Source organism: Mesorhizobium sp. M0062, from assembly GCF_040323125.1.
GTDB lineage: Bacteria > Pseudomonadota > Alphaproteobacteria > Rhizobiales > Rhizobiaceae > Mesorhizobium.
Genome location: NZ_JAMYUO010000019.1, coordinates 1 through 57,671, shown reverse-complemented (window position 1 = coordinate 57,671; position 57,671 = coordinate 1). Strand labels below are relative to the sequence as shown.

Here is a 57,671-nt window from a genome sequence, read left to right as displayed (position 1 = left end):
GAGATCTGTGCGTGACGGCGCAACCCGACCCGCAAACGACAACGACAGTCCTGCGGAGGTTTCTTCCGTTCTTGACCTCATACCATCGGCTGACGACGACAAGGTCGCTGAGCTTGTCAGGCGAACAGAGCGCCTGGCAATCGCAGTGGTTATCGGAATCGCGGTTCTGCTGATCTTGGCGCCGGTGGTTTACCTTGCACTTTCTTACGGGATCTGAGACGGCCCGACTTAGGCGATCTAAGATGGCCTGATTGGTCTCGTAAATCTCACAAATTGTGCCGACGGTCTTCCTCGCAAGACGGGTGTTTCCCGTCACAGATCAGGAGATCGAACGCGACGACATAGAAGGGTCCTGTGCAGCGCTCCTTTGTCGAGTGGCGTAACCCTGGTGGTCGGCTTGAAAGAGCGCCTTTACCAGAAGTTGCCAACAGGAGCTGCTGTCGCAACTTCTTCTTTCGATACGCCGTGTTGCACGGGAGCAGCCGTCACTGATCGCGCCCGTGGACCGACGACGCTACTCGGAACCAAAGGGATGGGACGCGGTTATCCCCGCGAAGGGATAATTAGCAGGTGGAGATATTACAATGAAAACAATGATCGTGAGCGCCTTGGCGCTGTTCATTGCCATGCCGACGATAGCTCCGGCAGCCGAAGCTGACGTGGTCATCACGACCCACCATCGACATCATCACAGGAGCGTAAAGGTCATCAATGACCAGGGTCAACGCCTTCATCACCGCAGACACGGCACGGTTGCCTTCTACGACCACGGCCGCAGACATCATCGCCGGGATACGGTCATCGTGACCGGCTCGATCGAGCGCAGCCATCATCGCTATTATCGACATCATCGGCATCATCCCGTCGTCATCCAGGACGACAACGATTACTGATCCTCTCCGCACGGCCCCGGCTCTGTCAACGGAGTCGGGGTCGCGTGGGAGTCAGATAGCTCCTGACGGGAGCCATCGATAAGGTCGGTAAATCATTGATTCCAAAGGCATCCGATTTGGCTGGGGCGCCAGGATTCGAACCTGGGAATGTCGGTACCAAAAACCGATGCCTTACCACTTGGCGACGCCCCAGCAAGCGAGCTTTGCCCGTTGCGCGCGGCCTTATAAGACGAGCGGCACGAAAGCTCAATGCCGAGTTGGCCACTATGCAAAACTGATCCACCGCTTCGCGCGGGGAAGCGCTATTCGCCCCAGACCGCCAACTCGTTGCCGGCGGGATCGGTGAAATGGAACCGCCTGCCGCCCGGGAACGAGAATATCGGCTTGACGATCGTGCCGCCGGCGCTTTCGACAACGTCGAGGGTTGCTTCCAGATCCTGCGAATAGAGCACCGGCAATGGTTTCGCCGGAGCCTCGCCTGCATCGGCCTGGAAGCCGCCATCGAGCCCTTCGCCGAAGGCTGAATAGGTCGGCCCGTAATCGGTGAACGACCACGAGAAGGCGGCGCTGTAGAAAGCCTTGACGCTGTCCAGCGTCGCGCCGGTCGCGGGCAGTTCGAGATAGTCGAGTTTTCCGTTGAGTTTCATCACGCTGCTCCCAACTTGTTCCCTATATGTTCTATATCCTGGGCAGCGATCCGGCAAGTCTTTTCGACGCAGCTTTTGCTTAATCGATTGTAGTCGCCAGGCTTCGCTGCCACACCTTGCCTTTCGCACTGCAGCATAATAACGCTCGGGTCGGAACGCGGGGGGAACCGGGTCTTGGCCCCGGTGTTCTATCTTCCGAGGACTTGGAGGGCGAGCATGACCAAATGGGTCTACACCTTCGGCGATGGCGCCGCGGAGGGACGTGCGGGCGACCGCAACCTTCTCGGCGGCAAAGGCGCCAATCTGGCCGAGATGTGCAGTCTTGGCCTGCCCGTGCCGCCGGGCTTCACCCTCACCACCGAAGTCTGCAACGCCTATTACGCCAATAGCAACAGCTATCCGGCCGCGTTGCAGGCCGATGTCGTCAAGGCGCTGGACCATATCGGGCAGCTGACGGGGCGCCGTTTCGGCGATCCGTCGAAGCTGCTTCTGGTCTCGGTCCGCTCCGGGGCCAGGGCCTCGATGCCGGGCATGATGGACACCGTGCTCAATCTCGGCCTCAATGACGAGACGGTCGAGGCGTTGGCAGCCGATTCCGGCGATGCCCGCTTTGCCTATGACAGCTACCGCCGCTTCATCCAGATGTATTCCGATGTCGTCATGGGTCTCGACCACGAAGTGTTCGAGGAAATCCTCGAGGACCAGAAGGCCAGCCTCGGCCACGAGCTCGACACCGAACTGACAGCGCAGGAATGGCAGAGCGTCATTGCCCTTTACAAGGCCAAGGTCGAGGAGGAGCTCGACAGGCCGTTTCCACAGGACCCGCACGAGCAGCTGTGGGGGGCGATCGGCGCGGTGTTTTCCAGCTGGATGAACAACCGCGCCATCACCTACCGGCGCCTGCACGACATCCCGGAAAGCTGGGGCACGGCGGTCAATGTCCAGGCCATGGTGTTCGGCAATATGGGCGAGACGTCAGCCACCGGCGTCGCCTTCACGCGCAACCCCTCGACCGGCGAAAAGATGCTCTACGGCGAGTTCCTGGTGAACGCGCAGGGCGAGGATGTCGTGGCCGGCATCCGCACGCCGCAGAACATCACCGAGGCGGCGCGCATCGCCGCTGGCTCCGACAAGCCGTCGCTGCAGAAACTGATGCCGGACGCGTTTCGCTCCTTCGTCGACATCTCCGACCGCCTGGAACAGCACTACCGCGATATGCAGGACCTCGAATTCACCATCGAGCGCGGCAAATTGTGGATGCTGCAGACGCGTTCCGGCAAACGCACCGCCAAGGCGGCGCTGAAGATCGCCGTCGAAATGGCGCGCGACAAGCTGATCACGACGGAGGAGGCGGTCGCCCGCATCGATCCGGCCTCGCTCGATCAGCTGTTGCATCCGACCATCGACCCCAAGGCCGCGCGCGATGTCATCGGCGTCGGCCTGCCGGCTTCTCCGGGCGCGGCGACCGGCGAGATTGTTTTCTCCTCGGGCGATGCCGAGGATCTGAAGACGCAAGGTCGCAAGGCAATCCTGGTGCGCATCGAAACCAGCCCCGAAGACATTCACGGCATGCATGCTTCGGAAGGCATCCTGACCACGCGCGGCGGCATGACCAGCCACGCCGCCGTGGTCGCGCGCGGCATGGGCAAGCCTTGCGTTTCGGGCGCCGGCTCGCTGCGTGTCGACTACAAGGCCGGCACGCTGATGTCGATGGGCCAGACCTTCCGCAAGGGCGACATCATCACCATCGATGGCAGCAACGGCCAGGTGCTGAAGGGCGCCGTGTCGATGCTGCAGCCGGAACTGTCGGGCGATTTCGCCGCCATCATGGAATGGGCCGATGCGGTGCGCCGCATGAAGGTGCGCACCAATGCCGAGACGCCGCTCGATGCGCGCATGGCGCGCTCCTTCGGCGCCGAAGGCATCGGCCTCTGCCGCACCGAGCACATGTTCTTCGACGGCGAGCGTATCGTCGCTATGCGCGAGATGATCCTGGCCGATACCGAGAAGGACCGCCGCACCGCACTTGCCAAGCTGTTGCCGATGCAGCGCTCGGATTTCCTCGAACTGTTCGAGATTATGGCCGGCCTGCCGGTGACGATCCGGCTGCTCGATCCGCCGCTGCACGAATTCCTGCCCAAGACGGAAGCGGAGGTGGCGGAGGTCGCCGCCGCCATGAACGTCTCGCCCGACAAGCTCAGGCAGCGCACCGAAGCCCTGCACGAGTTCAACCCGATGCTCGGCCATCGCGGCTGCCGCCTCGCCGTCTCCTATCCCGAGATTGCCGAGATGCAGGCGCGCGCCATTTTCGAGGCAGCCGTCGAGGCCGGCAAGAAAGCCGGCGCGCTGGTCGTTCCCGAGATCATGGTGCCGCTGGTCGGCCTGGTGAAGGAGCTCGACTACGTCAAGGCGCGCATCGATGCGGTCGCCAAGGCTGTCATGGACGAGACCGGCGTCAAGATCGACTATCTCACCGGCACGATGATCGAGCTTCCGCGCGCGGCGATCCGCGCCCACGTCATCGCTGCTACGGCCGAGTTCTTCTCCTTCGGCACCAACGACCTCACCCAGACCACTTTCGGCATCTCGCGCGACGATGCGGCGTCCTTCCTCGAGACCTATCGGCAGAAAGGCATCATCGAGCAGGACCCGTTCGTCTCGCTCGACATCGAGGGCGTCGGCGAACTGGTGCGCATGGCTGCGCAAAAGGGCAGGGCGACACGGCCCGACATCAAGCTCGGCATATGCGGTGAACATGGCGGCGATCCGGCCTCGATCCGCTTCTGCGAAGAGGTCGGCCTCGACTATGTCTCGTGCTCTCCCTACCGCGTGCCGATCGCGAGATTGGCCGCAGCCCAAGCCGCGGTGCAGATTGCCAAAACAGCAGTGCCGCGCCCCAAAAAGAGCGCCGCGGCATCCTGATTTCGACACAGTCCTTTCGGTATCGATGAAACGGCCACCCGTGGGTGGCCGTTTGGCGCTAAGCTTACGATTTTGTAAGCAAATTCACGCTGATGTGCGCGCCCCAACACGCAATCCCGACATCGTTTCTTCCCAATTTCACGGCCCCCCAACCCGCCCGGTGCCGAGAAAAAGATGTTACAGATTTCGCCCAGACCCTTCCGCTCGATCCTGATTATCCAGACCAAGTTCATCGGCGATATTGTTCTGTCCTCCACGCTCGCCAAGAACCTGCAGCTCGAATATCCCGGTGTCAGGATCGTCTTTCTCTGCGAGGCGCGCCTCGCCAGTTTCGTCACCGCGCACGGCATCGCCGCCGAGGTCGTCAGCTTCCGCCGCGCCGCCATGCGCGGCACCCCGCTGGAGCGTGGGCGCGAGCTCTATTCTATGATCAGCAAGCTGCGCCAATTCCGTTTCGACCTGACCATCGACCTCACCGATTCAAAGACATCGCGGCTCATCGTCAGGTTCCTCAACGCCAGCACCCGCATCGGCTACAATCCTCCGGAAAGGCCGCTGCGCTGGCATGAGCGCCAGCCCGCCAATGTCTTTGCCGAGCCGTTCGGTTTTGGCGAACGTCACTATCTCTACCGCTACCTTTCGCCGCTCGAGCCGCTCGGCGTCGGCCTGCGCGTGCGGGTGCCGTCGATTCGGCCATTGCCGATGGAGACGGCGAGGGCCCAGGCATTGCTGGACAAACACCATTTGCGGCCAAACGGCTTTATCGCGGTGCATGCCGGCGCAAGTTTTCACGGCCGGCGCTGGCAGCATGAACGCTTTGCCGCCGTGATCGACACGATTTCGCGCGAAACCGGACTGGATTTCGTACTCGTCGGCGGCCCTGACGAGCGCAAGCCGGCCGAGCAGATCCTCGCCAGTGCCGCGTCGATCGTCAACCTCGTCGGCGCGCTGTCGCTGGAAACGCTGCTGGCGGTGTTGCAGCAGGCGCGGCTGTTTGTCGGCAATGAGAGCGGCCCCATGCACATGGCAGCAGCGGCCGGAACGCCGGTTGTCGGCCTTTTCGGCCTGACCAGCCCGGCCGTCTGGGGACCGGTCGGCGTGCCCAGCCTCGCCTTGCAGCCATCCATGCCGTGCAATTGCGTGGCGGGCAGCCTGTGCAATCCGCTCGATCCCAGCAAGGCCTGCTGCGTCTGGCGCCTCGAGGTCGAACCGGTCGTCGCGGCCGTGCGCGAAGTCCTGTCACGCACGCATGTGGAACTGGAACACGCCGTCTGACGGTGCGCGGCGGTCACATTGTCGGGATATCAGCTTTCTCACGGCCACTATCCCGATTTCCGCCTTGTTGCGGGTCCTGGGATGCGGCTATGACAGCGCCGATTCTCAGACAAGACAGGCATCCCTTGCAAAAGCTGTTTTGCGCCTTGGCGCTATCTATCGTGGCCGTGTCCTCGGCCCAGGCCGCGCCGCTTGTCGAGCCGGCGCTGCATCTGAAGGCTGAGGACGGTAGCAGTGTCGGCCGCGTCGCGCTTACGCTCGACGCCTGCGGCGGCCAGACCGATACGAGGATCCTGTCGGCGCTGGTGGAGAACCGGATTCCGGCGACGATCTTCGTCACCGGTATCTGGCTGAAGCGCAACGCCGCCGCCGTCGAGATCATGCGCGCGCATCCGGACCTGTTCGAACTGGAAAACCATGGCGGCCATCACATCCCGGCCGTCGACACGCCGCGCAAGATCTATGGCATCCGCAGCGCCGGCAGCCCGGAAGCGGTGCAGGCCGAAGTCGAATCGGGCGCTGCCGCTCTCGCTGGCACCGGCGAGCCGGCGCCGAAATGGTTTCGCGGCGCGACCGCCGAATACAGCCCGTCGGCTATCGCCATGATCCGCAAGCTTGGCTTCAAGGTCGCCGGCTTTTCGATCAACGGCGATGGCGGCTCGTTGCTCGGCGCAAAAGAAACCGCCCGGCGCATCGCCGCCGCCAAGGATGGCGATGTCATCATCGCCCACATCAACCAGCCGACCCACGCCGCCGGCGAGGGCGTCGTGCAAGGTCTGCTCGCGCTGAAGGCCAAGGGGCTGATGTTCGTGCGGCTGGATGACGCCGACGGTGTCGGCAACGACGGGACGACTGATTAGGATCAGGCGGCGGCAGGCAGTTTCACCGCCTTTGGACTGACGTCGCCGACGTTTGAGATTAGCCGAGGCCTCTGAGCTTCGTCATCCCATGATGAAACAGGAGCGAAGCTCCGTCGCGAAGACCCTGGGATGACGAAGCGAGCAACGGCGGCTTGAGTCGCTTGCTCAGGCCGGTGCTGCTTCGATCGTCACCCTGTCGGGATAGAAGGCGCCGTGGTCGCGAATCTCAGCCATTTCGTCGAACGGCTGCTCATAGCCCCACATTGCGTCCTTGCCGGTCTCGCTGGCCGGCAGCACGCTCCAGTAGCTGGCGTCGCCCTTGTAGGGGCAGTGGGTCGACAGGGTGGTTTTGCCGAGCTGGGTGAAGTCGATGTCTTCGAAGGGGATGTAGAATGCCTGGCGGTAGGGCGGTTCGGACAGAAGCTTCGCCCGCGTCGATGAGGCGATCACCGTATCGCCGGCACGCACGACCACGGTACCGCGATAGGGTTCGACGGTGATGACCTTGCCGGGATTGCTCTGAAAGCCGGGGGCGGGGTTGGCGATCTGGTCCATGCGGGGTTCTCCTTGTTCGATTGGGAGCACAGTCCGATTGAGAGCGTGCGGGATGCTTCCCATGTCTCTAAAATGTGTCTGGAGAACCCGTTGCGCAAGCCTTCGCCAGTAGCCCAGAGCTGGCCTTCCGATCACTAAAAACGATCCCGCGTGGAATGCTCAGGCTGCGGTCTTGAACACGTCCATGAGGCCGGCATAGGCCGCGGCAATACCGGCTACCGGGTTGGTGCTTCTTGACGTCGTCTCGACCTTCAGTGGGCCGCCGCCTGTCGGCAAGGTGAGCAGCAGGAACTGGCGATTGCCGCCATCGCCGATCGATGCGGCGGCGACATGCTGGCCTTCGCCTTCGTTCTGGACGCACATTTTGAACAGCAGCGTGCCGCCGACCGCTTCAAGGGCGCCGCCGACCACCTCGACAAATTCGTCTTCGGAGACCTTTTTGGCCTCCGGCACGAGATCGGCCAGACTTGCGGCAAGCGTGTCTTCAAGCTCTTTGTCGTCGAGTTGAATATCGTCCAACTGCACGTCTTGGGCCTCGCTGTCATCCAGCTGCCTGTCGTCGATCTGCCTGTAATCGATCTGCTTGCCGTCGATCTGCTTGCCGTCGAGCTGCGTGTCCATGCGAACCTCTTTCAGTCGCTAATCCGCACCCCTACCCCGTTAACGAACCTTAACGTCGACGATGGCCGGATTGTGGCGGTTTTCCCCGCCTTTCGATCACTGCTTGCTTCAGCCGTTAACGGTTGGAGACGTCATGGCTGGACAATCCGTCCGTTCGTCCCACAATGGAACAAAAGACGGGAAAAACGAGGAAGCAATGGGAGGAACCAGATGCTCGGACTGATGCAGGAATGGCCGCTGCTCTGCCACAAGCTGATCGACAATGCCGAGCGGCAGCACGGGACGCGCGAGATCGTCTCGCGCTCGATCGAAGGTCCTGTCGTTCGCACCACCTATGCTGAAGTTCATCGCCGCGCGCTCAAGGTCGCTCAACGGTTGGAGCGCGATGGCTTTGTGCTCGGCGACCGCATCGCGACCCTGGCCTGGAACACGGCGCGCCACATAGAGGCCTGGTACGGCATCATGGGCATCGGCGCCATCTACCATACGCTCAACCCGCGTTTGTTCCCCGAGCAGATCGTCTGGATCATGAACAATGCGCAGGATAGAGGGATCTTCGTCGACCTGACCTTCATGCCGCTGCTGGAAAAGATCGCCGGCGCGGTCAAATCGCTGAAAAAGGTGATCGTCCTGACCGACAAGGCGCATCTGCCTGAAACGACGCTGTCGAATGTGGTTGCCTATGAGGACTGGTTGAACGAGGCCGATGGCGACTTCGCCTGGAAGGTTTTCGGCGAAAACACCGCAGCCGGCATGTGCTACACCTCCGGCACGACGGGCGATCCCAAAGGTGTGCTCTACAGCCACCGCTCGAATGTGCTGCATGCCATGATTGCTGCCATGCCCGACGCCATGGGCCTCTCCGCGCGGGACACGATCCTCCCCGTCGTGCCGATGTTTCATGCCAATGCCTGGGGCCTTGGCCAGAGCGCGCCGATGATCGGCGCCAAGCTGGTCATGCCCGGTTGCAAGATGGACGGCGCCTCGATCTACGAGCTGCTCGACACCGAGAAGGTGACCTTCAGCGCCGCCGTGCCGACCGTCTGGATGATGCTGCTGCAGCATCTGGAAGACACCGGCAAGAAGCTTCCCTATCTCAGCAAAGTCGTCATCGGCGGCTCGTCCTGCCCGCGCGCCATCATCAGGAAATTCCAGGACAATTACGGTGTCGAAGTCATCCATGCCTGGGGCATGACCGAAATGTCACCGCTCGGCACGCTGTGCACCATGAAGCCGCAGTATCAAGCGCTCGAGGGCGAGGACCGGCTCGATATCCAGGGCAAGCAGGGCTACCCGCCCTTCGGGGTCGAGATGAAGGTGACGGATGACGACGACAAGGAACTGCCTTGGGACGGCAAGACCTTCGGCCGGCTGAAGGTGCGCGGTCCAGCCGTCGCCAGCGCCTATTATGGCGGCGTCGGAGCCGAGCAGTTCGACAAGGACGGCTGGTTCGACACTGGCGATGTCGCCCATATCGATTCCGGCGGCTACATGCAGATCACCGATCGCGCCAAGGACGTCATCAAGTCGGGCGGCGAGTGGATATCGACCATCGACCTGGAGAACCTCGCCGTCGGCCATCCCGATGTCGCCGAGGCCGCGGCGATCGGCGTCCATCATTCGAAATGGGGCGAGCGGCCCTTGCTGGTCGTGGTCGCCAAGCCCGGCAAGGAGCCGAGCAAGGCCGATATACTGGCGTTCATGGACGGCAAGGTGCCGAAATGGTGGATACCCGACGACGTCGCTTTCGTCAGTGAAATCCCGCACACCGCCACCGGCAAGATCCAGAAGATCACCTTGCGCAAGCAGTTCAGCGACTACCGCCTGCCGACGGATTGACCGGGACCGTGCGTTTCCTTGACCTTCAAGCTACCGGCCGCAAAAACGTTAGGGCAGGGGATGTTCAATTTGAGCATCCTTTGCTCTAAGCGTCTGTGCGGGTTGGGGCGGTGCTGAAGACAATGGAAATTGACGAGCGGCAGACATCGAAGGCGGCCGGCTGGTCGCGGCGCACGGGCGCTTTTGCCCTGGTCCTGCTGCTCACCGTGCTGGCCGGCCATCATTTCGAACTGGTCGAAACGCCGGCCTTCCTGTGGGTGCTGGCGATCGTCGCCTTGCTTGCCGCGTTCGCTTTGCTGTTTGCCGGCCTCGCTTTGTCCCGGCTGTGGCATTTCGGTGACCGTGGCGGCCGCGACCTCTCGGTCGGCGCCCTGCTGGCGCTGCTGGTGCTGACGCCCTACGGCTTTGCCACCTATTTGGCGGCGACCACGCCGCCCCTGAGGGACATTTCGACGGACCTCGACAATCCGCCGGTGCTCGAGACCAGCGACCGCACCAAGGACATGAACGTGCTCGCGCCGCCAACGCCTGGCGAAGTGCGCCTGCAGGCCGACGCCTATCCGCTGGTCACCGGGCACAGCTACAATCTGCCGTTCGAAACCGTCGTCGACGCCGTTGAAACCGTGCTCGACCGCCGCGATTGGCAACTTACTGCGCCATATCCGGTGACGGACGGTCAAGACGAGGTGACGATATCGGCCGTTGCCCGGAGCTTCGTCGTAGGCCTGCCCGCCGACGTCGCCATCCGGGTCAGCAATGATGGCGACACCATCGTCGTCGACATGCGCTCAGCCTCCCGCTACGGCCGCTACGACCTCGGCGACAATGCGGCGCGCATCGTCGGGTTCCTCGCCGAACTCGACCAGGAGGTTGCAGGGCAGGTGGGTGCCGCGCCGGCTGAGTAGTTCTACCCCACCGGCACAAAAACGCCGTCGATGGCCGGGTCACCCTGGGTAGCAACCAGGCCGCGCGCCACCAGGTCCTCGAGATGGGCAAGCACCGACAGGCCGGCGGCGCCATGCAGGCGCGGGTCGGTGTCCCGGTAGATAGCCTTGACCATGTCCGGGATCGTCCGGTCGCTGTCGCGGATCCGTTCGAGGATCGCCCGTTCGCGCATCTTGCGATGGGTCTTGAGGCCGCGCATGAAGCTGCGCGGCGCGGTCACCGGGCCGCCATGGCCGGGCAGCAGCAGGCGATCGCCGCGCGCGATCAGCCTGTCGAGCGAGGCCATGTAGTCGGCCATCGCTCCGTCCGGCGGCGCCACGATCGATGTCGCCCACGCCATCACATGGTCGGCTGAAAACAGGATGCCGGTGCCTTCGAGCGCAAATGCCGCGTGATTGGCGGTGTGGCCCGGCGTCAGCACCGTCCGGATCGTCCAGTCATCGCCCTCGACCAGCGCATTGTCGGGCAACGCGATCTCCGGGACGAAAACCGTGTCGGCGCTGGCGTCGAGCGGGTTGATCTCGCCGATCCGCAGCGGCCTTGCCGGGCGGTGCGGGCCTTCGGCCAGTACAATAGCGCCGGTGTGCGCTTTCAGCCGGGCGGCCAGCGGAGAATGGTCGCGATGCGTGTGGCTGACGAAGATATGGCTGACCGGCCGGTTTGCGATCACCTTGAGCAGCGTCTGGAAATGCGCCTCGTCATCGGGGCCGGGATCGATCACCGCCAGCGTATCGCGCCCGACGATGTAGCTGTTGGTGCCGTGAAAGGTGAACGGGCTGGGGTTTTTGGCGGTGACGCGCAAGACGTCCGGCGCAACGGTGACGCCCTCGCCATATGCCGGATCGAAGCTGGTGTCGAATTTGAGCGCCATGGCGGTGTCGTTGAATCTCTGTTCAGGAAGACGGCAAAACTGATTGCCGCATAACACGGAAGCCAATATAGAAAAACGCAAGGCCGCGATCTGCGGCAATCCGGATTGGGGAAGACCATGGCACTTGCAACGACGATGCGCCCGCTTGTTTCTCTCGCTTTGCCCCAGGAGGGCGCGCAGCGCCTGGCAACCCAGCTTTTGCTGGCGATCGCCGGAACGCTGCTTTTGACCCTGTCGGCCAAGACGAAAGTCGTGCTCGGGCCGGTCGACATCTCGCTGCAGACGCTGGCCGTCCTGCTGATCGCCACTGCATTTGGCCTGCGGCTTGGCGTCGCTACCCTGCTTCTCTACATGGCCGAAGGCGCCATGGGCTTCCCGGTCTTCCAAAGCACGCCTGAAAAGGGCATCGGCATCGCCTACATGATCGGCGGCACCGGCGGTTATCTCGCCGGCTTCGTCGTCATGGCGGCCATTGTCGGCTGGGCCGCCGACCGCGGCTGGGACCGCCACCCGATCAAGTTGTTCAACGCCATGCTGGTCGCCGAAATCGTCATGATGGCCATGGGCTTTGCCTGGCTGGCCACCCTCATCGGCGCGGAAAAGGCGTGGCAGTTCGGCGTTTTGCCGTTCGTCCTCGGCGACCTGATCAAGGTTGCGCTCGCCGCCAGCCTGGTGCCGGCGGTATGGTCGCTGCTGCCCAAGCAGCCCTGAAACCGGACAAATGAATGAGCCGGCGGGCCCAGGGCCCGCCGGCTTTTTGTTGTCACGCGTCCGCCAGCCGACGGTGCAAGCCGGTTGCCAAATCGCCACGCCCATTTGCATCGTCAGCCTGTGCTGGTCGGTCAAATTGCCGCGAGGCGGCAGATCCAGAGCAATTCTGGCGCCGATCCACGGCCGAGATTGAATTGACAAGCCATTGCGCGAAACCTAAGCACGGGCAACTTGATTTCGAGGCGGGGGCCGGTAATTCAAGGAGAGCTTGTTGAAGGGAATAATCCTTGCAGGAGGCAGCGGGACGCGTCTGTATCCCCTTACATTAGCGATCTCTAAGCAGATTCTGCCGATATACGACAAGCCGATGATTTTTTATCCGCTGAGCGTCTTGATGCTCGCCGGTATCCGCCAGATTTTGATCATTTCGACACCTCGCGACTTGCCGGTGTTTCGGGAGTTGCTGGGCGACGGTTCGGAATTTGGGGTCGAATTCTCCTATGCCGAGCAGGCGCAGCCCAACGGGCTTGCCGAGGCCTTCATCATCGGCCGCGACTTCATCGGCAAGGATAATGTGTCGATGATTCTCGGCGACAACATCTATTTCGGCGAGGGCCTGTCGCAGCTCTGCCGCACTGCTGCGCAGCGCCAAAGCGGCGCGTCGGTGTTCGCCTACCATGTCGAGGACCCGCAGCGCTACGGCGTGGTGTCGTTCGACAAGCTCAGCGGCACGGCTTTGACGATCGAGGAGAAGCCGCGGGAGCCGAAGTCCAACTGGGCGGTCACCGGCCTCTATTTCTACGACAATGAGGTCGTCGACATCGCGTCGACGATCAAGCCCTCGGCGCGTGGCGAACTCGAGATCACGGCGGTCAACAACGTCTATCTCGAGCGCGGGAAATTGCACGTGCATCAGCTCGGCCGCGGCTATGCCTGGCTCGACACCGGCACGCATGACAGCCTGCATGAAGCCTCTTCCTTCGTGCGCACGATCGAGCACCGCCAGGGGATCAAGGTCGCCTGTCCTGAAGAAATCGCTTTCGAGCAGGGCTGGCTGACCGCCGACAAGGTGCTTGAGCGCGCCACGCGCCTGGGCAAGAACGAATACGCCGCCTATCTGCGCCGGCGTGTCGCCGAGCTGACGGAGACATAGAGTGCTGGAAGTCAGGCAGCTCGGTTTGGACGGCGTGCTGGAAATCGTGCCGAAGCGGCACGGCGATGCGCGCGGTTATTTCATCGAAACCTGGAATGCCGAGGCCTTTGCCGAGACCGGCATCGATCTGCGTTTCGTCCAGGACAATCATTCCTATTCGGCTGCCGCAGGTGTCGTGCGGGGGCTTCACTATCAACTGCCTCCACGCGCGCAGGACAAGTTGCTGCGTGTGATCCGAGGCAAGATTCTCGACGTGGCGGTCGACATCCGCCGCAGCTCGAAAACCTTCGGAAAATGGGTCGCGCTCGAAATATCGGCCGAGAGAGGCAACCAGATCCTGGTGCCGAAGGGTTTCGCGCACGGTTTCGTCACGCTCGTGCCGGACACCGAGGTTCTGTATAAGGTCACCGACACCTATTCGCCGGCGCATGATCGATCGATCCGTTTCGACGATCCTGATATCGGCATCGATTGGCCGTCGCCGGCCGGCGCCTTCGAGCTCTCGGCCAAGGACCTCAAGGCGTCGGCGCTTGCTGAGGCCGAGGTGTTCGCATGACGCGCGACGATGTGAGGAGAGCGCCATGAATTTTCTGGTGACAGGCGGTGCCGGCTTCATCGGCTCGGCCGTGTGCCGGCATTTGTGCGCCAATCCGGCCTACCATGTGACCAATCTCGACAAGCTCACCTATGCCGGCAATCTGGCCTCGCTGCGCACCATCGAGAATGCACACAACTACAAATTTGCGCAGGTCGACATCTGTGACGAGCGGGCGGTTCTCGACATCCTCCACCGCGACGAGATCGACGTCGTCATGAACCTCGCCGCCGAAAGCCATGTCGACCGCTCGATCGACGGACCCGGCGCCTTCATCGAGACCAACATCGTCGGCACCTACCGGGTGCTGAATTCGGCGCTCGAATATTGGCGCGGCCTTGACGAGGACAGGAAGGCGCGCTTCCGCTTCCACCATGTCTCGACCGACGAGGTGTTCGGCGATCTGCCCTTCGATGGCGGCATGTTCGTGGAGGAGACGCCTTACGCGCCATCCTCGCCCTATTCCGCCTCCAAGGCCGCATCCGACCATCTGGTGCGGGCCTGGCACGAGACGTACGGCCTGCCGGTCGTGCTCTCCAACTGTTCGAACAATTACGGTCCGTATCACTTTCCCGAAAAGCTGATCCCGCTGGTCATCCTCAACGCGCTCGACGAAAAGGCGCTGCCGGTCTACGGCGCCGGCGCCAATGTGCGCGACTGGCTGTTCGTCGAGGATCATGCCCGCGCCCTGGAGCTGGTCGCCACCAAGGGCCAGCCGGGCGAAAGTTACAATGTCGGCGGCAATTCCGAGCGTACCAACCTTGGCGTCGTCGAGACGATCTGCGGCCTGCTCGACATCAGGCGTCCGCGCAGCGGCGGCAGGAGCTACCGCGATTTGATCAGCTTCGTCACCGATCGGCCCGGCCACGACCGCCGCTATGCAATCGATGCCTCCAAGATCGGCCGGGATCTCGGTTGGGCGCCGGCGGAGAGTTTCGACAGCGGCCTTGCAAGGACCGTCGACTGGTTCCTCGACAACAAATGGTGGTGGGGACCGATCCGCGAGCAGCGCTACGCCGGCGAGCGGCTGGGGCAAGTCCGGTCGCGCGGCCAGGTTGAAGGCAGGAAGGGCGCGGCGTGAGGCTGGTTGTCACCGGACGCGACGGTCAGGTCGCTGCCAGCCTGCTGGAGGCCGGGCAGAGGCGCGATGGCATCGAGGTCGTCACCCTCGGCCGCCCAGTGCTCGATCTGGCGCGGCCCGATACGGTATTCGACGCACTCGCGGCAGCGCGGCCGGATATCGTGGTGTCGGCTGCCGCCTACACCGCGGTCGACCAGGCCGAGGACGAGCCCGATCTTGCCTTCGCTGTGAACGCCGTCGGCGCCGGCAAGGTCGCCGAGGCGGCCGCGAAGCTCGGCGTGCCCGTAATCCATCTGTCGACCGACTACGTCTTCGATGGCACCAAGGACGGCGCCTATGTCGAGACCGACGCCACCGCACCGCTCGGCGTCTACGGCGCCTCCAAGCTTGCCGGCGAGCTGGCCGTGGCCGCCGTCAATCCGCGCCATCTGATCCTGCGCACCGCCTGGGTCTACAGCCCGTTCGGCAAGAATTTCGTGAAAACCATGCTGCGGCTGGCCGGCGACCGCGACGAGATCGCCGTGGTCGCCGACCAATGGGGAAATCCGACATCCGCACTTGATATTGCCGACGCGATCCTGCATGCGGCGGCGGTGTTGCGCGGCGACTTTGACGGCTACGGCATTTATCATCTTGCCGGCACCGGCGAGACCAGCTGGAGCGGCTTTGCCCGTCATGTTCTCGACACAAGCGCGCGGCACGGCGGGCCTACCGCGCGGGTGCGCGACATCGCGACCAGCGACTATCCGACTAGGGCAAAGCGGCCCGCCAGTTCCCGGCTGTCGAGCGAAAAGTTCGCGTCGGCGTTTGAATGCACGGCCCCGGTGTGGCACGAGTCGGCGGAAAAGGTGGTGCGCAGGCTGGCGGGGAGCAAGACAAAACAGGCATTGACTGCATGAACAAGCATCCGTTACCCGAGCAATTGCATGACGCGACGCCCGACCCTAAGGGGATCGATCAACCGGCGCCGAAGAAGCGCGCCAAGGCTGCCAAGCCAGCGAAGCGTATCTGCATCATGGTGCTGGGCATGCACCGCTCGGGCACGAGCGCGCTGACCAGGGTCATCAGCCTTTTGGGCGCGGCGCTTCCGCACCAGGTTATTGATCCGGACGACAGCAATGCCAGCGGCTATTGGGAGCCGACGAGCCTCAATCATCTCAATGAGAAGATGCTGGCTGAGGCCGGCAGCCGCTGGGATGACTGGCGCAGCTTCGACCCAGGAGATCTGGGAGCTTCGCGCATCGGGTTCTACAAAGCGGAAATTTCCCGAATTGTCGACGAAGAGTACGAAAATGCTTCTGCGATCGTTCTCAAGGAACCACGAATTTCCCGCTTTGCGCAGCTTTATGCCGCTGTTCTAAAGGCGAAAAATTTTCAACTGCACTACGTGCTGGCAAACCGCAATCCGCTGGAGGTCATCGCGTCTCTTGGCAAACGCGACGGTTCGACTTTCGCAACAGGCTCGCTGCTTTGGCTACGACATCAACTTGAAGCCGAGCGCGCAACGCGGGGTATGTCGCGGGTCTTCGTCTCATATGACGCCATGATGGTCGATTGGCGCTCGGAGCTGACGAAAGTCGTCACCGCCGTGCGACCGGGTTGGTCAAGGCCGTTCGAAGACGCCGGGCCGGAGATTGATGCTTATCTGTCCTCGGATCACAGACATCACGCGATAAACGATGACCGGCTTTCTGCCGACGAACGGGTCCTTCCTTGGGTCAAAGAGGCCTACAAAGCCCTTCGAGCGCTGGAAGCCGATCCAGCCGATAACCAAGCGATGGCGGTCCTCGATAGTATCAGAGTTGAATTCGACGCGGAGACCGTTCTTTTCGGTGAGGCCGTTTTCCCAGAATTGAAAAGGAAAACTGACGAATTCAGGTTTATAGAAAGAAGCCTTAGGGAGATATTGGAAAAAAAAGACGAAGAACTGAAAAGGATAATAGATAGTTGTGAGATTATATTGCAGGAGTTTCGTAATGAAAGGTCAGGTTGGGCTGCGGAAAGAGCTAAGGTCCAGGAAGAGCTCGTCACGCTCCAAGAAAATTTATCTGAGTCTAAGAGGTTAGAGGTTGAGTCTACCGAAGCTGCCAAGGCGTTGGAAAAAGCGCTCTCTACAAAAGAGGAACAGGCTCAGGTGTTAATTGCCGAGAATGAGAAGTATCTCAGAGAGCGAGCAGCAAGTGTTTCGGCTCAATCTGTAGTCGAGCATGAACGGCAACAGCTGGAAATCGCCCTTGCGCTAAGTCGAGATAAAGTCGCAGAAAAAGAAGAGGAGATAATAAAGACTAAAGAATATTTTCTCAGAGTGGTAAAGGAACTAGGAGAAAAGCAACAAGGTATTTCAGATAATTCTATCGGTTTGGAGAGAGTTCACAAAAGCTTTTTTTGGAGTTTATATAAAATAACATCTAAGATTCGATATTTCTTTAGGATGCGGGTTAAAAATTAAATCGAAATAGTTAGTGCCTGGGTTGCCCGTGACCGGAATTTTAGCCGAATAGCTTCGATTTCGGTGCGAGAATGACTGTGGATATAAATGCTTGGAATTTCCTTTATGAAACCGACATATCTGGCGTTCTACCTGCCGCAGTTTTATCCTTTCCCAGAGAATGATGCCTGGTGGGGCAAGGGTTTTACAGAATGGACCAATGTTACCAAGGCGACGCCATTGTTTGACGGTCACTATCAGCCGCATCTCCCCACGGAACTTGGATTCTATGATCTTCGGGTACGGGAAACGCAACACGAGCAGATAGCACTTGCCCAGCAGTATGGTGTCGATGCGTTCTGTTTTCACTATTATTGGTTCAGCGGTAAGCGGCTGTTGGACAAGCCGGTCGATGCCTACCTTGCCGATAAGTCCGCTCGTATGCCCTTCTGCTTATCTTGGGCAAACGAGAACTGGACACGGCGCTGGGATGGTGCGGAGCAGCATATGCTGATTTCGCAGAATTATGAGCCGGGTTATGAAATCAGCTTTATCGAAAGCGTGGTCCCCTTCTTCCGAGATGACCGATATCTTCGCGTGGACGGGCGACCAATCTTGCTTGTCTACAGGCCGCAGCAGCTTCCGAACCCCGCCCAAGCTCTAGAAATATGGCGTGAGCATTGCCGGAAGATCGGGATCGGAGAAATCCACCTTGTTGCCGCGTTAACGCATGGCAATCTCGATTATGAGTCACTCGGGTTCGATGCTGGAGTGGAGTTCCCCCCACACAATATGGTGGTCCAAAACATCAACCGTGAAGTGACGACCTTTGATTCCTTCAGAGGTATGTTCGTGGATTATGCAGATGTGGCCGGCAACTATCTCGGTCGGGATTATCGCGATAAGAAAATTTATCGGACCGTAGTCCCTTCATGGGACAACACTGCCCGAATTCGCGACCGCGCGGTCGCAATGCTTGCTGCCACCCCTGATAACTATGAGCGTTGGTTGAGGGCGGCGACGTCCCGTACTATGGTCGAGCGCGCTCCAAACGAACGGCTTGTTTTTATAAATGCATGGAACGAATGGGCCGAGGGCTGTCACCTAGAGCCGGATAGGAAGTTCGGGCGTGCCTTCCTGGATGCGACTCTGCGGGTCAAGGAAAGCAAGTCCGTTCTTGACGATGTTTTTGACCGGCATCCTTTCCGGACGGACGCAGGAACTTCCCTTGCGGTTTCAAGCGGTGCGATATGGAAAGCAGATTCGCCGGTACAGCGCTTCGCTGCGACCAAGTTAAAGATTCAAGGGATGCTGGCTAACGCGCCGGTGGCATACTGGGTTGCCAGATGTGGCTTCCGGGCTGCTCGCGCCGCCGCCCGACCAATCCGATCACTGTGGCGTCGATCGCCGTTTCTGAACAACAGCTCCTCGGCGCCCACTGCCACATTTCCATTGGTCTTGCAGAGCGTCGCCGTTGCTCGAGCGGCCCGACAAGTTCAAACGAGGGGCGAGTTGTTTGCGTCGAAGAACGACGCTATTTTAACGGCCTATCCAGGTAGGGCCGTCACGAGCAAAAGCGTCGAGGTTACTGCGGGTTGCGGAGCCACTAAGCTGGATCGACTAAAGGAACTTTTTGCAGAGAAATCTTTTGACGCCGTACCATTTCAATTTGGACGCTTTCTAAATTGCGTAGCGCACTCCCGTGCCATCGGCGTTATTACGCAAGGTGGAGCGATTATTGAAGAGTCAATTATCGTCTACCGATATGTCTATCAAGACCTCAATCTTCTGGATTATCTGGATGAAGAGGACGGGAAGTATATTTTGCTATTCAATGAATTCAAATTCATTGATGAAGATGTGTTGCTCCCGCTTCACTCCAGTTTTGCGTTTGGTCACGTCATATTCGACGCTATTCCGCAGATTTTGTTCTGGGAGAACGAAATCAAGGAGAATCGCCTTAAGGTGGTGCTGCCAAATGATGCACCATTGTGGGTGCGCGGTATCTTGGCGACTTGGGGTTTTCTACCCCATCATTTTCTAATTCTGCCGCATACGCCATTTCGATTCCGCTCTGCCATGGTCTGCAATAGTCTCACGACTGGGACAACATATTACCCCAACCCGGACTCCCTGGCACAGTATGCTCTGCAACCGGCGTTGCCGACCGCTTCCGAAACCCCACAGTTGATCTACCTTGCACGGGATCGGGCCAACACCTATTCCAACCGGTTCATTGACAACGAACCCGAGGTAATCTCGGCGCTGGAGGCTTTGGGCTTCACTGCAATCGACCCATCGAAACTACCATATGTCGATCAAATGGAATTGTTTCGAAACGCCAAGGTGATTGTTGGCGCGCATGGGTCAGCTTTCGCCAACATAATCTGGTGCCGACCCGGCACCAAGCTGGTCGATTTGACGCCCGACGATTGGGTCGGCTACTGGAACGATCTCGGCATCACCGAGATGTGGCTATCGCGCACGTGCACGCTATTTTCGCTCGACTACGAAGTGGTGGTCTGCCGTTCGCAGATGGTTGAAAGCCCATTTCCGGGCCAGCCTCATTTGACCCAGCGTCATGTAACGTCCCAAGTCGACACAGACACTTTGGTTCAACGTGTCCGCGCCCTTCTTAAGGTTGTCGAACTGTGACTGTTAACTATCTTGACGTGATCATCAGCCTTACGCGTCGGGAAGTGACTGGACGATACCGAGGGTCGATGCTTGGCATCTTGTGGTCGCTATTGACCCCGCTGCTTATGCTCGCAGTTTACACATTCATGTTCGGTACGGTTCTGCGGATGCGTTGGGCAGGGGGAGGCGAGGGGCAGCCGACGGCCCAGTTCGCGATCATATTGTTCGTTGGCCTGATCTTCTTTCAAACCTTCTCCGAGGTGCTGACGAGGGCTCCTACGCTTGTGCTGACGAATGTTAGCTACGTGAAGAAGATTGTTTTCCCGCTTGAAGTGCTACCGGTAGTGGCGCTTGCAGCGGCGTTGTTTCACATGATGGTCAGTTTTCTGGTCATGCTCATCTTCCTTGTGATTTCGCAGGGGTCGATTCCCTTGACGGCGCCGCTTCTGCCGGTCGTTGTGGCTCCATTTATCCTCCTCCTCCTTGGTTTGTCGTGGTTCCTCGCCGCTGTTGGTGTGTATTTTCGCGATATCGGCCAGGTACTGAACCCGATCGTCAGCGCGCTCATGTTCCTGTCTCCGATTTTTGTGCCGGCTGAGGCGCTGCCTGCGGCCGTGCGACCGTGGCTGGTATTGAATCCCATCTCGACTCCCGTTGAACAGGCCCGCAGGGTCCTGATTTTTGGTGAACTGCCGAACTTGCACGCGTTGGCTTTTTATACCGTGACGGCAGCGGTCATTGCCGGCCTTGGGTTTTTGTTCTTCCGAGCCACGCGGAAGGGCTTCGCAGATGTCCTCTGAAATCGCCATCTCGGTGAAGGCTGTATCCAAGCACCATCTGATGTTCAACCGGCCTGAAGACCGGCTGAAACAGATGGTGGTGCCGCGACTGCAGCGGCTGGTGAGGCAACTGCCTCGGCGCTACTTCCGTGACTTCGCTGCATTGACCAATATTTCTTTGGACGTCCGGCGAGGCGAGACCGTCGGCATCATCGGACGCAACGGTTCGGGAAAATCGACGCTTCTGCAGATTATCTGCGGAACACTGCAGCCCACCAGTGGTTCGGTTACCGTCAATGGCCGCGTAGCGGCGTTGCTGGAACTGGGCGCGGGGTTCAACCCCGATTTCACCGGTCGCGAAAATGCCTATCTCAACGCATCCATCCTTGGCCTCAGCCGTGCCGAGATGGACAATCGCTTTGACTCCATCGCCTCCTTTGCCGATATCGGAGACTTTATCGAGCAACCTGTAAAGACCTATTCTTCGGGTATGTATGTTCGGTTGGCGTTCGCCGTCGCCATTAATGTCGATCCGGATATTCTGGTGGTCGATGAGGCGCTGTCGGTGGGTGACGAGGCGTTCTCCCGTAAATGTTTCGCGCGAATCGAGCAGATCAGGGAACGTGGCGGTACGATTCTGTTCGTCAGCCACGCCGCTCAGACCATCGTCCAACTTTGTGATCGCGCCGTATTGCTCGACGCGGGTGAAATAATGTTGACCGGCCGCCCAAAGACGGTGACAGGCCAATATCAGCGGCTGGTAAATGCCAGTGCGGAGGGCGCGGCGGAAATCCGGGCGCAAATTGTGGCTATGAGGGATGCAACGATATCTCCCACCATCCCAATCGAATTGCCTTGGCTGAGATCAGAATCCGAAGATGAAGTTGTTGTCGAAAATTCACAGGCGCCCACAAACGAAATTAAGCACAGCGAAGCGCTCTCCAAACAATTGGAATCTGCGGATGGCTTCGATCCTTCACTCGTTTCCAAGTCAACTGCCTATCAAGAAGAGAGAGGCGCACGCATTCGCGACGTTCGCATACTCACTGTGAGCGGCGAGCAGGTGAATGTGCTGAGGCTCGGCAGAAGATACTTCATAGAATATTGGACCGATTTTTCAACCGACGCTACTCGGGTGGGGTTCGGCATCGGCATAACAACCACAACCGGGTTCCATGTCGCAGGTGCCAAATGCAGGGCGTCTCGGGTCGAACTGGCGCAGGCTGGTTCATCTCTAAGATCAAGATTTGAGTTCACTAGCCTACTGCTTCCTGGTCACTATTTTGTCACGTGCCAGGTCCGCGGATTGCCAGAGGTTGATGAGGTGCCTCTCCACCGAATTATCGACGCCATCGCTTTCAGAGTGGTAGAGGAGGACGAAACATTGGCGGCAGGGCTCGTAGATCTCTCTATGGTGGTCACTGTTGACCGATGAGCTAGGCGCGTCCATGTCTTCGGAGGGGATCCAGGCTCAATTTCCGGCCATTTCAATGCATTGCGGGGGAGCGACGCTGTCGTTTGTGCATGCGTGGCCTTCGACGTTTAATATCGGCGACTATCTTTCCAGCCCGCGCCACTATTTCGACTTCAAATGTCACTCACCTTCAGAAAGCGGGTTCTCTCGAATTCTCATTCTGGGTGGTGGCGCGTTCAATGATTTCGGAGCTTATGCAAGCTCCTTGGTTGAGTCGGACCGAAAAGTCGCTTGGGGGGTTGGCCAGAGTATCCAACCCTTGAACGGGTTCGGAGAACTCTCTTCCTCAATTCCAACGGATTTTTCTTTTTTTGGCTCTCGCGATCGTGCTCTGGCGGTATCCAATTCTACACTCGTACCCTGTGCCAGCGTGATGGGAGATATCGTCGATATCTTGCCAGGGACGGCGCTGGGCGTTTTCCTCAACCAGAATCCGGCCGCAAGCGGGCAGGCGGTCTTGGATGTCCTTTCGACTATCGAGCCGAATGCGATAGTTGGCACTAATTCTATGTCGGAACCTGAATTTCGGTCCAAGTTCGCTTTGACCGGAAAGATCGTAACAAATTCATATCATGTCGCCTATTGGGGGCTCCTGTCGGGTCGACAAGTCGGGTTGATAGGATACTCTTCCAAGTTCACCAGCCTTTTCGACCTCTTGGAACTTCCTGCTGATGTTACCCACTATCAAAGGGGTGATGCCGCTGGACTGTCGGGAGCAATAAAGCGCGTATTAAATGGTGAATTGTTCTCCTGCCTTGCATCGCCAACCGAAACCAAGCTGGCATTTAGACAGACCAACATCAGCTATGCTGAACGCTTGGTCGCCGCTGGTCTTTTTCGAGAGATCGATCCGTTGGACCAGTCGAACATTCACCGCAGACGAAGGGAACTAGAGGTATGGCGAGCCTACTCGCTTCTTCGCCGTTGACTTTGTTTATGCGCTCCACTTGGTGAGATCTGAGGTGTGCAGCGCCTGAAATCGCTGGAATACTGTTGGGTTGACATGAATCCTACGAAATATCTCTTGGAGAATATTCGAAGCTATGGTTTGTTTCTCGCACAGAGACTGTACTCTGGTATTTAGATTTGCGATCATGTCGCCGGCGCCAACCATAAAGGGTGTCACGCCGTCAAAGAGCGTCATGCCTCCCTGCGGAATGCGTTCATATTCTTTAGCTTCGGTGGCCTTCATCCAAATCTCGGTTTCATAGAGCTTGATTGTGTTCATCAAGAGCGAACCCGCAAGTGCCAGCGCGCGTTCGGCTCGATCGGGAGAGAAGTCGGCGATGGTATCGCAGGCTGAGATCAGCCATCGGGTGTTGAGCCGCTGCAGCAGAAAGGGCCCGCACTCCTCCCACACTTGTTGGAAGCGCTTCCAACTTCGTTTTTCAGCAATGCCGCGACGTAAAAGCACGATCAGCGCCGCATGCGTATATTCGATTTCGGTTCGGCCCACGAACTCCTGTCTCACCATATCTAAATGTTCCGCGAGATCATCCTTCCGTCCCACCGGAATCGCCGGAGCTACTCCGATGACAAGGCTGACGGCAAGCTCATGAACCTTATGGTTCAACAATCGCTTCATGCCGTCGACGGCCCCTCTGTCACGTGTCTGAAAAGGCAGCTTGATCCGAAACATCACACCTTTCTCTCATATGTTGCGGGCTTGGAAAACGTCGCTGTGAGGGCAAGGTTCAAATTGCCTCGGTGCGATCGGTAACAAGCGATGCATCGGAGGGTACAGGCTCTCCGTCCTGGTTTAAACGCACCGCGCCCCAAGAATGCCTACGGCTGCTTCAATCGATACATAGCCATTGAACATCTCGTGGGACGCCCGCCAAAGGGTGGCCGTGCCTACTCCCTTCACAAGTCGATCTCAAGAGGCAATAGGGCTAGCTGAAAGGTCGGAACCTTCCCAGGTCCACGGAGTCGGTTGAGACCACTGAAACTGAGGACCAGTAGTGAGCGAACTCACTGCGGTCCATCGGCTGAAAACCGGCAATGATCTTCTCGTAGTTTGCCCAGAGAGCATCATTTTCAGGGTCGAGTCCGGTAATCAGCACAAGGCCGGTTGGTGCGCTGTCGGTAACCGTAATTGAGAGTTCCGGCCGGTAGTGTTTGAGGGTGGGCACAATCTTCCATACGTCGCCGGCCCACCAGCCTGGAAATGCGGAGCGAGGATGTTTGGCGTCGGCGATATCCCGCGACGTCATATAGAATCCCGGCGGCAAACAGTCGTGCATGGCGACGATCGATTCGGGAGCGCAATGCTTTTCTGTATTTATGAAATCTCGGAGCAGGAATTCGAACCGATGCATGCCATCCAGAAAGGCAAGATCGACGGATTTCCCAAAGATGCGAGAGAGGTCGCGTTCAGCAAAAAAGGCATCGCTGGTTTGTTGAAATAGCTGGCAGGTTGGCTTCTTGCCAATGATGTTGGTCTGACAAGAGAAAAATGGATCAACGCCAACGGTCGAACAACTTGCCAATTTAATAGTATCGCCAAATTGAACGCCGATCTCAAAATATGTATTGGGTTTCAGCTGTTTGTGGATGTCTTCCAAAAAACCAAGATATGGTTTTCCTGTAACACGTTTCCCGTAGTCGGCATCCTGCATCAATAGCTCTCCACTTTAGCCCGCCCTAACGGCGGCATTCATTCTCCACCCATATGCTGTGTGCATTGCCCCGATCGACTCTTCCACAATGCGAGAGCCGTGTCATGCACCACAGCTTTGCGCGAGAGTGCGACAGACGAAAAAAATATCTGGCGGCGTCCCCGACTCCACGCTATGCGATACAAAGCGGCGGGGCTGGGGATTGGCACTCTAAACAGGTGATCGGTGACGGGTTTCCGTCGCTCTTGCACCACGTTAGTGTCCATGTCCTTGCGCCTGGAGTTCAGTACTACCCAATGACATCCTATGTAGAGGTCGTGTCCGGACTTCGGCCGAAGATGCGGCGCGCCATTATAATGATCCAGGATCTGGTCATGGTCCTGGTCGCGGTGGCGCTGAGTCTGGGGCTTTCTCAGTCGAGACTTTCATTCGACGCGCTCTCCACGGCCGGCCTGGCGTGCTGGGCAAGTATTGTTTTTCTCAGCCATATGCTGTTTCGCTATTGCGGCCTCTACAACACCGTGTGGCGTTTCGCCTCCACGCCGGACTTCTTCAACATCCTGAAGAGCTGCGCCATCCTGACCGTCACGCTCTATGTCGTCTCGCTGGCGGTTCGATCGTTTCAGCCGGTGACCGGCCTCAACGAGCGCCAGTTCATCGTCTTTTTCCTCGTCTCCTTCACCATCATATCGGCGCCTCGGCTCTATTACCGGTTCCTGCGCGACGGGGCGAGCTGGCGAATCCTGAGCCGCAACGCAAACAATGCGGCGATCAAACAAGCGCTGTTCGTCGGCAGGCTTGGCGAAGCAGACGTCATCATCCGCTTCACACGCACGGCCGAGCCGGCCGAATATTCCATCGCCGGCATCATGGCCATCGAGAACGGCGCGCCGTTGGGCACGCAGATCCAGGGCGTTCCGGTGGTAGCCGTGCGGCCCCGCCTGGTCGAGGTCCTCGAAGAATATGCAAGAGGCACCAAAAGCCTCGACATGCTGATTTTCGGCAATGGCACCGAACGCGAGATCGAGGAATATTCGGAACTGGTCCGTGTCGCCCGTCACAGCGGTATCGCCGTCGTCCAATTCTCCGGCGTTTCGGAGCTCGGCCAAGGCGGAAAGCTGGTACTCGACGCTGTCGAGATGGAAACCATCCTGCGCCGCCCCACAGTTGCTTCCGATATTGAGCGGATCGGCGGCTTTATCGGTGGCAAGCGCGTCCTGGTCACCGGCGGCGCCGGCTCAATCGGTCGCATCCTGGTCAAGCGGTCGCTGGAACTTGGCGCCGAGGCGGTTCTGGTCGCCGATATCTCGGAGTTCGGTATTTTCCAGCTCGACCAGCAGGTTGACGAAAAGGACCATGTCCGGCTCAAGAGCCGCATCGTCGATGTCACAGACCGGCGCCAGATCACCCGCGTCGTCAGCGATTTCAAGCCCGACATCATCTTCCATGCCGCCGCGCTCAAACATGTGCCGCTGCTCGAGGAAAATTGGGAATCGGCGATCCAGACCAACATTTTGGGCACCCTCGTCTGCGCCGAGGTTGCCGCCAAATGCGGGGTGCCGCAGTTCCTGCTGATTTCCAGCGATAAGGCGGTCGATCCGACCTCGGTGCTCGGTATGACGAAACGCGCCGCCGAGCAGATCGTCTCTTCGCTGCACGAAACGCACGCCACCGGGGCCAGCGGCCGTCGCTCCGGCACCAAGTTCATCGCCGTGCGGTTCGGCAATGTCTTCGGCTCCAATGGCTCGGTCGCCACCATCTTCCAGGCGCAGATCGAGGCCGGCGGTCCGGTCACCATCACCGATCGCCGCATGACCCGCTACTTCATGACGGTGGCCGAAGCCGTCGACCTCGTCATCATGTCGGCGGCCGACGCCGAGCGGCGCCAGGGCAAGGACGACTACGCCATCTACATGCTCGACATGGGCAAGCCGGTGCCGATCCTCGAAGTCGCTGAAACCATGATCCGCATGGCCGGCAAAAGCCCCTACACCGACATTCCGATCCGTTTCACCGGGATCAGGCCGGGCGAGAAGCTTCACGAAGTGCTGCATGGCGGCAATGAGGAGATCGTCGCGCTGGATATCCCCAAGATCTTCGGCCTCAGGACCGATGTCGTGGGATGGCCCAAGGTCCAGGCGGCGCTGACATTGCTGCAGGCGGCCATGCGCGATCAGGACAAGGCCTCGGCGCTCGCCGTCATGGCCGGCCTCTATCAGGCGGAAGAGCCTCCAAGTGAGGCACGCCGGGAAACCGTTGCGAAAACAGTCGGGCAAGCTGGTTAGAGCAATTCCAAGAAAAGTGTGGAGCGGTTTTCCGTCCGGGATTGCGTCAAAACAAAGAGCCTGTCCTGATCGACCGGGATTGGCTATTGAAACCGATCCGATGGCCGTTCCCAGGCGTTTGCAGATGATTTTGAACCAGTGAGCAGACAAGATCAGCGCGTGGCCGTGCTGCTGGGCACGAAAGATGGCGCGGCTTTCCTTGACGAGCAGCTCGCGTCGCTGGCTGCGCAATCGCATCCTGTTGTCGACCTCTGGGTTTCCGACGACGGTTCGACAGACGGCACTTCGGCCATTATCGGCGCCTGGCAGAGCCGCTGGTCCAAGGGCCGGTTGACCCTGTCGAATGGTCCTCGCCAAGGCTTTGCCGCCAATTTCCGCGCGATGATCATCGATCCGCGCATCGAGGCCGACTACTACGCCTTCTGCGACCAGGACGACATCTGGGAGCCGGACAGGCTGGAGAGCGCCATTGCCTGGATGCAAGGGCACGACGCCGGAACGCCGCTGCTGTTTTGCTCCAGAACCGCGACCATGTCCGAAACCGGAGCAGCGCAAGGGTATTCGCCGCTGTTCCAGCATCCACCCGCATTTCGCAATGCGCTTGTGCAAAGCATTGCCGGCGGCAACACGATGATGATCAACCGCGCCGCGCGAAAGTTGCTGGCAAAGGCATCGGCAAGGACCGAGTTCGTCAGCCATGACTGGTGGACCTATCTGATCGTCACGGCTGCCGGCGGCATTGTCCGCTATGACCCGCGACCGCTGGTGCGCTACCGCCAGCATGAGGCAAACCTGGTCGGCGCCAACGTGTCGTGGAAGGCGAGGCTGTCGCGGCTGGGGCGCCTCTTCAGGGGCGAGTTCGCCGTCTGGACCGATCACAATCTGAGCGGCCTGGCCGTCAATCGCGACATCCTCACGAGGGATGCCGCCGCCTGTCTCGGCCTGTTCATCAGGGCGCGAAAGGGCGGTATCTTGCGACGCCTGCGCCTTCTCAGGAAAAGCGGCGTCTACCGGCAGACGCTGGCTGGGACGCTTGGGCTCTATGTGGCCTTCATCTGGCGGCGGATCTAGAGCATGCTGAGATGGCCATGAGGGGACCCAAGCGAGCTTTCGATCTCGTCGCGGCGGCGGTTCTGTTGCCGCTGACCTCGCCCGTCACCCTGCTTGCCATACTGGCAATCAGGCTGTCGTCGCCCGGACCGGCACTCCTCTCCCAAACTCGCGTCGGCCAGCACGGGGTGCTGTTTCGCTGCCACAAGTTGAGGACGATGGTTGTGGGAACGCCATCTCTGCCCTCGCATCAGGCGCCGGCAAACTCCGTCACCGCCGCCGGTAAGGTGCTGCGAAAATTCAAGATCGACGAGCTGCCGCAGCTCTGGAACGTGCTGAAGGGCGAGATGAGCCTGGTCGGGCCGCGTCCATGCCTGCCCACGCAAACCGAGTTGGTCGACCGCCGCAGGCAATTGGGTGTGCTTGCCGCACTTCCAGGCATTACCGGGCTTGCGCAGATGAGAGGCATCGACATGTCGGATCCGAAACTCTGCGCCGAAACCGATGCCGAATATCTCAGGGGAGCCTCGATCGGACTCGACGTCAAAATCCTGCTTGGCACAATCTACCGGACCTGACGGGCCTGTCGTGCAAGTTCCTCAATCCGGCCGAGCGTGTCGGTTTCCGGCATCCAGCCTTCCGAGATCAGCAGTGACGGGTCGCAAATCTGTGTCGCCATGGAAGCGTCGTACGCTGCTTTTCTGCCAAGCAGTGTGGCGAACAGCCTGAATGGCCAGGCCGGCACAGGAACGAGCCGGGTCGGAACGTCGTATCCGTGCCTGAATGCAGTCAAGATTTCGAACATCGCAACGGGGGAAGCATCGCCCAGGACATAGGTCGGGCGCGGTGGCGTGGGACGAGTCAAAAGATGCGCCACGGCGCCAGCCACCGCGTCGCGCGATATCAGCGAACGAACTGCGGTGAAAGCGCCTAAGGGCAATGGTAAGGCAATGGCGGCAGCCCGCATCATTCCACGCAGGTTTCCCTTCATGCCTTCGCCATAGACCGGCGGCAGGCGCAGCGCCGTGGCATCGGAGGGCTTGGACGCATAGGCTTCCAGTGTCTTGATCTCGCCTTCGCGTTTCGAGCGCCCGTAGGCGCATTGCGGGGCAGGGAGCGTCGCCTCGCTGATCGTTCCGCTGAAACCGGGACCGGCTACTGCCCGGATCGACGACAGATAGATGAAGCGCCCGCTTGTCCGCGAGGCGGCCGCGCGCGCCAGCTGCGCGGTCAGTGTCGCGTTGGCTGCCATGAAGTCGGCTTCGCTCGCCTTGCGGTCATTGTTGAGCGCCGCACAGTGGACGACATGGGTGATATCTCGCATCAGCGCCTGGTATGCCTGAGCCGGTGCGTCGAAGTCCGGCAACAAAACCGCATCGCTCACGGGATCGAGCCGTTCCGGGTGGCGCGATGCCATGCGCACCCCGAACCCGGCTTCGCGCAGCTGGTTGACGACCTGCCTGCCGATGAAACCCGTCGCGCCTGTGACCAGCACTTTCACGGCCGGCTTGCCTGGGGCGCCGGGGCCGGTGCCTGTTGTTCCGGCAGCATTTGTTGCCGGCCCGATGCAAGATATGTCCCGGACACCAGGAACACCATCAGTGTGGCATCGAGGATGTCGTGGCCGACCAGAATGCCGGTCAGGCCGCCGATGAGGTAGGTGATCGCAGTGACGACAATCATCGTGGCGCCGAACCGCTCGATCGCGTCCGTGCTGGTGCGCAGCACGATGGCCGCGTTTCTCGCGGCAACGAAGAACACAGCCGCGAGCGTTACGGCTCCAAGCAGCCCGGCCTCCACCAATGCAGTCAGGAAGCCATTGTGAAAATGGCTGAAGCCCGTGGACGGCATGTGGAACTGATTGTGGAATCCATCCTTTATCAGCTCACGGCTTGCAGCAATGCCGTGACCGAAAATCGGCATGTCGTGGAAGGCGCTCAGCCCAATCTGCCAAAGTGCTGCGCGCAAGCCGAGCGCGGTCGTGTGGTCGCCCTTCGTGGCGAGCGCATCCCAGTCGCTGAACAGGAAGGCCGCGCGCTCGGAAATGATGGGGAGACCAATGACCGCGATGACGATGCCGATCGCGCCCGCAATCAGCAAAAGCCGAATGGCGTTTCTGTTGTTGAGCTTGCGACGGTTGATCAGCAGGACCGCGATGCCGGCCACCAGCATCGCCAGCCAGATGATCCGCGACCCCGAATAGACAATGTCGACCGCGCCGGCCAGTGTCGCGCAGGCCAGCAACGCCCTGTTCTTTTCGACACCCGATAAGGCGCCTGCCAGGCACATCATCATGCTGAGGCAGGCGACGGTCGCGAACACGATCGGATTGCCGGCGCCGCCTTCGGCCCGTATGCCCAGCCCGTGATATTGCACGACCGCCAGCAGCAGGGCGCCAAAACAGGCGGCGGCGCTCGCCAGCACGACGATGCGCGTCAGCGTGGTTTTCTCGGTAATGCTCCAGGTCGCGTATGAGACAGGGAAAAACAGGAAGGTGATCAGCCCTGCCAGATGCGGCGCATCCCTGGCGATCGAATTGTTGACGATGGAGGCGAACACGCTGGCTGCGCAATAGGCATAGATGGCCACCGTCATCGCGGTCATCGGCCGGTCAATGTTGAAACGCCGTCTTTTCAACGCAAGCAGAAGCACCGACCACAGGCCGCCACCATTGAACAAAAAGCTGACCGCCGATCCCAGCACCGGCGGGAAAAAGAAGCACAGAATGGAGAAGGTGATGTTGATCCGTGACGGCGAAACGTGCTGCTTGATGGCGGAAATCGGGGTCAATGCTCTGGTTCACAATGCGCTGGGTCGCTTGGCGACGGACGATGTTTGGCGGCGGCATTTGCGGCATGCCGCCCGGCGCAGGTTCAGGAGCCGGTATAGCGGCTGGGTGCGGTTTTCGAAAGTGCGACGAGGTCGGGCCGGCGTTTCTTTCGGTCCAGGCAAGATTTTTCCCGGCCTTTGAATGCTATCGCTCCGTCGGGCAGGAATTTTCGGATTCTAGGCTTTTCATGGAAAATTCGTTGCCGATCGGTGTGGCCGCCGGCCTTTCCAGCGTTGTTATATCAGGTGGCGATCTGCTAGAACGCCGGCACGAACCGATAGTGTCCAGCAGTGAAGCTTGAACCGGGCGGCTGAAAAGGACGCCCGATCCATCTGATGCAAGGTCTGGATTGCACGAGAGAACGCTCACAGTCCATGAACATCGCGCTTACGCACCTGCAGCGGCTCGAGGCCGAGTCCATCCACATCTTCCGTGAGGTTGCCGCCTCCTTCTCCAAGCCGGTGATGCTCTATTCCGTCGGCAAGGATTCCTCCGTGCTGATGCATCTGGCGATGAAGGCCTTCTATCCGGCCAAGCCGCCTTTCCCCTTCCTGCATGTCGACACCACCTGGAAGTTCCGCGAGATGATCGCCTTTCGCGACCAGATGGCGCAGAAGCTCGGCTTCGACCTGCTGGTCCACGTCAATGAAGACGGCGTGCGCGACGGTATCAACCCCTTTGACCATGGCTCGAACACCCACACCCATGTCATGAAGACGGTGGCGTTGCGCCAGGCGCTCGACAAATACGGCTTTGACGCTGCCTTCGGCGGGGCTCGGCGCGACGAGGAGAAGTCGCGCGCCAAGGAGCGCATCTTTTCCTTCCGCAACGCCCAGCATGTCTGGGACCCGAAGAACCAGCGGCCGGAGATGTGGAAGATCTTCAACACCCGCATCGCGCCGGGCGAATCGATCCGCGTGTTTCCGCTGTCGAACTGGACCGAGCTCGATATCTGGCAGTACATTCTGCAGGAAAACATCCCGATCGTGCCGCTCTATTTCGCCAAGGAGCGGCCGGTGGTCGAACGCGACGGCATGCTGATCATGAAGGATGACGATCGCATGCAATTGCGCCCCGGTGAGACGATGGAGAACCGTCTGGTGCGTTTCCGCACGCTCGGCTGTTATCCGCTGACCGGCGCCATCGAATCCGACGCCGACACGCTCGAAGCCATCGTCGGCGAGATGCTGACGGCGCGCACCTCCGAGCGCCAGGGCCGCCTCATCGACCGCGATGAAGCCGGCTCGATGGAAAAGAAGAAGCGCGAGGGATATTTCTGAGCATGCGCCATATCCTGGCCAAGAGCCTCGCTCCCACCGACGGCGTGCGCGAATACATGGCGGCGCAGGAGAAGAAGTCGCTGCTGCGCTTCCTCACCTGCGGCTCGGTCGACGACGGCAAGTCGACGCTGATCGGCCGTCTTCTGTCCGACACAAAGCAGATCTTCGAGGACCAGCTCGCCGCACTCGAGCGCGATTCCCGCAAGCACGGCACCACTGGCGACGACATCGACTTCGCGCTTCTGGTCGACGGCCTCGAGGCCGAGCGCGAGCAAGGCATCACCATCGACGTCGCCTACCGCTTCTTCGCCACGCCCAAGCGCAAGTTCATCGTCGCCGACACCCCCGGCCATGAACAGTACACCCGCAACATGGCGACCGGCGCATCGACTGCCGATCTCGCCATCGTGCTGATCGATGCGCGCCAGGGTGTGCTGCGCCAGACCCGGCGCCACTCGATCATCGCTTCGCTGCTCGGCATCCGCCATATCGTGCTTGCCGTCAACAAGATCGACCTCGTCGATTTCGACCAGGCGGTGTTCGACCGTATCGTCGAGGATTACCGGCAGTTCTCGCACGAGCTCGGCTTCCAGACGATCGTGCCGATCCCGATGTCGGCCCGCTATGGCGACAATGTCACCAGCCGCTCCGGCAAGACGGCGTGGTATTCCGGCCCGTCGCTGATCGAGCATCTCGAAACCATATCGGTCGACGAGGCCGCGGTCGAACTGCCGTTCCGGTTTCCGGTGCAGTATGTCAACCGGCCCAATCTCGACTTCCGCGGCTTTGCCGGCACCATCGCGTCCGGCTCCGTCGCGCAGGGCGACGAGGTGGTGGTCGCCAAATCCGGCAAGGCCTCGCGGGTCAAGCGCATCGTCGCGCAAGGCGGCGATCTTGCCCAGGCGGTGGCCGGCCAGGCCATCACCCTTGTGCTCGATGACGAGGTCGAGGTCTCCAGAGGCAACATGCTGGTGTCGCCGGCGGCACGGCCGCAGGTCGCCGACCAGTTCGCCGCCAACATCGTCTGGTTCGACGAGGCAGCGCTGCTGCCGGGACGCTCCTATATACTGCGCACCGAGACCGACCAGACCAGCGCCACCGTCACCGACCTGAAATACCGCGTCAACGTCAACGACTTCGCTCGCGAGGCGGCGAAGTCGCTCGAGATGAACGAAGTCGGCATCTGCAATATCTCGACCCGGGCGCCGATCGCCTTCGACACCTTCGCCGACAACCGCGATACCGGCGCCTTCATCCTGATCGACCGCATCACCAATGCCACGGTCGGCGCCGGCATGATCCTGCATTCCTTGCGCCGCGCCGAAAACATCCACTGGCAGTCGCTCGATGTCGGCAAGCGCGGTCGTTCCGACTTGAAGAGCCAGCGTCCCGCCGTGTTCTGGTTCACCGGCCTTTCCGGTTCGGGCAAGTCGACCATCGCCAATCTGCTTGAGAAGAAGCTGTTCGCTTCGGGGCGCCACACCTACATTCTCGACGGCGACAATGTCCGCCACGGCCTCAACCGCGATCTCGGCTTCACCGACGCCGACCGGGTCGAAAACATCCGCCGGGTCGCCGAGGTGGCCAAGCTGATGGCCGATGCCGGGCTGATCGTCATCGTCTCCTTCATCTCGCCCTTCAGCGCCGAGCGGCGCATGGCCAGGGAGTTGATGGCCGACGGCGAGTTCGTCGAAGTGTTCGTCGATACGCCGTTCGAGGAATGCGCCCGCCGCGACCCGAAAGGCCTTTACGCACGGGCGCTGAATGGCGAGATCAAGAACTTCACCGGCGTCGATTCCCCGTATGAAGCTCCCGAAAATCCCGAAATCCATCTCAAGACACTCGGCAAGACGGCCGAGGAGATGGTAGAGGCTCTGGAACACTGGCTGAATGAGCGCGACATTGCCGAAGACCAATATGACAGCGGCGGCGGCATCTGACGACGAAGTGATGCTCGACGTGTTCGAGCGCCTGGCGCTCGAAGCCGGACGCGAGGTGATGCGGGTCTTCAAGGCCGGCTGCGCGGTCGACAGCAAGTCGGACTCCTCGCCGGTCACGGAAGCCGACCGCGAGAGCGAGACGATCATCCTCGCCGGCCTGCGTGCGGCCTATCCCGATATTCCCTGCGTGGCCGAGGAAGAGGTCGCCGAAGGCATTGTGCCGCCCGATCTGGATGGCGCCTTCTTCCTGATCGATCCGCTCGATGGAACGAAGGAATTCGTCAACCGCCGGACCGATTTCACCGTCAACATCGCGCTTGTCCGGCACGGCGTGCCGGAGATCGGCGTCGTCTTCGCACCGTGCAGCGGGCGGTTCTTCTCTGGACGGCCGGGCTGGGCCGAAGCAATCGAGGTCGATGGCGACTTCCGTATCGTCGGCCGCCGGCGGATTTCGGTTAGGAGGGCGGTCACGCCGCTGGCGGTCGTTGCCAGCCGCTCGCACAACACCCCGGAGACCGAAGCCTTCATCAAGGATCTCGGCGCCGCCGAGATCGTCTCGGTCGGCTCATCGCTGAAATTCTGCCTGCTCGCCGCAGCCGAAGCCGACATCTATCCGCGCTTCGGCCGCACCATGGAATGGGACACGGCGGCCGGCGACGCCGTACTGCGCGCCGCCGGCGGCATGACGCGCACGCTGGACGGCGAGCCGCTCACCTATGGCAAGCGCAAACAGAGCGACGACGAGGATTTCGCCAACCCGCATTTTATTGCGAGCGGGAAGGCGGCGGACGCGGCGTAACTTACGCCGCCGCTACATGCGCCGAGTTCGAGCCAATGTAGTTGCGGATCGTCTCGATGATGCGGTCCTGGTCGGCTTCGCTGAGATAGGGATGCATCGGCAGGCACAGGATGCGCTTCGGCAGTTCCTCCGAAACCGCAAGCCCGGTCGGCGTGCGCGGATAGTCGCGATAGGCGACCTGCTCGTGCAGCGGCTTCACATAATAGATCACCGAAGGGATGCCCTTTTCGCCGAGATGCGCCCTCAACCCGTCGCGCTTCGGCGTCTCGATGGCGTATTGCGCCCAGGCCGAGCGGCCACCGCCCAGATTGCGTGACGCCTTGACGATGTCGCCGAGACCTTCGGCGTAGCGCTTGGCCACGACCTGGCGGGCGACCATCTCGTCTTCGAGGATGGCGAGTTTCTCGATCAGGATCGCCGCCTGGATGGTGTCGAGGCGTGAATTGATGCCGACGCGGACATTGTCATACTGCGTCCCGCCCTTACCGTGGAACGCAAACGAGCGCAGCTGGTCGGCCAGCGCGTCGTCATTGGTGAACATCGCGCCGCCATCGCCGTAGCAGCCCAGCGGCTTGGCCGGATAAAAGCTGGTCGAGCCGACATGGCCGAAGGCGCCGCACATTGTGCCGTCGGCCGAACCGCCGATCGACTGCGCCGCATCCTCGATCACCAGCAGCCCTTCGCGCCTGGCAATCGCCATGATCGCCTCGTAGTTGGCGGCAAGCCCAAACAAGTCGACGGGAATGATCGCCTTCGGCTTCAGCCGGCCTTCCTTCTTGATCATGGCGATCGCCGCCTCGAGGCTGGCGATGTCGATGTTGTAGGTCTCGGCCTCGACATCGACGAACACTGGTTCGGCCTTGGCAAGCGCCACCACTTCCGCCGTCGCGGCAAAGGTGAAGCTCGGCACGAACACCGCGTCGCCGGGGCCGATACCGGCGGCAAACAGCGGCAACAGCAGCGCGTCGGTGCCGTTGGCGCAGGCCACGACATGCTTGGTGCCGATATAGGCTGCGAGCTTGTTTTCGAATTCGGTGACTTGCGGTCCGAGGATATAGCGGCCTTCCTCGACGACATTGTCGATCGCGGCCTTCAGCCGGTCGCGGATACGTTCGCGCTGCGCGCCAAGATCGATGAACTGCATGTCGGCCTCAAAACGGTGTGGTGCGGGCTGCCCCGGGGACAATGACACGCACAGAAACAACAACTTAACCGGGCCGCTGGTACCAGAGTTGGGCCGGTCTAGAAAGCCGGACCGGCCGCGGGACGGGTTGTCTAGGTGTCGCAGCCTGTTACTTCAGGCTTTCCCTGCATTGCCGCAAGATGCCGGAAATCCGGGCTTCGCCGCCTATTAATCCGGCTGATCAGTCCGTCTTTCCGGCTCGCGGAAACATAAAGTGATCGGCTGCTTGCAGCGGCTGGCGGCGGACTAAGCGTGGATCAGGCGATTTCGTGCCGCCAGGGCGGGTTGGCGCCGGCCCGCGACACGGTCACCGCCGCCGCTTTGGCGCCGAGCGCCAGCGCCTGACGGATGGCGTCCTCCGAAAGGCCGCCGATCCCGGCCTTGGTGAGCAGGCCTTGCTCGTGCAGCGAGGCCAGAATGCCGGCATTGAAAGTGTCGCCGGCGCCGACCGTGTCGACCACCTCCACCTTATGCGGCATCACCGTGACCTTGTGTTCCCTGCTGTAGCCGACGGCACCTTCGCTGCCGTGGGTAACGACGATCAGCTTCGGGCCGCGATCCAGCCAGTTGCGGATGACGTCCTCATGCGAGCCGGCCTCGCCGAACCAGTGCAGATCCTCATCCGATAGCTTCACGATGTCGGCCATCGCCATCATCGAGCGGATGCGCCGGAGGTGCTTGGCTTTGTCGGGGATGAAGTTCGGCCGGATGTTGGGGTCGAGCATCATGACGCGGCGTTCGTGCTCGCGTTTCATGAATTCTTCGTAGGCAGCACCCGCCGGGTCCGAAATCAGGCTGATGGCGCCAAACAGCATGGCTTCGATCTCGGCGCCCAGTTTCGGCAGATCCTCTGTCGTCAGCATGCGCCCGGCGGTGTTTTCGTCGTAGAAAGTGTAGGTCGCCTGGCCGTTGGTGAGCCGCACGAAGGCGAGCGTGGTCGGGCGAGGGGAGGTGTGCGCATAGGTGGAGCTGACCTTGCTTGCGCCGAGCGCCTCGCGGAACTGGCCGCCGAACAGATCCGACGACAGGCCGGAAAAGAAGCCGGCGGGCGCGCCGAGGCGGCCAAGCGCGATCGCCGTGTTGAACACCGCGCCGCCGACATAGGGCGCAAAGGCCGGCTCGCCCTGTGTCGTGGTGCGCGGCAGCATGTCGATCAGGGCTTCGCCGCAGCAGAGGATCATGATTTCTTGTTCTCCGGCGGATAGATCACGCCCTTGCGGATGATGATGTTGGCGTAGAGCCGGGGTTCGCTGGTCCCGACGATCGCATATGCCGACCGGACGCGTGCATAGAAGTCGGCGCCCGCCAGCGCAACCACCTTGCGGCCCGGCGCGCGCCTGGTGCAGATCGTTTCGATTTCATGGTGGACCGGATCGGCGACCGAGGGATCGCCTTTTACCGAGGCACGAAACAGCGCTTCCGGCACGAAGTCGTCCACCGGCAGCACGCTCAAAATGGCGTCAAGCACCGGTATGAGGTGAAGACCGTCGGCGCGGATCAGCCGGTTTGCCTGTTCTTCCGCCGGATAGTTGCCGTCGACGAGCGCGATCTCGTCGCCATGGCCCATGGCGCGCAATGTCGCCAGAAGCTCCGGACCGAGCAGCGACGGAATACCGATCAGCATTCAGATGCTCCTGGAAATCGTGGTCGAACCGATGAGGAAGCGTTCGGACAGCGGCAGGCTGGCGCCGCCCAGCGCGCGGGCATGGATGCCGACGGTGCCTTCGCGCACCACCGGAAGCTTCAGCCCTTCGCCATCGATCGTACCGATCGCCTGCCTGATCGCATCGACGAGCCGGCGCCGGACAGCGAGCGGCATCCAGCCGTCGATCACCGCGGCCTCGAAATCGATCACCGAGGACGCCGATACGATGGCATAGGCCAGCGCCTGAGCGGCATTGGCGATCCAGTCGTCGAGCTCGTGACCGATCTCGCCCCAATCCTCAGGCGACGTCCACAGATGCGAAGCCTCGACGCCGCGTGCGTTAAGCGCCTTTTCCAGCATGGCGATCGAGGCGACGTCGATGAGCTGCGTCGGCTTGCCGTCCGGCCCCGGCACCGGCATCGAACCCAGCGCCCCGGCATTTCCGGTTGGCCCGCCGAACAGCCGGCCGTTGAGCACGATGCCGCCGCCGGCAAAGGCGCCGATATAGAAATAGACGAAGTCGCGCGCCCCGCCGGTCTGGCCGAACACCAGTTCGGCGCCGCAGGCGGAGGTGGCGTCATTCTGCAGATAGACCGGGAATTCGCACTGCGCCTGGATGTCGGCACGGATGTCGCGATGGCGCCATTCGTCCATGATGTCGCGCGGCGCGCCGGCGGTGTCGGCCCAGTTCCACAGTTCGAACGGCATGGCGATGCCGAGCCCGGCAATGCGCTTGTCCTGCGCAGGTGTCAGTTCGGCGCGCATCGTCTTCATGCCTTCGGTGACGAACTCAACCGTCTCGCGCGGCGCCGGATAGCGGTAGGAGTGCTGCAGCATGGAACGCACAGTTCCGAGGAAATCGATCAGCACCAGTTCGGCGCTGCGGCGGCCGATCTTGAGGCCGATGAAGAAGGCGCCTTCGGGGTTCAGCGCCATCGGGATGGAGGGCTGGCCGATCTTGCCGCGCAACGGCGCCTGGCGCAGCAGCAGGCTGTCTTCCTCCAGTTCGCGCATGATGACCGAGACGGTCTGCGCTGAAAGCCCGGTCATGCGCGCAATGTCTGATTTGGCCAAGCTGCCGTGCTGGCGAACCAACGACAGCACCAGCCGCTCATTGTGGTCGCGCATGCCGCTCTGGTTGGTGCCACGGTGGAGACGGCTGGCGGCCGCCTCGGGCGAACCGTGCCTCGCAATGCCGGTCTCCACCCTTGTTCCTTCCCTTGGTTTATTCTTACTGCTTTTGCGGCAGAATGAGTGAACCGCGCAAAGCTGTCAATAATAAATAAGAGTGATTTAATTATTGACAGGCGGCTCCCGCTGGTGTCATTTGAGGGCGCGTCCACACTGGGAGAACTTCAGTGGATGCGCTCAAGATGCCGGTTGGCGGCATCCGCATGGTTCCATGGGAGGAAGATCGTGACCAAAGCTTTATTGAAGTCCACCGTGTTCGCCGCGGCGGGCCTCGGCCTGATGGCGTTTGCTTCGACAGCATCGGCCGCCGGCGTCGGCGCCTGCCTGATCACCAAGACCGACACCAACCCCTTCTTCGTCAAGATGAAGGAGGGCGCGACCGCCAAAGCCAAGGAACTTGGCGTCGACCTCAAGACCTATGCCGGCAAGATCGACGGCGACAGCGAGAGCCAGGTGGCGGCGATCGAAAGCTGCATCGCCGACGGCGCCAAGGGCATCCTGATCACCGCGTCCGACACCAAGGGCATCGTGCCGACGGTGAAGAAGGCGCGTGACGCCGGCCTGCTGGTGATCGCGCTCGATACCCCGCTGGACCCGATCGATGCCGCCGACGCGACCTTCGCGACGGACAATCTGGAAGCCGGCAAGCTGATCGGCGCCTGGGCAGCCGCGACCCTCGGCGACAAGGCCAAGGACGCCAAGATCGGTTTCCTCGACCTGACCCCCTCACAGCCGACCGTGGATGTGCTGCGCGACCAGGGCTTCATGATGGGCTTCGGCATCGACGTGAAGGATCCCAACAAGATCGGCGATGAGGACGATGCCCGCATCGTCGGCCACGACGTCACCAACGGCAATGAAGAAGGCGGCCGCAAGGCGATGGAAAACCTTCTGCAGAAGGACAACTCCATCACCGTCATCCACACCATCAACGAGCCCGCCGCTGTCGGCGCCTACCAGGCGCTCAAGGCGGTCGGTCTCGAAAGCCAGGTGCTGATCGTCTCGGTCGATGGCGGCTGCCCCGGCGTGAAGTCGGTGACCGAAGGCGTCATTGGCGCCACCTCGCAGCAATACCCGCTGCAGATGGCGGCACTCGGCATCGAGGCGATCGCCGCCTTCGCCAAGGACGGCGCCAAGCCGAAGCCGACCGAAGGCAAGAACTTCTTCGACACCGGCGTCAACCTCGTCACCGACAAGCCGGCCAATGGCGTGAAGTCGATCGACACCAAGGAAGGCCTCGCCAAGTGCTGGGGCTGATGGCTGCCTGACAGCCAGCGGCAAGCTGACGGCCGGGGGCTTGATCCCCGGCCGCTTCGGGTGGACGATGCGTCACGCGAATAATCCCGGCAGCAGACCGGACAGGCGCGAGCGGGTATCGGCATGGAGCTGAAGCCCAGGGGAGGAAACATGGCTCAAGCACAGGAATTCGAGAAGGTTCTCTCGAGCAGCGACACAAGCGTTGCCGCCTTTGACGAGCACAAATCGGCCGTCAAGCGGATCCAGCATTTCCTGCACTCCACGCCGGCGGCGGTGCCGCTGATTGTGCTGGTCTTGTCGATCGTCATTTTCGGCATCGCCATTGGCGGGCGTTTCTTCTCATCCTATACGCTGACGCTGATCCTGCAGCAGATCGCCATCGTCGGCATCCTCGGTGCCGCGCAGACACTGGTCATCCTGACCGCCGGCATCGACCTGTCGATCGGCGTGATCATGGTGATTTCGGCCGTGATCATGGGCAATTGCGCGGTCAGCTACGGCATGCCGGCCGTGCTCGCAGTGCCCATCGGGCTTGCCGCCGGCGCAGCCTGCGGCCTGCTCAACGGCTTGCTGGTCGCCTACATGAAGCTGCCGCCGTTCATCGTCACGCTCGGCACCTGGAACATTGTCATGGCGACGAACTTCATCTATTCGGCCAATGAGACGATCCGCGATACCGACGTCGACGCCCAGGCGCCGCTGCTGCATCTCTTTGCCCTGAGTTTCAAGATCGGCACGGCGGTGCTGACACTGGGCGTCATCGCCACGGTCGTGCTCGTTTTGATCCTCTGGTACGTGCTCAATCACACCGCCTGGGGCCGCCATGTCTACGCCGTTGGCGATGATCAGGAGGCGGCGAAGCTGTCTGGCATCCAGACCAAGAAGGTGTTGATGACGGTCTACACCCTTGCCGGGTTGATCGCCGCTTTCGCTGCCTGGGTGTCCATCGGCCGCAACGGCTCGATCTCGCCGTCAGCCGCCGTCACCGACTACAACCTGCAGGCGATAACCGCGACGGTGATCGGCGGCATTTCACTGTTCGGCGGGCGCGGCTCAATTCTGGGCACGCTTTTCGGCGCGATGATCGTCGGCGTCGTCTCGATGGGCCTCAACATGCTGGGCGCCGATCCGCAATGGAAGGTGCTGCTCACCGGTGTGCTGATCATCGGCGCCGTGGCGATCGACCAATGGATCAGAAAGGTTTCGGCATGACCGTGGAACCCATCCTCACCGCGCGCGGCCTGATCAAGCGCTATGGCCGTGTCACCGCCCTCGACAATGCCGACTTCGACCTCTACCCCGGCGAAATCCTGGCCGTCATCGGAGACAATGGCGCCGGCAAATCATCGCTGATCAAGGCGATTTCCGGCGCCGCCGTGCCCGACGAAGGCGAGATCCGTCTTGAAGGCAAGGCTGTCGCTTTCAAATCGCCCATGGAGGCGCGCGAGGCGGGCATCGAGACGGTCTACCAAAACCTGGCTTTGTCGCCGGCCCTGTCGATCGCCGACAACATGTTCCTGGGCCGCGAGATCCGCAAACCCGGCTTCCTCGGCGACTGGCTTCGTATGCTCGACCGGCCCGCAATGGAAAAGCGCGCCCGCGACAAGCTCACCGAGCTTGGGCTGATGACCATCCAGAACATCAGCCAGGCGGTGGAAACGCTGTCGGGCGGCCAGCGCCAGGGCGTGGCGGTGGCGCGCGCCGCTGCTTTCGGCAGCCGCGTGGTGATCATGGACGAGCCGACCGCCGCACTCGGCGTCAAGGAGAGCCGCCGCGTGCTGGAACTGATCCTCGACGTCAAGAAACGAGGCCTGCCGATCGTGCTGATCTCGCACAATATGCCGCATGTCTTCGAGGTTGCCGACCGCATCCATATCCATCGGCTGGGTCGCCGCCTCTGCGTCATCGATCCCAAGCAATATACCATGTCCGACGCCGTCGCCTTCATGACGGGAGCGAAGGTTCCGCCGGAGGCTGCACTCGCTGCCTGATCCGCTCGACGGATAAATTGCCGCAGGGGAACTGGCGGCATGCTGGTCTAAATCGATTGAACGTATGTTGCGATGCACTAGGATAGGCTGGGACTGAGAGCGAAAGCCGGTATGATCGCAGCACGATCACGAGAGGCAGTATGACGCGAACAATGACAGCCAAAGCCCCCGATCTCGAAATACCCGATCCCAAGACGCTGGCCGACGAAGTCTTGCTGGCTCTCAAATACCGGGTCGGCAAAGGCACCTCCGTTGCCACGCAATATGATTGGCTGACAGCCTCGATCAAGGTCGTGCGCGACCGCATCGTCGATCACTGGATGCAGGCGACGCAGGAGGCCTACGCCCAGCAGGAAAAGCGCGTCTATTACCTGTCGCTCGAATTCCTCATCGGCCGGCTGATGCGCGATGCCTTCTCCAATCTCGGCCTGATGGACAATATGCGAGAAGCGCTCAAGTCGCTGGGCGTCGACCTCGACCTCATCGCCGGGCTCGAACCGGATGCAGCGCTCGGCAATGGCGGTCTCGGCCGGCTCGCCGCCTGCTTCATGGAAAGCATGGCGACCGTCGACATTCCCGCGCATGGCTACGGCATTCGCTACGCCAACGGCATGTTCCGCCAGGAGATCCATGACGGCTGGCAGGTCGAACTGCCCGAAACCTGGCTCGACCACGGCAACCCCTGGGAGTTCGAGCGCCGCGAACGCGCCTTCGAAGTCGGCTTCGGCGGCTCGGTGGAATCGATCACCTCCAAGGATGGCCGGCTCGAACGTCACGTCTGGAAGCCGACCGAGCATGTCCAGGCCGTCGCCTACGACACCCCGGTGGTTGGCTGGCGGGCCAACCGCGTCAACACGCTGCGGCTTTGGTCCGGCATGCCGGTCGATCCGATCCTGCTCGACAAGTTCAACGCCGGCGACCACATCGGCGCGCTGGCCGAAAGCAACAAGGCCGATGCCTTGTCGCGCGTGCTTTACCCCGCCGATTCCCACAAGGCCGGCCAGGAACTGCGGCTGCGGCAGGAATATTTCTTCTCCACCGCATCGCTGCAGGACATCGTCCAGCGCCATCTCAGCCAGTATGGCGATCTCGCCTCGCTGCCCGACAAGGCGGCGATCCATCTCAATGACACCCATCCGGCGATCGCCGTGCCAGAGCTGATGCGCCTGCTGATGGACGTCCATGGCATGGATTTCGACCAGGCCTGGGACATCACCAAGCGCACCTTCGGCTACACCAACCACACGCTGCTGCCAGAAGCGCTGGAAAGCTGGCCGGTGCCGCTGTTCGAACGGCTTTTGCCGCGCCACATGCAGATCGTCTACGCCATCAATGCTCAGGTGCTGCTTGAGGCCCGCGCCACCAACCAGTTTTCCAATGAGCAGATCAGCCGCATCTCGCTGATCCAGGAAAATGGCGACCGCCGCGTGCGCATGGGTAACCTGGCCTTTGTCGGCTCGCACTCGATCAATGGCGTGTCGGCGTTGCACACCGAACTGATGAAGGAGACGGTGTTTGCCGATCTCCACAAGCTCTATCCCGATCGCATCAACAACAAGACCAACGGCATCACGCCACGGCGCTGGCTGATCCAGTGCAATCCGGGCCTCACCGCGCTCACCCGCGCGGCGATCGGGGACCGTTTCCTCGACGACATCGACGCCATCAAGGGGCTCGAAGCCTTTGCCGGCGACGCCGCCTTCCGCGACAAGTTCGCCGCCGTCAAGCGCTCCAACAAGGTCAAGCTCGCCAATCTGGTCGCAGACCGGCTCGGCATCAAGCTCGACCCGTCGGCGCTGTTCGACATCCAGGTCAAGCGCATCCACGAATACAAGCGCCAGCTGCTCAACATCCTGGAATCGATCGCGCTCTACGACCAGATCCGCTCGCATCCCGAGCAGGACTGGATGCCGCGCGTCAAATTCTTCGGCGGCAAAGCGGCGCCCAGCTACCACAATGCCAAGCTGATCATCAAACTGGCCAACGACGTCGCCAAGGTCATCAACAGCGACCCGTCGGTGCGCGGGCTGCTGAAAGTGGTGTTCGTGCCGAACTACAATGTCAGCCTGGCCGAGGTGATGATGCCGGCCGCCGACCTGTCCGAGCAGATTTCGACTGCTGGCATGGAGGCGTCGGGCACCGGCAACATGAAGTTCGCGCTGAACGGCGCCTTGACCATCGGCACGCTCGACGGCGCCAATGTCGAGATCAAGGAATGCGTCGGCGACGACAACATCTTCATCTTCGGCCTGAGCACGGCGGAAGTCGCCGAGCGGCGCAGCAATGGCTACAACCCGCGCGCCGTGATCGAGGGCTCCCCTGAATTGGCGCAGGCTGTTGCCGCAGTATCGTCGGGCGTGTTCTCGCCCGACCAGCCGGATCGCTACCGCGAGCTGGTCGACGGTCTCTACAACAGCGACTGGTTCATGGTGGCGGCGGATTTCGACGCCTATGCCGCCGCCCAGCGCGATGTCGACGCCGTCTGGCGCAACAGCCCCGATTGGTACGCGCGCGCTATCCGCAACGTTGCCCGCGTCGGCTGGTTCTCTTCCGATCGCACGATCCGCCAATATGCGAAAGAAATCTGGAACGTGCCCGCCTGATATGATTGCATGAGGCCACGACAATGGGTCTTGTGCACAAGAACTGGTTCCCAGGGAGGGACACCGCCTGATGAAGAAACCGCGCGCGACCGCGACGACGAGCGGGTCGGACGGGCTGGCGTCAGCCGGCGATGTCGCCGCAATTGTTGCAGGCACGCATGGCGATCCTTTTGCAATCCTGGGCGTGCATGATGCCGGCAAGAGCCTGGTTGCCCGCTGCTTCGTCCCCAATGCCGAGTTCGTCACCGCATACACGCTGGCCGGCAAGAACGCCGGCGAACTCACGCGGCGCGACGACGCCGGTTTCTTCGAAGGCAGACTGTCGATCAAGAAGCGCCAGCCGCTGCGGTATCACGCCAAGAATGCCGGCGGCGACTGGTGGCTGACCGATCCCTATTCCTTCGGCCCGGTACTCGGCCCGATGGATGATTATTACATCGCCCAAGGGTCGCATCTCAGGCTGTTCGACAAGCTCGGCGCTCATCTCATCGATCACGAGGGCGCCTCCGGCGTACACTTCGCCGTCTGGGCGCCCAATGCGCGGCGTGTCTCGGTGGTCGGCGACTTCAACGAATGGGACGGCCGTCGGCACACGATGCGCGACCGCCGCGACACCGGCATCTGGGAGCTGTTCATTCCCGATATCGGCGCCGGCCACCCCTATAAATACGAGATCATTGCCCCCGACGGCGTGCGCCTGCCGCTCAAGGCCGATCCGTTCGCCTTCAAGTCTGAACTGCGCCCGGCCACAGCATCCGTGACGGCGGTGCCGCCGGCGCATGAATGGGGCGACGAGGCGCATCGCAATTACTGGCGAAAGGCCGATCCGCGGCGCGAAGCCATATCGATCTACGAGGTCCATGCCGGTTCGTGGCAGCAGCACGATGATGGCAGCTTCCTGTCATGGGACGAACTCGCCAACCAGCTCATCCCCTATGCTGTCGAGACCGGCTTCACCCACATCGAGTTCCTGCCGATCTCCGAACATCCCTATGACCCGTCATGGGGTTATCAGACAACCGGACTTTATGCCCCCTCGGCGCGATTCGGCGACCCCGACGGCTTCGCCCGTTTCGTCGACGGTGCGCACCGCGCCGGCGTCGGCGTCATCCTCGACTGGGTGCCGGCGCATTTCCCGGTCGACGCGCATGGCCTGGCCAATTTCGACGGCACAGCGCTTTATGAGCATGCCGATCCGCGCAAGGGTTTTCATCCCGACTGGAACACCGCGATCTACAATTTCGGCCGCCGCGAGGTGGTGTCGTTCCTCGTCAACAACGCGCTGTTCTGGGCCGAGAAATACCATGTCGACGGTTTGCGCGTGGATGCGGTGGCCTCGATGCTCTACCTCGATTATTCGCGCAAGGCCGGCGAGTGGATCCCCAACGAGAAGGGCGGCCGCGAAAACCTCGAAGCAGTCTCCTTCCTGCAGAAGATGAACAAGGAGGTCTACGGCCACCATCCCGGCGTGATGACCATCGCCGAGGAATCGACCTCATGGCCGAAGGTCTCGGCGCCGGTGCATGAAGGCGGGCTGGGCTTCGGCTTCAAATGGAACATGGGCTTCATGCACGACACGTTGGAGTATTTCGCCAAGGAGCCGATCTTCCGCAAACATCACCACAACGACCTGACCTTCGGCCTGACCTACGCCTTTTCCGAGAATTTCGTGCTGCCGCTGTCCCATGACGAGGTCGTGCACGGCAAGGGCACGCTGCTCGGCAAGATGGCCGGCGACGACTGGCAGAAGTTCGCGACTTTGCGCGCCTTCTATGCCTTCATGTGGGGCTATCCCGGCAAGAAGCTGTTGTTCATGGGCCAGGAATTCGCCCAGCGCCGCGAGTGGAGCGAGGCGCGCGGGCTCGACTGGAACCTGCTCGACTTCCACCCGCATCGCGGCGTCTGGCAGACGGTGCGCGACCTCAACTATCTCTATCGCTCGCGCCCGGCGCTGCATGCACGCGACTGCGAGCCGGACGGCTTCTCCTGGCTGATCGTCGACGACAAGGAAAACTCGGTCTTCGCCTGGCTGCGCAGCGCGCCCGGCGGCAACCCGATCGCCGTCATTTCCAACTTCACGCCAGTGCCGCGCGACAATTATCGCGTGCCATTGCCCAAGGTCGGCAAATGGCGCGAAATCATCAACACCGACGCTTCGGACTACGGTGGTTCGGGCAAGGGCAATGGCGGTGTGGTCGAAGCCAGGGCGGAAGGAGGAGGCATTTCGGCAACGATGCTTTTGCCGCCGCTGTCGACGATCATGCTTGAACTCGTTGCGGACTAGGTCCGTCAACTCGTTGCGGACTAGATCCGTCAACTCGTTTCGGATTAGGTCCGTCGACTCGTTGCGGACCGGGCGATGCTCCAGACTGGTAATTTGGGAGGGTAAAAATGGCAGACTTGAAGAGAACCCAGCCGCTGGCGCGCGATGCCATGGCCTATGTGCTGGCCGGCGGCCGCGGCAGCCGGCTCAAGGAATTGACCGACCGCAGGGCCAAGCCGGCTGTCTATTTCGGCGGCAAGACGCGCATCATCGATTTCGCGCTGTCCAATGCGCTGAATTCCGGCATCCGCCGCCTCGGTGTCGCCACCCAGTACAAGGCGCATTCGCTGATCCGCCACCTGCAGCGCGGCTGGAACTTCCTGCGCCCGGAGCGGAACGAAAGCTTCGACATCCTGCCGGCCTCCCAGCGTGTCTCGGAAACCCAGTGGTATGAAGGCACGGCCGACGCCGTCTACCAGAACATCGACATCATCGAGGCCTATGGCCCCGAATACATGGTCATCCTGGCCGGCGACCACATCTACAAGATGGACTACGAGCTGATGCTGCGCCAGCACGTCGATGCCAATGCCGATGTCACTGTCGGTTGCCTTGAAGTGCCGCGCTTGGAAGCGACCGGCTTCGGTGTCATGCATGTCGACGGCAAGGACAACATCATCGCCTTCGTCGAAAAGCCCGCCGACCCGCCCGGCATTCCCGACAAGCCGGAATTCGCGCTGGCCTCGATGGGCATCTATGTCTTCAAGACCAAGTTCCTGATGGAACAGCTGCGCCGCGATGCGGCCGAGCCAGGCTCCAGCCGCGACTTCGGCAAGGACATCATCCCCTACATCGTCCAGCATGGTAAGGCGATCGCGCATCGCTTCGCCAAATCCTGCGTGCGCTCGACTGCCGAGAACGAGGCCTATTGGCGCGATGTCGGCACGGTCGATGCCTACTGGGAAGCCAATATCGACCTGACCGATATTACCCCCGAACTCGACCTCTACGACCGTGACTGGCCGATCTGGACCTATGCCGAATTGAAGCCGCCGGCAAAGTTCGTGCATGACGAGGATGGCCGGCGTGGTTCGGCCGTCTCCTCGCTGGTCTCAGGCGATTGCATCGTCTCGGGTGCTTCGCTGAAGCGCAGCCTGATCTTCACCGGCGCGCGCATCAACTCCTATTCGACGCTGGAAGAGGTCGTCATGCTGCCCGACGTTCATGTCGGCCGGAACGCAAAGTTGAAGCGCGTCGTCATCGACCACGGTGTAAGGATACCGGAAGGGCTGGTGGTTGGCGAAGACCCTGTTCTCGACGCCAAGCGTTTCCGGGTTTCGGAAAAGGGCATCTGCCTGGTCACGCAGGACATGATCGACAAGCTGAAGCTGTAAGACGGGGTACCATAAACGCATGCAGGTTCTGTCGGTCACGCCCGAGATATTCCCGCTGATCAAGACCGGCGGACTTGCCGACGTGACCGGCGCATTGCCGATCGCGCTGGCCGCCAAGGGCGTGACCATGCGCACGCTCATCCCCGGCTTTCCCCAGGTGATGGACGCCTTCAAGAAAAAGAAGGCTGTCTACCAATACCCGCTGCTGCAGGGCGGCAAGGCTTCGGTCCATGCCGTCAAGATCGCCGGGCTCGACCTGTTCGTGCTCGACGCGCCGCATCTCTACGACCGTCCCGGCGGCCCTTACGGCAATGCGGCCGGCGCCGATTGGCCCGACAATTGGCGGCGTTTTGCTGCGCTGAGCCAGGTCGGTGGCGATATCGCCGGCGGCGCCATTTCCGGCTACCAGCCGGATCTCGTCCACGCCCATGACTGGCAGTCGGCGATGACGCTGGCCTATATGCGCTACGGCAAGGCGGTCGGCGTGCCGTCGCTGATCACGGTTCACAACCTTGCCTTCCAGGGTCAGTTCGGCGCCGGCATTTTTGGCGAGCTCGGCTTGCCGGCCGCGGCGATGGCGCTCGACGGCGTAGAATACTATGGCGGCGTCGGCTTCCTCAAGGCCGGCCTGCAGGCGGCCTGGGCGATCACCACGGTGAGCCCCACCTATGCCCAGGAAATCCGCTCGCCGGAATTCGGCATGGGCCTCGACGGCCTGATCAACATGCGCTCTTCCGACCTCTACGGCATCGTCAACGGCATCGACACCGACATCTGGAACCCGGAGACCGACAAGCATCTGGTGTCGGCCTACTCCGCCGCGACGCTCAAGGCTCGGCTTCCCAACCGGGCGGTTGTCGAGGACCGCTTCAGCCTCGAGCGCGACGACAGTCCGATCGTCTGCGTCGTCAGCCGGCTGACCTGGCAGAAGGGCATGGACATACTGGCGGCTGTGGTCGACGGCGTCGTCGCCACCGGCGCGCGGCTGGCGATCCTCGGCTCAGGCGACGCCGGCCTGGAAGGCGCGCTGCTGGCTGCCACCGCCCGCCATCGCGGCCGTGTCGGCGTCGTCGTCGGCTATGACGAGGGGCTTTCCCACACCATGCAGGGCGGCTGCGACGCCATCGTCATCCCGTCGCGCTTCGAGCCTTGCGGGCTGACCCAGCTTTACGGCCTACGCTATGGCTGCGTGCCGGTCGTCGCCCGCACCGGCGGCCTTGCCGACACCATCATCGACGCCAATGAAGCAGCGATCTCGGCCGGTGTCGCCACCGGCTTCCAGTTCGCGCCCAATAGTGGCGGCGCCATGCTGCACGCCATCCGCCGGCTGGTCGATGCGCATTCGAGCCCGGCCGTCTGGGAACAGATCCAGCGCCAGGGCATGAAGGCCGATGTCTCCTGGGACAAGAGCGCCGACAAATACGTTGAACTCTACCGCCTGCTGCTTTCGAAAAGGGTTGCCTGAAGCATGATCCGGACCGTCGCCACCAAACCCTATCTCGACCAGAAACCCGGCACGTCCGGCCTGCGCAAGAAGGTGCCTGTCTTTCAGCAGGAGCACTATGCCGAGAACTTCATCCAGTCGATCTTCGACGCGCTGGAGGGCTTTGAGGGCAAGACGCTGGTGATCGGCGGCGACGGCCGCTTCTACAACCGCGAGGTCATCCAGAACGCCATCGCCATGGCGGCGGCCAACGGCTTCGGCAAGGTGATGGTCGGGCAGGGCGGCATATTGTCGACGCCGGCGGCGTCGCATGTCATCCGCAAATACAAGACCTTCGGCGGCATCATCCTGTCGGCCAGTCACAATCCGGGCGGCCCGCACGAGGATTTCGGCATCAAGTACAATGCCGGCAATGGCGGCCCGGCGCCGGAAAAGCTGACCGACGCGATCTTCGAAAAGACCAAGACGATTTCGAGCTTCAAGACCGCCGACATCGACCAGATCGACATCGACAAGATCGGCACGGTGACCGCCGGCGGCATGGCGGTCGAGATTATCGACCCGGTCACCGACTATGCCGAATTGATGGAGAGCCTGTTCGACTTCGACGCCATCCGCGCCAATTTCAAATACGGCTTCCGCATGCGCTTCGACGCCATGCATGCGGTCACCGGGCCGTATGCCAAGGAAATCCTCGAGCGCCGGCTCGGCGCGGAGAATGGCACCTGCCGCAACTACAAGCCGCTGCCGGATTTTGGCGGCCATCACCCGGATCCGAACCTGGTCCACGCCAAGCATCTCTATGACGAGATGATGGGACCGGATGCGCCCGATTTCGGCGCCGCTTCCGACGGCGACGGCGACCGCAACTTGATCATCGGCAAGGGCATTTTCGTCACCCCGTCGGATTCGGTGGCCATGCTTGCCGCCAATGCGCAGTTGGCGCCGGGCTACAAGGACGGCCTCAAAGGCATCGCCCGCTCGATGCCGACCAGCGGCGCGGCAGACCGCGTCGCCGAAAAGCTCGGCATCGGCATCTACGAAACGCCGACCGGTTGGAAGTTCTTCGGCAATCTGCTCGATGCCGGCATGGCAACGATCTGCGGCGAGGAAAGCGCCGGCACCGGCTCGAACCATGTCCGTGAAAAGGACGGGCTGTGGGCGGTGCTGTTGTGGCTGAACATCCTGGCCGTGCGCGGCGAAAGCTGCAAGGACGTCGTCACCGAACATTGGGCGACCTACGGCCGCAATTACTATTCACGTCATGACTATGAGGAGGTCGAAACCGAGCGCGCCAACGCCCTGGTCGACGAGTTGCGCGCCAAGCTGACCTCGCTGCCCGGCACCAGCGTGCGCGGCCTGAAGATCGCCAATGCCGACGACTTCGCCTATCACGATCCGGTCGACGGTTCGGTGAGCAAGAACCAAGGCATCCGCATCCTGTTCGAAGGCGGCTCGCGTGTCGTGTTTCGTTTGTCCGGCACCGGCACGTCGGGTGCTACGCTGCGCGTCTACATCGAGCGCTACGAGCCGGACAGAGCGCGGCATGATCTCGACACGCAAGAGGCGCTCGCTGACCTGATCGCGGCTGCCGATGATATCGCCGGGATCAAGAGCCACACCGGGCGCAACAAGCCGAGCGTGATTACTTGAGGGTGGTGACGTCTTTACCCTCCCCCTTGTGGGGAGGGTCGATCCGCGCAGCGGATCGGGTTGGGGGTGCTCGTAAAGCGCTTTCCCCGCGCCGACCCCCACCCCGCTCACTTCGTTCGCGACCCTCCCCACAAGGGGGAGAGTGGAGGATGCGCCGATGACCCAGCTCGGCGCAACCGTCACTCCCGAAGGCATCCGCTTCGCCGCCTGGTCGTCATCCGCGCGGCGCCTGTGGGTGTCGATCTTCGACGACACCGGCGCCCGTGAAATCGACCGGCTCGAACTTCAGCCGGAAGGCGAGAGCGTCCATGCGCTGTTCGTCGCCGGCCTTGCCGCGGGTACGCGCTACGGCTTTCGCGCCGACGGCGAATATGCGCCGGAGCGCGGGCTGTGGTTCGATCCCGACAAGCTGCTCACTGATCCCTACGCCGTCGAGATAGACCGGCCCTACCAGCATCATTGGCGGCTTGCCGCCCGGCGCAACGAAGGCGCCGACACCGCGCCACTGATGCCGAAGACCATCGCGCGGGCTCAACCGAAGCCGCTGCCGGCCAAGCCGCCTTTGTTCCAGCCAGGCGGCCTGATCTACGAACTGAACGTCCGCTCCTTCACCAGGCTGCATCCGGACGTGCCCGAAGCGCAGCGCGGCACCATTGCAGCCCTTGCCCATCCGGCTATCGTCGAACATCTCAAGAAGATCGGCGTCTCCGCCGTTGAGCTGATGCCCGTGACGGCATGGGTCGACGAGCGCCATTTGCCGCCGCTGGGCCTCAGCAATGCCTGGGGCTACAACCCAGTCACCTTCATGGCGCTCGACCCGCGCCTGGCGCCCGGCGGCCTCGCCGAGTTGCGCGATACTGTGGGGGTGCTGCGCAGGGTTGGCATTGGCACCATCCTCGATCTCGTCTTCAATCATACCGGCGAAAGTGACCGGCTCGGGCCGACGCTGTCGCTGCGCGGCCTCGACAATCAAGCCTACTACCGCAGCGAGCCGGACGGCAGGTTGGCCAACGATACCGGCACCGGCAATACCATCGCCTGCGACCATCCGGTCGTTCGTGACATGGTACTCGACACGCTGCGCCATTTCGTCCGCCAAGCCGGCGTCGACGGTTTCCGCTTCGACCTGGCGCCGGTCCTCGGTCGCGTCGATGGCGCATTCGATCCGGCAGCCCCGTTGCTCGAAACCATCGCAACCGATCCCATCCTTGCCGACAGGGTGCTGATCGCCGAGCCCTGGGACATCGGCCCGAATGGCTATCAGCTCGGCAATTTCCGGCCGCCTTACCTCGAATGGAACGACCGCTACCGCGACGACGTCAGGCGCTTCTGGCGCGGCGATGCCGGCACGGTCGGTGCGCTGGCGACAAGGCTCGCCGGCTCCTCCGATGTGTTCGGCAGGGAGGGCCAATCCGCCAGCCGCACGGTCAACTTCATCGCCGCGCACGATGGCATGACGCTGGCCGATATCGTCGCTTATGAAGCCAAGCACAACCAAGCCAATGGCGAGAAGAACCGCGACGGCCACAATGAGAACCTGTCCTGGAACAACGGCGTCGAGGGCGAAACCTCGGACAAGGCGATTGCCGAGGCCCGTTCCCATGATCGCTTCGCGCTGCTCGCCACTCTGTTTGCCTCGCGCGGCACCATCATGCTGACGGCGGGCGATGAATTCGGCCGCACGCAAGGGGGCAACAACAACGCCTATGCGCAGGACAACGCCATCACCTGGCTCGACTGGGCCAGGCGCGACGTCGGGCTGGAAGCCCATGTGTCCGCGCTCGCAGCTCTGCGCGGCGCGGTGCCGGCGCTTTCCGATACGCGCTTCCTGACCGGAGAGCCGCCGGCCGGTTCTGAAACGCCCGACGTCGCCTGGCTGACCGAGACCGGCGCGCCGCTCGGCGAAGCCGACTGGAACGATGGCTCGCGCCATCGCCTCGTCATGCTGCTCGGCGATGGCGGGGAAGGCCGCCTGGCTGTGATCGTCAATGGCGATCGCCGCCAATGCGTCTTCACGCTGCCCGCGCGGCAAGGGTTTGAATGGCAGCCGGCTGTTGAAGCGCAAGCGGTCGACCTCGCGTGGCCGCTGCCCGGCCGCAGTGTCAGTTTCATGATCGAGCGCCGGACCGCAAAGGCCCGCGCCAGGAAGGGTCCGTGATGGCCGACGACAATGCCCAGCCGGGACCCGAACAGAGCGCCGACTGGTGGCGCGGCTGCGTCATCTACCAGATCTATCCTCGCTCCTTCCAGGACTCCACCGGCGACGGCAGCGGCGACCTCTCAGGCATCACCTCACGGCTGGCGCACGTCGCCTCGCTCGGCGTCGACGCCGTCTGGCTGTCGCCCTTCTTCAAATCGCCAATGGCCGATATGGGCTACGACGTCTCCGACTATCAGGCGGTCGATCCGATGTTCGGCACGCTCGGCGACTTTGACGCGCTGGTTGCCGAGGCGCACAGGCTCGGCCTGAAGGTGATCATCGATCAGGTGTTGTCGCACTCCTCCGACAAGCACGAATGGTTTGTAGAGAGCCGTGCCAGCAAGGATAATCCCAAGGCTGACTGGTATGTCTGGGCCGACACCAGGCCGGACGGCAACGCGCCCAACAACTGGCTGTCGGTCTTCGGCGGCCCGGCCTGGGAGTGGGACGCGACCCGCCGGCAATACTACATGCACAATTTCCTCGCCTCGCAGCCGGACCTCAACTTCCACAATCCTGAGGTTCAAGACGCGTTGTTGCAGACGGTGCGGTTCTGGCTCGAGCGCGGCGTCGACGGCTTCCGCCTGGATACGGTCAACTACTATGTCCACGACCGCTGGCTGCGCAGCAATCCGCCGCTGGCGTCGAGCGTCGGCGGCACCAATGGCGAAACCAACACCTATCTCTTCCAGGAGCATCTGTTCGACAAGACGCAACCGGAAAACCTCGGTTTCCTCAGGCGCTTCCGCGCTTTGCTCGACGAATATGACGGCCGCGCCAGTGTCGGCGAGGTCGGCGACGAAGGCCGTTCGCTGCAGACGCTGGCCGCCTACACATCCGGCGGCGACAAGCTCAACATGTGCTACACCTTCGACCTGCTCGGTCAGCAATTCTCAGCCGCCCATGTGCGCGGCTGCGTCGAGGCCTTCGAGGCAGCTGTCGCCGACGGCTGGGTCTGCTGGGCATTCTCCAACCACGATGTCGTGCGCCATGTCAGCCGCTGGACGCGGCCGGGCGGCGATCCAGATGCGGTGGCGACATTCGCTATCGCTTTGCTCTCCTGCCTGCGGGGCTCGATCTGTCTCTACCAAGGCGAAGAGCTTGGGCTGGAGGAGGCGGAACTGACCTTCGAGGATCTGCGCGATCCCGTCGGCATCCGTTTCTGGCCGGGGGTAAAGGGCAGGGACGGCTGCCGCACACCGATGGTCTGGGAAGCGGGCGCCGACAATGCCGGTTTTTCCTCGGGAAAACCCTGGCTGCCGGTGCCGGAAAGCCACCGCGCTCGGGCGGTCGATATCCAGAACGCCGACGACAAGTCCGTGCTCGCCGGCTACCGGACGATGCTCGCCTTGCGCAAGGCGCATCTGGCGCTGGTCAAGGGCCCGATCCGCTTTCTCGATACCGACGGCGATGTCCTTGCCTTCATCCGGCAGGGCGAGGACGAGATATTGCTCTGCGTCTTCAATTTCGCCGACAAGCCGGCCGACTGGCGGCTGCCGCCGGATCTCCAGCCTGTCGAGGCGATCGCTCTGGGTGGCGGTGCCGTCCTGCAGGAGGAGGGGCTGTTGCTGCCGGCCCTGGGCTGGTTTGTCGGCAAGGTTGGCTGATCTTTCAGGGACGCCGTCCGGCTTCAAAAGATCGAGTCCGCATGCAACCGTGCCGAGTGATCCGCGCAACGTCACCGGCGCCACGTTTTTCATTTTCGGGCTTCTTAGGTACTTTCGTTGAGCTTCGCCACGAACTGCATTCCTGGAATGTTTCCAGATGGTTGCGCTAATGACAACTGCTGAGGGCAAATTGCAAAATTGCAGGACAACCGCAAGCTGCACCCAATTGAACCTGGTAATATAGATTAGCTATGGCTGGTTTAGGGTGAGGATGCTCACTTAGCGTCAAGCAAGACTCGGTTGAAATAATATTTCCGTCTGTCTAGTCTCCTGCCACCAGCTGCCGGAACGGGAACCGGCGGCGCGCTCGAAGGGGCCAGAAATCGGTTCCGGGGCGTCAACACTCGTAAGGCGCAGCCGATGGGCAGCGCCACAGGGAGAGACTTCATGCTGAAAAATATGCTGAAGGCGACGCTTGTCGCCGCGACCATGACCTTTGCCGCAGGCACGTTCCTGACGCCGGCCCTTGCCGAGACCGTCTATAACAGAGGCAGCGCCGCCGAAGCGGAGACGGTCGATCCGCACAAGACCTCGACCGTCTACGAAGCCGATATCATACGCGACCTGTTCCAGGGACTGGTCATGCACGATCAGAAGACGAACCTCATCCCGGGCGCCGCCGAAAGCTGGACGGTATCGGATGACGGCACCGTCTACACCTTCAAGCTGCGCAAGGACGGCTTGTGGTCGGATGGCAGCCCGGTGACGGCTGACGATTTCGTCTATTCCTTCCGTAGGCTGGAGGATCCGGCGACCGCCGCCGAATACGCTTCCATGCTCTATCCCGTGAAGAACGCCGAGGAAGTCAACACCAAGAAAGGCAAGCCCGAGGACATGGGCGTCAAGGCGATCGACGCCAACACCCTGGAAGTGACGCTGAAGGCGCCGACGCCATACTTCCTGGAGATGCTGACCCACCAGGCTACCTACCCGGTCAACAAGGCCTCGATCGACAAGCTCGGCGCCGACTGGATCAAGGCGGGCAATCTCGTTTCGAACGGCGCCTATACATTGGCCGAGTGGATTCCCAACGACCACATGAAGCTGGTCAAGAATCCGAAATTCTGGGATGCCGCGACCGTCAAGATGGACGTCGTCAACTACATCCCGACCGAAGACCGCTCTTCGGCGATGAAGCGCTTCGAGGCAGGCGAACTCGACAGCTACGGCGACCTGCCGACCGAACAGCTCGCTGACCTCAAGACCAAGTTCGGCGATCAGGTCCGCGTCGGACCGTATCTCGGCACCTATTATTACGCGATCAAGACCGACAAGGCGCCCTGGGACAATGTCGAGCTGCGCAACGCCATCTCGATGGCGATCGACCGCGACTTCCTGGCCGAAAAGGTCTGGCAGAATTCCATGCTGCCTGGCTATTCGATGGTGCCTCCGGGCATCGCCGGCTACACGCCGGCAATGGCCAAATACGCCGACATGCCGCAGATCGACCGCGAGGACGCCGCCAAGAAGATCCTTGAGAAACTCGGCTATACGCCCGAGCATCCGCTGAAGATGGAGATCCGCTACAACACCTCGGAAAACCACAAGAACACCGCGGTTGCCATCCAGGAACAGTTGAAGCCGCTTGGCGTCGAGATCACGCTGCTCAACACCGATACCAAGACCCACTATTCCTTCCTCGAGCAGAAGGGCAACTACGACGTGGCGCGTGCCGCCTGGATCGCCGACTACAAGGATCCCGAGACCTTCCTCGGCATCACCCGCAAGGCCAGCGGCAACAACTATTCGAACTACGTTAGCCCGGCATATGAGGCGGCCATGGACAAGGCCGCGGCTGCCGGCGGCAAGCCGGAAGAGCGCATGAAGGACCTCACTGAGGCCGAGCGCATCCTTGTCGATGACGTCGGCAACATTCCGCTTCTCTACTACAGCTTCCACGATATCGTCTCCTCGAAGCTGCATGGCTTCGATGACAATGTGATGGACATCCATCCGTCCCGCTTCGTCTCCAAGGACTGATAATCATCCTTGACTGGACCGGGGGGGCCCCCCGGGGGGGGGGGGGGGGGGGGGGGGGGATGCGCCGGGCGGGGGTGGGGGGGGGGGGTGGGTGGGGCCGGGGGGGGGGTTT

The 57,671-nt window shown here is 61.5% G+C and carries 44 protein-coding genes, 1 tRNA gene and 1 pseudogene; 33 read left to right on the top strand and 13 right to left on the bottom strand.

Annotated features, from left to right (window positions below; translation table 11 throughout):
• Nucleotides 1–584 precede the first annotated feature (584 nt).
• A complete protein-coding gene (locus NKJ64_RS21160; RefSeq protein ID WP_023670691.1) occupies nt 585–893 on the top strand; it encodes a hypothetical protein in 309 nt (102 codons plus the stop codon).
• 117 nt (nt 894–1,010) lie between these two features.
• On the opposite strand, the gene NKJ64_RS21155 is transcribed toward NKJ64_RS21160, so the two are convergent.
• Together NKJ64_RS21155 and NKJ64_RS21150 are read right to left on the bottom strand one after the other, a co-directional pair.
• A tRNA-Gln gene (locus tag NKJ64_RS21155) sits at nt 1,011–1,085 on the bottom strand.
• Between the two features lie 110 nt (nt 1,086–1,195).
• On the bottom strand, nt 1,196–1,540 hold the full coding sequence (locus NKJ64_RS21150; protein ID WP_023687172.1) for a VOC family protein: 345 nt from the start codon (nt 1,538–1,540) through the stop codon (nt 1,196–1,198).
• A 216-nt stretch (nt 1,541–1,756) separates the two neighbouring features.
• On the opposite strand from NKJ64_RS21150, the gene ppdK reads away from it, so the two are divergent.
• The 3 genes from ppdK (at nt 1,757) to NKJ64_RS21135 (ending at nt 6,597) form a co-directional block, all read left to right on the top strand.
• Nucleotides 1,757–4,462 carry a pyruvate, phosphate dikinase gene (ppdK, locus tag NKJ64_RS21145; RefSeq protein ID WP_352463257.1) on the top strand — a complete coding sequence of 902 codons (2,706 nt, stop codon included), beginning with the start codon at nt 1,757–1,759 and terminating at the stop codon, nt 4,460–4,462.
• A 174-nt stretch (nt 4,463–4,636) separates the two neighbouring features.
• Nucleotides 4,637–5,737 (top strand): glycosyltransferase family 9 protein, encoded by a 1,101-nt coding sequence (locus tag NKJ64_RS21140; protein ID WP_023670694.1) that lies wholly within the window; start codon nt 4,637–4,639, stop codon nt 5,735–5,737.
• An 89-nt stretch (nt 5,738–5,826) separates the two neighbouring features.
• A complete protein-coding gene (locus NKJ64_RS21135) occupies nt 5,827–6,597 on the top strand; it encodes a polysaccharide deacetylase family protein (RefSeq protein ID WP_050485822.1) in 771 nt (256 codons plus the stop codon).
• A gap of 165 nt (nt 6,598–6,762) precedes the next feature.
• Here the strand turns inward: NKJ64_RS21135 and NKJ64_RS21130 are convergent, their stop codons facing one another.
• Both NKJ64_RS21130 and NKJ64_RS21125 read right to left on the bottom strand, forming a co-directional pair.
• On the bottom strand, nt 6,763–7,152 hold the full coding sequence (locus NKJ64_RS21130) for a DUF427 domain-containing protein (RefSeq protein WP_023670696.1): 390 nt from the start codon (nt 7,150–7,152) through the stop codon (nt 6,763–6,765).
• Nucleotides 7,153–7,311: 159 nt separating this feature from the next.
• Nucleotides 7,312–7,671, bottom strand: a complete 360-nt coding sequence (locus tag NKJ64_RS21125) for a hypothetical protein (RefSeq protein ID WP_023670697.1) — start codon at nt 7,669–7,671, stop codon at nt 7,312–7,314.
• Between the two features lie 312 nt (nt 7,672–7,983).
• Between NKJ64_RS21125 and NKJ64_RS21120 the strand changes: the two genes are divergently transcribed.
• Together NKJ64_RS21120 and NKJ64_RS21115 are read left to right on the top strand one after the other, a co-directional pair.
• Nucleotides 7,984–9,612 carry a fatty-acid--CoA ligase gene (locus tag NKJ64_RS21120; RefSeq protein ID WP_023703205.1) on the top strand — a complete coding sequence of 543 codons (1,629 nt, stop codon included), beginning with the start codon at nt 7,984–7,986 and terminating at the stop codon, nt 9,610–9,612.
• Nucleotides 9,613–9,734: 122 nt separating this feature from the next.
• Nucleotides 9,735–10,517, top strand: a complete 783-nt coding sequence (locus tag NKJ64_RS21115) for a DUF1499 domain-containing protein (RefSeq protein ID WP_023703206.1) — start codon at nt 9,735–9,737, stop codon at nt 10,515–10,517.
• A 2-nt stretch (nt 10,518–10,519) separates the two neighbouring features.
• Here the strand turns inward: NKJ64_RS21115 and NKJ64_RS21110 are convergent, their stop codons facing one another.
• Nucleotides 10,520–11,428 carry an MBL fold metallo-hydrolase gene (locus NKJ64_RS21110; RefSeq protein WP_023692735.1) on the bottom strand — a complete coding sequence of 303 codons (909 nt, stop codon included), beginning with the start codon at nt 11,426–11,428 and terminating at the stop codon, nt 10,520–10,522.
• 117 nt (nt 11,429–11,545) lie between these two features.
• On the opposite strand from NKJ64_RS21110, the gene NKJ64_RS21105 reads away from it, so the two are divergent.
• The 10 genes from NKJ64_RS21105 to NKJ64_RS21060 all read left to right on the top strand — a co-directional run bounded on the left by NKJ64_RS21105 (nt 11,546) and on the right by NKJ64_RS21060 (nt 23,214).
• Nucleotides 11,546–12,139, top strand: coding sequence for a biotin transporter BioY (locus tag NKJ64_RS21105; RefSeq protein WP_023703207.1), 594 nt, complete (start codon nt 11,546–11,548; stop codon nt 12,137–12,139).
• A gap of 271 nt (nt 12,140–12,410) precedes the next feature.
• Nucleotides 12,411–13,292: a glucose-1-phosphate thymidylyltransferase RfbA gene (gene rfbA / locus NKJ64_RS21100; protein ID WP_023687178.1), complete on the top strand. Its 882-nt coding sequence runs from the start codon at nt 12,411–12,413 to the stop codon at nt 13,290–13,292.
• A gap of 1 nt (nt 13,293) precedes the next feature.
• Nucleotides 13,294–13,848: a dTDP-4-dehydrorhamnose 3,5-epimerase gene (gene rfbC / locus NKJ64_RS21095; RefSeq protein WP_023754845.1), complete on the top strand. Its 555-nt coding sequence runs from the start codon at nt 13,294–13,296 to the stop codon at nt 13,846–13,848.
• Nucleotides 13,849–13,873: 25 nt separating this feature from the next.
• Nucleotides 13,874–14,968 carry a dTDP-glucose 4,6-dehydratase gene (gene rfbB, locus NKJ64_RS21090; RefSeq protein WP_023754844.1) on the top strand — a complete coding sequence of 365 codons (1,095 nt, stop codon included), beginning with the start codon at nt 13,874–13,876 and terminating at the stop codon, nt 14,966–14,968.
• The gene (gene rfbD, locus NKJ64_RS21085) at nt 14,965–15,867 is read left to right on the top strand and encodes a dTDP-4-dehydrorhamnose reductase (RefSeq protein ID WP_023754843.1); all 903 of its coding nucleotides are present in this window, start codon (nt 14,965–14,967) and stop codon (nt 15,865–15,867) included. Before rfbB ends, rfbD begins: the two co-directional genes overlap by 4 nt.
• A complete protein-coding gene (locus NKJ64_RS21080; protein ID WP_050590960.1) occupies nt 15,864–17,417 on the top strand; it encodes a sulfotransferase family protein in 1,554 nt (517 codons plus the stop codon). Before rfbD ends, NKJ64_RS21080 begins: the two co-directional genes overlap by 4 nt.
• A 105-nt stretch (nt 17,418–17,522) precedes the next feature.
• On the top strand, nt 17,523–20,051 hold the full coding sequence (locus tag NKJ64_RS21075) for a glycoside hydrolase family 99-like domain-containing protein (RefSeq protein WP_352463256.1): 2,529 nt from the start codon (nt 17,523–17,525) through the stop codon (nt 20,049–20,051).
• A complete protein-coding gene (locus NKJ64_RS21070; protein WP_050590959.1) occupies nt 20,048–20,833 on the top strand; it encodes an ABC transporter permease in 786 nt (261 codons plus the stop codon). Before NKJ64_RS21075 ends, NKJ64_RS21070 begins: the two co-directional genes overlap by 4 nt.
• Entirely contained in the window at nt 20,823–22,247 is a 1,425-nt protein-coding gene (locus NKJ64_RS21065) for an ABC transporter ATP-binding protein (protein ID WP_023826761.1), read from the top strand. Before NKJ64_RS21070 ends, NKJ64_RS21065 begins: the two co-directional genes overlap by 11 nt.
• Entirely contained in the window at nt 22,237–23,214 is a 978-nt protein-coding gene (locus NKJ64_RS21060; RefSeq protein ID WP_155922470.1) for a hypothetical protein, read from the top strand. Before NKJ64_RS21065 ends, NKJ64_RS21060 begins: the two co-directional genes overlap by 11 nt.
• Nucleotides 23,215–23,220: 6 nt before the next feature.
• Here NKJ64_RS21060 and NKJ64_RS21055 read toward each other — a convergent pair whose 3' ends face one another.
• A complete protein-coding gene (locus NKJ64_RS21055; RefSeq protein ID WP_023754837.1) occupies nt 23,221–23,925 on the bottom strand; it encodes a hypothetical protein in 705 nt (234 codons plus the stop codon).
• A 253-nt stretch (nt 23,926–24,178) separates the two neighbouring features.
• Nucleotides 24,179–24,904, bottom strand: coding sequence for a class I SAM-dependent methyltransferase (locus tag NKJ64_RS21050; RefSeq protein WP_023754836.1), 726 nt, complete (start codon nt 24,902–24,904; stop codon nt 24,179–24,181).
• 296 nt (nt 24,905–25,200) lie between these two features.
• Here NKJ64_RS21050 and NKJ64_RS21045 point away from each other — a divergent pair, with 296 nt between their 5' ends.
• The 3 genes from NKJ64_RS21045 (at nt 25,201) to NKJ64_RS21035 (ending at nt 28,817) form a co-directional block, all read left to right on the top strand.
• Nucleotides 25,201–27,189, top strand: coding sequence for a nucleoside-diphosphate sugar epimerase/dehydratase (locus NKJ64_RS21045; RefSeq protein ID WP_031197112.1), 1,989 nt, complete (start codon nt 25,201–25,203; stop codon nt 27,187–27,189).
• 138 nt (nt 27,190–27,327) lie between these two features.
• The gene (locus NKJ64_RS21040; RefSeq protein WP_023732070.1) at nt 27,328–28,260 is read left to right on the top strand and encodes a glycosyltransferase family 2 protein; all 933 of its coding nucleotides are present in this window, start codon (nt 27,328–27,330) and stop codon (nt 28,258–28,260) included.
• A gap of 17 nt (nt 28,261–28,277) precedes the next feature.
• Complete coding sequence (locus NKJ64_RS21035) at nt 28,278–28,817, top strand: sugar transferase (protein ID WP_023684586.1); 540 nt, start codon at nt 28,278–28,280, stop codon at nt 28,815–28,817.
• Here NKJ64_RS21035 and NKJ64_RS21030 read toward each other — a convergent pair.
• Nucleotides 28,805–29,740, bottom strand: a complete 936-nt coding sequence (locus NKJ64_RS21030) for an NAD-dependent epimerase/dehydratase family protein (RefSeq protein ID WP_023826762.1) — start codon at nt 29,738–29,740, stop codon at nt 28,805–28,807. The two genes, NKJ64_RS21035 and NKJ64_RS21030, sit on opposite strands and share 13 nt — an antisense overlap.
• Nucleotides 29,737–31,029 carry an O-antigen ligase family protein gene (locus tag NKJ64_RS21025; protein WP_031197113.1) on the bottom strand — a complete coding sequence of 431 codons (1,293 nt, stop codon included), beginning with the start codon at nt 31,027–31,029 and terminating at the stop codon, nt 29,737–29,739. The genes NKJ64_RS21030 and NKJ64_RS21025 overlap by 4 nt, the downstream gene beginning before the upstream one ends.
• A 414-nt stretch (nt 31,030–31,443) precedes the next feature.
• Here NKJ64_RS21025 and cysD point away from each other — a divergent pair, with 414 nt between their 5' ends.
• Genes cysD through cysQ form a run of 3 tightly spaced genes read left to right on the top strand, consistent with a single transcriptional unit; the run spans nt 31,444 to nt 35,088 of the window.
• On the top strand, nt 31,444–32,349 hold the full coding sequence (cysD, locus tag NKJ64_RS21020; RefSeq protein ID WP_023670717.1) for a sulfate adenylyltransferase subunit CysD: 906 nt from the start codon (nt 31,444–31,446) through the stop codon (nt 32,347–32,349).
• A gap of 2 nt (nt 32,350–32,351) precedes the next feature.
• Nucleotides 32,352–34,289 carry a sulfate adenylyltransferase subunit CysN gene (gene cysN / locus NKJ64_RS21015; protein ID WP_023670718.1) on the top strand — a complete coding sequence of 646 codons (1,938 nt, stop codon included), beginning with the start codon at nt 32,352–32,354 and terminating at the stop codon, nt 34,287–34,289.
• Between the two features lie 10 nt (nt 34,290–34,299).
• Complete coding sequence (cysQ, locus tag NKJ64_RS21010; RefSeq protein WP_031196090.1) at nt 34,300–35,088, top strand: 3'(2'),5'-bisphosphate nucleotidase CysQ; 789 nt, start codon at nt 34,300–34,302, stop codon at nt 35,086–35,088.
• Between the two features lies 1 nt (nt 35,089).
• On the opposite strand, the gene NKJ64_RS21005 is transcribed toward cysQ, so the two are convergent.
• The 4 genes from NKJ64_RS21005 to NKJ64_RS20990 form a co-directional block, all read right to left on the bottom strand.
• Complete coding sequence (locus tag NKJ64_RS21005; RefSeq protein WP_023684583.1) at nt 35,090–36,232, bottom strand: DegT/DnrJ/EryC1/StrS family aminotransferase; 1,143 nt, start codon at nt 36,230–36,232, stop codon at nt 35,090–35,092.
• A 296-nt stretch (nt 36,233–36,528) separates the two neighbouring features.
• Nucleotides 36,529–37,452: a carbohydrate kinase family protein gene (locus tag NKJ64_RS21000; protein WP_023684582.1), complete on the bottom strand. Its 924-nt coding sequence runs from the start codon at nt 37,450–37,452 to the stop codon at nt 36,529–36,531.
• The gene (locus NKJ64_RS20995; RefSeq protein WP_023684581.1) at nt 37,449–37,895 is read right to left on the bottom strand and encodes an RbsD/FucU family protein; all 447 of its coding nucleotides are present in this window, start codon (nt 37,893–37,895) and stop codon (nt 37,449–37,451) included. The genes NKJ64_RS21000 and NKJ64_RS20995 overlap by 4 nt, the downstream gene beginning before the upstream one ends.
• Complete coding sequence (locus NKJ64_RS20990; protein WP_023702241.1) at nt 37,896–39,122, bottom strand: ROK family transcriptional regulator; 1,227 nt, start codon at nt 39,120–39,122, stop codon at nt 37,896–37,898.
• A gap of 264 nt (nt 39,123–39,386) precedes the next feature.
• Between NKJ64_RS20990 and NKJ64_RS20985 the strand changes: the two genes are divergently transcribed.
• The 11 genes and pseudogenes from NKJ64_RS20985 to NKJ64_RS20935 all read left to right on the top strand — a co-directional run.
• Complete coding sequence (locus NKJ64_RS20985) at nt 39,387–40,364, top strand: sugar ABC transporter substrate-binding protein (protein ID WP_081725578.1); 978 nt, start codon at nt 39,387–39,389, stop codon at nt 40,362–40,364.
• A 150-nt stretch (nt 40,365–40,514) separates the two neighbouring features.
• Nucleotides 40,515–41,576, top strand: coding sequence for an ABC transporter permease (locus NKJ64_RS20980; protein WP_023670725.1), 1,062 nt, complete (start codon nt 40,515–40,517; stop codon nt 41,574–41,576).
• Nucleotides 41,573–42,355 (top strand): ATP-binding cassette domain-containing protein, encoded by a 783-nt coding sequence (locus NKJ64_RS20975; protein WP_023670726.1) that lies wholly within the window; start codon nt 41,573–41,575, stop codon nt 42,353–42,355. Before NKJ64_RS20980 ends, NKJ64_RS20975 begins: the two co-directional genes overlap by 4 nt.
• A 140-nt stretch (nt 42,356–42,495) precedes the next feature.
• Nucleotides 42,496–44,958 (top strand): glycogen/starch/alpha-glucan phosphorylase, encoded by a 2,463-nt coding sequence (locus NKJ64_RS20970; RefSeq protein WP_023826765.1) that lies wholly within the window; start codon nt 42,496–42,498, stop codon nt 44,956–44,958.
• A gap of 70 nt (nt 44,959–45,028) precedes the next feature.
• Entirely contained in the window at nt 45,029–47,242 is a 2,214-nt protein-coding gene (gene glgB, locus NKJ64_RS20965; protein WP_023805743.1) for a 1,4-alpha-glucan branching protein GlgB, read from the top strand.
• Between the two features lie 107 nt (nt 47,243–47,349).
• The gene (glgC, locus tag NKJ64_RS20960; RefSeq protein WP_023715696.1) at nt 47,350–48,615 is read left to right on the top strand and encodes a glucose-1-phosphate adenylyltransferase; all 1,266 of its coding nucleotides are present in this window, start codon (nt 47,350–47,352) and stop codon (nt 48,613–48,615) included.
• A 19-nt stretch (nt 48,616–48,634) separates the two neighbouring features.
• Complete coding sequence (gene glgA, locus NKJ64_RS20955; protein ID WP_023692759.1) at nt 48,635–50,080, top strand: glycogen synthase GlgA; 1,446 nt, start codon at nt 48,635–48,637, stop codon at nt 50,078–50,080.
• Nucleotides 50,081–50,083: 3 nt separating this feature from the next.
• Nucleotides 50,084–51,712: an alpha-D-glucose phosphate-specific phosphoglucomutase gene (locus NKJ64_RS20950; RefSeq protein ID WP_023754827.1), complete on the top strand. Its 1,629-nt coding sequence runs from the start codon at nt 50,084–50,086 to the stop codon at nt 51,710–51,712.
• A 157-nt stretch (nt 51,713–51,869) separates the two neighbouring features.
• A complete protein-coding gene (gene glgX, locus NKJ64_RS20945) occupies nt 51,870–53,870 on the top strand; it encodes a glycogen debranching protein GlgX (RefSeq protein ID WP_023754826.1) in 2,001 nt (666 codons plus the stop codon).
• Complete coding sequence (gene bglA / locus NKJ64_RS20940) at nt 53,870–55,519, top strand: beta-galactosidase BglA (RefSeq protein ID WP_352463255.1); 1,650 nt, start codon at nt 53,870–53,872, stop codon at nt 55,517–55,519. The genes glgX and bglA overlap by 1 nt, the downstream gene beginning before the upstream one ends.
• 420 nt (nt 55,520–55,939) lie before the next feature.
• Nucleotides 55,940–57,307, top strand: a pseudogene (locus tag NKJ64_RS20935) (peptide ABC transporter substrate-binding protein); the annotation flags it as partial.
• Between the last annotated feature and the right edge of the window lie 364 nt (nt 57,308–57,671).

Excerpts from the sequence above, each read along its gene's own strand:
- NKJ64_RS20975 (WP_023670726.1), top strand. The coding sequence starts at position 41,573 with ATGACCGTGGAACCCATCCTCACCGCGCGCGGCCTGATCAAGCGCTAT.
- rfbB (WP_023754844.1), top strand. The coding sequence starts at position 13,874 with ATGAATTTTCTGGTGACAGGCGGTGCCGGCTTCATCGGCTCGGCCGTG.
- cysD (WP_023670717.1), top strand. The coding sequence starts at position 31,444 with ATGAACATCGCGCTTACGCACCTGCAGCGGCTCGAGGCCGAGTCCATC.
- NKJ64_RS21160 (WP_023670691.1), top strand. The coding sequence starts at position 585 with ATGAAAACAATGATCGTGAGCGCCTTGGCGCTGTTCATTGCCATGCCG.
- NKJ64_RS21075 (WP_352463256.1), top strand. The coding sequence starts at position 17,523 with ATGAAACCGACATATCTGGCGTTCTACCTGCCGCAGTTTTATCCTTTC.
- glgB (WP_023805743.1), top strand. The coding sequence starts at position 45,029 with ATGAAGAAACCGCGCGCGACCGCGACGACGAGCGGGTCGGACGGGCTG.
- NKJ64_RS21050 (WP_023754836.1), bottom strand. The coding sequence starts at position 24,904 with ATGCAGGATGCCGACTACGGGAAACGTGTTACAGGAAAACCATATCTT.
- NKJ64_RS21135 (WP_050485822.1), top strand. The coding sequence starts at position 5,827 with ATGACAGCGCCGATTCTCAGACAAGACAGGCATCCCTTGCAAAAGCTG.
- NKJ64_RS21055 (WP_023754837.1), bottom strand. The coding sequence starts at position 23,925 with ATGTTTCGGATCAAGCTGCCTTTTCAGACACGTGACAGAGGGGCCGTC.
- NKJ64_RS21005 (WP_023684583.1), bottom strand. The coding sequence starts at position 36,232 with ATGCAGTTCATCGATCTTGGCGCGCAGCGCGAACGTATCCGCGACCGG.
- cysQ (WP_031196090.1), top strand. The coding sequence starts at position 34,300 with ATGCTCGACGTGTTCGAGCGCCTGGCGCTCGAAGCCGGACGCGAGGTG.
- glgX (WP_023754826.1), top strand. The coding sequence starts at position 51,870 with ATGACCCAGCTCGGCGCAACCGTCACTCCCGAAGGCATCCGCTTCGCC.
- cysN (WP_023670718.1), top strand. The coding sequence starts at position 32,352 with ATGCGCCATATCCTGGCCAAGAGCCTCGCTCCCACCGACGGCGTGCGC.
- NKJ64_RS21035 (WP_023684586.1), top strand. The coding sequence starts at position 28,278 with ATGAGGGGACCCAAGCGAGCTTTCGATCTCGTCGCGGCGGCGGTTCTG.
- NKJ64_RS21150 (WP_023687172.1), bottom strand. The coding sequence starts at position 1,540 with ATGAAACTCAACGGAAAACTCGACTATCTCGAACTGCCCGCGACCGGC.
- NKJ64_RS21105 (WP_023703207.1), top strand. The coding sequence starts at position 11,546 with ATGGCACTTGCAACGACGATGCGCCCGCTTGTTTCTCTCGCTTTGCCC.
- bglA (WP_352463255.1), top strand. The coding sequence starts at position 53,870 with ATGGCCGACGACAATGCCCAGCCGGGACCCGAACAGAGCGCCGACTGG.
- glgC (WP_023715696.1), top strand. The coding sequence starts at position 47,350 with ATGGCAGACTTGAAGAGAACCCAGCCGCTGGCGCGCGATGCCATGGCC.
- NKJ64_RS21045 (WP_031197112.1), top strand. The coding sequence starts at position 25,201 with ATGACATCCTATGTAGAGGTCGTGTCCGGACTTCGGCCGAAGATGCGG.
- NKJ64_RS21130 (WP_023670696.1), bottom strand. The coding sequence starts at position 7,152 with ATGGACCAGATCGCCAACCCCGCCCCCGGCTTTCAGAGCAATCCCGGC.
- NKJ64_RS21080 (WP_050590960.1), top strand. The coding sequence starts at position 15,864 with ATGAACAAGCATCCGTTACCCGAGCAATTGCATGACGCGACGCCCGAC.
- glgA (WP_023692759.1), top strand. The coding sequence starts at position 48,635 with ATGCAGGTTCTGTCGGTCACGCCCGAGATATTCCCGCTGATCAAGACC.
- NKJ64_RS20970 (WP_023826765.1), top strand. The coding sequence starts at position 42,496 with ATGACGCGAACAATGACAGCCAAAGCCCCCGATCTCGAAATACCCGAT.
- ppdK (WP_352463257.1), top strand. The coding sequence starts at position 1,757 with ATGACCAAATGGGTCTACACCTTCGGCGATGGCGCCGCGGAGGGACGT.
- NKJ64_RS20950 (WP_023754827.1), top strand. The coding sequence starts at position 50,084 with ATGATCCGGACCGTCGCCACCAAACCCTATCTCGACCAGAAACCCGGC.
- NKJ64_RS21120 (WP_023703205.1), top strand. The coding sequence starts at position 7,984 with ATGCTCGGACTGATGCAGGAATGGCCGCTGCTCTGCCACAAGCTGATC.
- NKJ64_RS21115 (WP_023703206.1), top strand. The coding sequence starts at position 9,735 with ATGGAAATTGACGAGCGGCAGACATCGAAGGCGGCCGGCTGGTCGCGG.
- NKJ64_RS20985 (WP_081725578.1), top strand. The coding sequence starts at position 39,387 with ATGGCGTTTGCTTCGACAGCATCGGCCGCCGGCGTCGGCGCCTGCCTG.
- NKJ64_RS21065 (WP_023826761.1), top strand. The coding sequence starts at position 20,823 with ATGTCCTCTGAAATCGCCATCTCGGTGAAGGCTGTATCCAAGCACCAT.
- NKJ64_RS21140 (WP_023670694.1), top strand. The coding sequence starts at position 4,637 with ATGTTACAGATTTCGCCCAGACCCTTCCGCTCGATCCTGATTATCCAG.
- NKJ64_RS21000 (WP_023684582.1), bottom strand. The coding sequence starts at position 37,452 with ATGATCCTCTGCTGCGGCGAAGCCCTGATCGACATGCTGCCGCGCACC.
- NKJ64_RS20995 (WP_023684581.1), bottom strand. The coding sequence starts at position 37,895 with ATGCTGATCGGTATTCCGTCGCTGCTCGGTCCGGAGCTTCTGGCGACA.
- NKJ64_RS21110 (WP_023692735.1), bottom strand. The coding sequence starts at position 11,428 with ATGGCGCTCAAATTCGACACCAGCTTCGATCCGGCATATGGCGAGGGC.
- NKJ64_RS20980 (WP_023670725.1), top strand. The coding sequence starts at position 40,515 with ATGGCTCAAGCACAGGAATTCGAGAAGGTTCTCTCGAGCAGCGACACA.